The sequence below is a fragment of the bacterium genome, from assembly GCA_035308905.1.
Taxonomy (GTDB): Bacteria; Sysuimicrobiota; Sysuimicrobiia; order Sysuimicrobiales; family Segetimicrobiaceae; genus DASSJF01.
Genome location: DATGFS010000026.1, coordinates 56886 through 112781, shown reverse-complemented (window position 1 = coordinate 112781; position 55896 = coordinate 56886). Strand labels below are relative to the sequence as shown.

59 protein-coding genes (2 of these 59 running past the window's edge) are annotated in these 55896 nt (G+C 70.6%); 24 read left to right on the top strand and 35 right to left on the bottom strand.

The features are described 5' to 3' along the window. Positions 1–643 carry the 3' portion of an alanine racemase gene (locus tag VKT83_07780; protein ID HLY22354.1) on the top strand. It extends 467 nt beyond the left edge of the window, so 643 of the gene's 1110 nt are visible here — the last part of the coding sequence; its start codon lies beyond the left edge, outside the window; the stop codon is at positions 641–643. Between the two features lie 9 nt (positions 644–652). Here the strand turns inward: VKT83_07780 and VKT83_07775 are convergent, their stop codons facing one another. Further along, complete coding sequence (locus VKT83_07775; protein HLY22353.1) at positions 653–1465, bottom strand: serine protease; 813 nt, start codon at positions 1463–1465, stop codon at positions 653–655. 155 nt (positions 1466–1620) lie between these two features. Here VKT83_07775 and VKT83_07770 point away from each other — a divergent pair, with 155 nt between their 5' ends. The 8 genes from VKT83_07770 to VKT83_07735 all read left to right on the top strand — a co-directional run bounded on the left by VKT83_07770 (position 1621) and on the right by VKT83_07735 (position 8615). After that, positions 1621–2079 carry a DinB family protein gene (locus VKT83_07770; protein HLY22352.1) on the top strand — a complete coding sequence of 153 codons (459 nt, stop codon included), beginning with the start codon at positions 1621–1623 and terminating at the stop codon, positions 2077–2079. Between the two features lie 25 nt (positions 2080–2104). Continuing rightward, positions 2105–3271, top strand: coding sequence for an FAD-dependent oxidoreductase (locus tag VKT83_07765; GenBank protein ID HLY22351.1), 1167 nt, complete (start codon positions 2105–2107; stop codon positions 3269–3271). A 15-nt stretch (positions 3272–3286) separates the two neighbouring features. Further along, entirely contained in the window at positions 3287–4816 is a 1530-nt protein-coding gene (gene hutH, locus VKT83_07760; GenBank protein ID HLY22350.1) for a histidine ammonia-lyase, read from the top strand. A 120-nt stretch (positions 4817–4936) separates the two neighbouring features. Continuing rightward, on the top strand, positions 4937–5983 hold the full coding sequence (locus tag VKT83_07755) for a trypsin-like peptidase domain-containing protein (GenBank protein ID HLY22349.1): 1047 nt from the start codon (positions 4937–4939) through the stop codon (positions 5981–5983). Positions 5984–6022: 39 nt separating this feature from the next. Further along, the gene (locus VKT83_07750) at positions 6023–6439 is read left to right on the top strand and encodes a DoxX family protein (GenBank protein ID HLY22348.1); all 417 of its coding nucleotides are present in this window, start codon (positions 6023–6025) and stop codon (positions 6437–6439) included. A 103-nt stretch (positions 6440–6542) separates the two neighbouring features. Continuing rightward, positions 6543–7031 carry a MarR family transcriptional regulator gene (locus tag VKT83_07745; protein HLY22347.1) on the top strand — a complete coding sequence of 163 codons (489 nt, stop codon included), beginning with the start codon at positions 6543–6545 and terminating at the stop codon, positions 7029–7031. Beyond that, positions 7028–7834 carry an ATP-binding cassette domain-containing protein gene (locus tag VKT83_07740; GenBank protein HLY22346.1) on the top strand — a complete coding sequence of 269 codons (807 nt, stop codon included), beginning with the start codon at positions 7028–7030 and terminating at the stop codon, positions 7832–7834. The genes VKT83_07745 and VKT83_07740 overlap by 4 nt, the downstream gene beginning before the upstream one ends. Further along, positions 7791–8615 (top strand): ABC transporter permease, encoded by an 825-nt coding sequence (locus VKT83_07735; protein HLY22345.1) that lies wholly within the window; start codon positions 7791–7793, stop codon positions 8613–8615. The genes VKT83_07740 and VKT83_07735 overlap by 44 nt, the downstream gene beginning before the upstream one ends. 9 nt (positions 8616–8624) lie before the next feature. Here the strand turns inward: VKT83_07735 and fabG are convergent, their stop codons facing one another. Genes fabG through VKT83_07720 form a run of 3 tightly spaced genes read right to left on the bottom strand, consistent with a single transcriptional unit; the run spans position 8625 to position 10851 of the window. Next, complete coding sequence (gene fabG / locus VKT83_07730; GenBank protein ID HLY22344.1) at positions 8625–9374, bottom strand: 3-oxoacyl-ACP reductase FabG; 750 nt, start codon at positions 9372–9374, stop codon at positions 8625–8627. Between the two features lie 54 nt (positions 9375–9428). Then, positions 9429–9626: a hypothetical protein gene (locus tag VKT83_07725; GenBank protein ID HLY22343.1), complete on the bottom strand. Its 198-nt coding sequence runs from the start codon at positions 9624–9626 to the stop codon at positions 9429–9431. Positions 9627–9663: 37 nt separating this feature from the next. Continuing rightward, positions 9664–10851 carry a membrane dipeptidase gene (locus VKT83_07720; GenBank protein HLY22342.1) on the bottom strand — a complete coding sequence of 396 codons (1188 nt, stop codon included), beginning with the start codon at positions 10849–10851 and terminating at the stop codon, positions 9664–9666. A gap of 145 nt (positions 10852–10996) precedes the next feature. Between VKT83_07720 and VKT83_07715 the strand changes: the two genes are divergently transcribed. Together VKT83_07715 and VKT83_07710 are read left to right on the top strand one after the other, a co-directional pair. Beyond that, on the top strand, positions 10997–11215 hold the full coding sequence (locus VKT83_07715) for a hypothetical protein (protein HLY22341.1): 219 nt from the start codon (positions 10997–10999) through the stop codon (positions 11213–11215). A gap of 31 nt (positions 11216–11246) precedes the next feature. Beyond that, positions 11247–12686, top strand: a complete 1440-nt coding sequence (locus tag VKT83_07710; GenBank protein HLY22340.1) for an amidase — start codon at positions 11247–11249, stop codon at positions 12684–12686. A gap of 44 nt (positions 12687–12730) precedes the next feature. Here VKT83_07710 and VKT83_07705 read toward each other — a convergent pair whose 3' ends face one another. The 9 genes from VKT83_07705 to VKT83_07665 all read right to left on the bottom strand — a co-directional run bounded on the left by VKT83_07705 (position 12731) and on the right by VKT83_07665 (position 22850). Further along, positions 12731–14113, bottom strand: coding sequence for a M20/M25/M40 family metallo-hydrolase (locus VKT83_07705; protein ID HLY22339.1), 1383 nt, complete (start codon positions 14111–14113; stop codon positions 12731–12733). A 20-nt stretch (positions 14114–14133) separates the two neighbouring features. Then, positions 14134–14538 carry a thioesterase family protein gene (locus VKT83_07700; protein ID HLY22338.1) on the bottom strand — a complete coding sequence of 135 codons (405 nt, stop codon included), beginning with the start codon at positions 14536–14538 and terminating at the stop codon, positions 14134–14136. A gap of 85 nt (positions 14539–14623) precedes the next feature. After that, positions 14624–15409, bottom strand: coding sequence for a copper amine oxidase N-terminal domain-containing protein (locus VKT83_07695; protein ID HLY22337.1), 786 nt, complete (start codon positions 15407–15409; stop codon positions 14624–14626). Positions 15410–15576: 167 nt separating this feature from the next. Continuing rightward, positions 15577–16326 carry a copper amine oxidase N-terminal domain-containing protein gene (locus VKT83_07690; GenBank protein HLY22336.1) on the bottom strand — a complete coding sequence of 250 codons (750 nt, stop codon included), beginning with the start codon at positions 16324–16326 and terminating at the stop codon, positions 15577–15579. Positions 16327–16427: 101 nt separating this feature from the next. Further along, positions 16428–17345, bottom strand: a complete 918-nt coding sequence (locus tag VKT83_07685; protein HLY22335.1) for an ABC transporter permease — start codon at positions 17343–17345, stop codon at positions 16428–16430. Beyond that, positions 17311–18234 carry an ABC transporter permease gene (locus VKT83_07680; protein HLY22334.1) on the bottom strand — a complete coding sequence of 308 codons (924 nt, stop codon included), beginning with the start codon at positions 18232–18234 and terminating at the stop codon, positions 17311–17313. Before VKT83_07680 ends, VKT83_07685 begins: the two co-directional genes overlap by 35 nt. Positions 18235–18297: 63 nt before the next feature. Continuing rightward, positions 18298–19935 carry an ABC transporter substrate-binding protein gene (locus VKT83_07675; GenBank protein HLY22333.1) on the bottom strand — a complete coding sequence of 546 codons (1638 nt, stop codon included), beginning with the start codon at positions 19933–19935 and terminating at the stop codon, positions 18298–18300. Between the two features lie 69 nt (positions 19936–20004). Beyond that, positions 20005–21711: a DUF885 family protein gene (locus VKT83_07670; protein ID HLY22332.1), complete on the bottom strand. Its 1707-nt coding sequence runs from the start codon at positions 21709–21711 to the stop codon at positions 20005–20007. A gap of 8 nt (positions 21712–21719) precedes the next feature. Further along, complete coding sequence (locus VKT83_07665; protein ID HLY22331.1) at positions 21720–22850, bottom strand: Gfo/Idh/MocA family oxidoreductase; 1131 nt, start codon at positions 22848–22850, stop codon at positions 21720–21722. Between the two features lie 162 nt (positions 22851–23012). Between VKT83_07665 and VKT83_07660 the strand changes: the two genes are divergently transcribed. The 6 genes from VKT83_07660 to VKT83_07635 are packed head-to-tail and all read left to right on the top strand — an operon-like array spanning position 23013 to position 28410. Beyond that, positions 23013–24602 (top strand): ABC transporter substrate-binding protein, encoded by a 1590-nt coding sequence (locus tag VKT83_07660; GenBank protein HLY22330.1) that lies wholly within the window; start codon positions 23013–23015, stop codon positions 24600–24602. Positions 24603–24635: 33 nt separating this feature from the next. Further along, complete coding sequence (locus tag VKT83_07655) at positions 24636–25574, top strand: ABC transporter permease (GenBank protein ID HLY22329.1); 939 nt, start codon at positions 24636–24638, stop codon at positions 25572–25574. After that, positions 25574–26440 carry an ABC transporter permease gene (locus VKT83_07650; protein ID HLY22328.1) on the top strand — a complete coding sequence of 289 codons (867 nt, stop codon included), beginning with the start codon at positions 25574–25576 and terminating at the stop codon, positions 26438–26440. Before VKT83_07655 ends, VKT83_07650 begins: the two co-directional genes overlap by 1 nt. A 58-nt stretch (positions 26441–26498) precedes the next feature. Then, positions 26499–27257 (top strand): SDR family oxidoreductase, encoded by a 759-nt coding sequence (locus VKT83_07645; GenBank protein HLY22327.1) that lies wholly within the window; start codon positions 26499–26501, stop codon positions 27255–27257. 1 nt (position 27258) lies between these two features. Then, positions 27259–27873: an alpha/beta hydrolase gene (locus VKT83_07640; GenBank protein ID HLY22326.1), complete on the top strand. Its 615-nt coding sequence runs from the start codon at positions 27259–27261 to the stop codon at positions 27871–27873. Between the two features lie 27 nt (positions 27874–27900). Further along, positions 27901–28410, top strand: a complete 510-nt coding sequence (locus tag VKT83_07635) for a RidA family protein (protein ID HLY22325.1) — start codon at positions 27901–27903, stop codon at positions 28408–28410. Between the two features lie 33 nt (positions 28411–28443). Here the strand turns inward: VKT83_07635 and VKT83_07630 are convergent, their stop codons facing one another. The 3 genes from VKT83_07630 to VKT83_07620 are packed head-to-tail and all read right to left on the bottom strand — an operon-like array spanning position 28444 to position 30924. Continuing rightward, positions 28444–29292, bottom strand: coding sequence for a polysaccharide deacetylase (locus tag VKT83_07630; protein HLY22324.1), 849 nt, complete (start codon positions 29290–29292; stop codon positions 28444–28446). A 23-nt stretch (positions 29293–29315) separates the two neighbouring features. Then, complete coding sequence (locus tag VKT83_07625) at positions 29316–30500, bottom strand: M20 family metallopeptidase (GenBank protein HLY22323.1); 1185 nt, start codon at positions 30498–30500, stop codon at positions 29316–29318. 10 nt (positions 30501–30510) lie between these two features. Continuing rightward, complete coding sequence (locus VKT83_07620; protein ID HLY22322.1) at positions 30511–30924, bottom strand: VOC family protein; 414 nt, start codon at positions 30922–30924, stop codon at positions 30511–30513. Between the two features lie 196 nt (positions 30925–31120). On the opposite strand from VKT83_07620, the gene VKT83_07615 reads away from it, so the two are divergent. The 5 genes from VKT83_07615 to VKT83_07595 all read left to right on the top strand — a co-directional run bounded on the left by VKT83_07615 (position 31121) and on the right by VKT83_07595 (position 36267). Next, the gene (locus VKT83_07615) at positions 31121–32206 is read left to right on the top strand and encodes an NADH:flavin oxidoreductase/NADH oxidase (GenBank protein ID HLY22321.1); all 1086 of its coding nucleotides are present in this window, start codon (positions 31121–31123) and stop codon (positions 32204–32206) included. Between the two features lie 98 nt (positions 32207–32304). Further along, positions 32305–33459 carry an extracellular solute-binding protein gene (locus VKT83_07610; protein HLY22320.1) on the top strand — a complete coding sequence of 385 codons (1155 nt, stop codon included), beginning with the start codon at positions 32305–32307 and terminating at the stop codon, positions 33457–33459. Further along, positions 33460–34578 (top strand): ABC transporter ATP-binding protein, encoded by a 1119-nt coding sequence (locus VKT83_07605; protein HLY22319.1) that lies wholly within the window; start codon positions 33460–33462, stop codon positions 34576–34578. A 1-nt stretch (position 34579) separates the two neighbouring features. Continuing rightward, entirely contained in the window at positions 34580–35464 is an 885-nt protein-coding gene (locus tag VKT83_07600) for an ABC transporter permease (protein ID HLY22318.1), read from the top strand. A gap of 2 nt (positions 35465–35466) precedes the next feature. Then, a complete protein-coding gene (locus tag VKT83_07595; protein ID HLY22317.1) occupies positions 35467–36267 on the top strand; it encodes an ABC transporter permease in 801 nt (266 codons plus the stop codon). Here the strand turns inward: VKT83_07595 and VKT83_07590 are convergent. Genes VKT83_07590 through VKT83_07580 form a run of 3 tightly spaced genes read right to left on the bottom strand, consistent with a single transcriptional unit; the run spans position 36224 to position 38166 of the window. Continuing rightward, entirely contained in the window at positions 36224–36880 is a 657-nt protein-coding gene (locus tag VKT83_07590) for an alpha/beta hydrolase (GenBank protein HLY22316.1), read from the bottom strand. The two genes, VKT83_07595 and VKT83_07590, sit on opposite strands and share 44 nt — an antisense overlap. 9 nt (positions 36881–36889) lie before the next feature. After that, a complete protein-coding gene (locus VKT83_07585; GenBank protein ID HLY22315.1) occupies positions 36890–37849 on the bottom strand; it encodes a ring-cleaving dioxygenase in 960 nt (319 codons plus the stop codon). Continuing rightward, entirely contained in the window at positions 37846–38166 is a 321-nt protein-coding gene (locus VKT83_07580) for a non-heme iron oxygenase ferredoxin subunit (protein ID HLY22314.1), read from the bottom strand. The genes VKT83_07585 and VKT83_07580 overlap by 4 nt, the downstream gene beginning before the upstream one ends. Before the next feature lie 142 nt (positions 38167–38308). Between VKT83_07580 and VKT83_07575 the strand changes: the two genes are divergently transcribed. Next, complete coding sequence (locus VKT83_07575) at positions 38309–38941, top strand: DNA-3-methyladenine glycosylase 2 family protein (protein HLY22313.1); 633 nt, start codon at positions 38309–38311, stop codon at positions 38939–38941. A gap of 4 nt (positions 38942–38945) precedes the next feature. Then, positions 38946–39347, top strand: coding sequence for a translational machinery protein (locus VKT83_07570; GenBank protein ID HLY22312.1), 402 nt, complete (start codon positions 38946–38948; stop codon positions 39345–39347). A 65-nt stretch (positions 39348–39412) separates the two neighbouring features. Here VKT83_07570 and VKT83_07565 read toward each other — a convergent pair whose 3' ends face one another. The 16 genes from VKT83_07565 to VKT83_07490 all read right to left on the bottom strand — a co-directional run. After that, on the bottom strand, positions 39413–40594 hold the full coding sequence (locus VKT83_07565; GenBank protein HLY22311.1) for a CaiB/BaiF CoA-transferase family protein: 1182 nt from the start codon (positions 40592–40594) through the stop codon (positions 39413–39415). 71 nt (positions 40595–40665) lie between these two features. Next, the gene (locus VKT83_07560) at positions 40666–41169 is read right to left on the bottom strand and encodes a MaoC family dehydratase (GenBank protein HLY22310.1); all 504 of its coding nucleotides are present in this window, start codon (positions 41167–41169) and stop codon (positions 40666–40668) included. Between the two features lie 34 nt (positions 41170–41203). Further along, a complete protein-coding gene (locus tag VKT83_07555; protein ID HLY22309.1) occupies positions 41204–42370 on the bottom strand; it encodes an acyl-CoA dehydrogenase family protein in 1167 nt (388 codons plus the stop codon). Between the two features lie 82 nt (positions 42371–42452). Beyond that, a complete protein-coding gene (locus tag VKT83_07550) occupies positions 42453–42983 on the bottom strand; it encodes a chromate transporter (protein HLY22308.1) in 531 nt (176 codons plus the stop codon). Continuing rightward, complete coding sequence (locus VKT83_07545) at positions 42980–43564, bottom strand: chromate transporter (protein HLY22307.1); 585 nt, start codon at positions 43562–43564, stop codon at positions 42980–42982. The genes VKT83_07550 and VKT83_07545 overlap by 4 nt, the downstream gene beginning before the upstream one ends. A 50-nt stretch (positions 43565–43614) precedes the next feature. Beyond that, the gene (locus tag VKT83_07540; GenBank protein ID HLY22306.1) at positions 43615–44277 is read right to left on the bottom strand and encodes a DsbA family oxidoreductase; all 663 of its coding nucleotides are present in this window, start codon (positions 44275–44277) and stop codon (positions 43615–43617) included. A 2-nt stretch (positions 44278–44279) separates the two neighbouring features. Continuing rightward, positions 44280–45098 carry a dienelactone hydrolase family protein gene (locus VKT83_07535; protein ID HLY22305.1) on the bottom strand — a complete coding sequence of 273 codons (819 nt, stop codon included), beginning with the start codon at positions 45096–45098 and terminating at the stop codon, positions 44280–44282. Positions 45099–45170: 72 nt separating this feature from the next. Next, positions 45171–46682: an argininosuccinate lyase gene (argH, locus tag VKT83_07530; protein ID HLY22304.1), complete on the bottom strand. Its 1512-nt coding sequence runs from the start codon at positions 46680–46682 to the stop codon at positions 45171–45173. 3 nt (positions 46683–46685) lie between these two features. After that, a complete protein-coding gene (locus VKT83_07525) occupies positions 46686–48074 on the bottom strand; it encodes an MmgE/PrpD family protein (GenBank protein ID HLY22303.1) in 1389 nt (462 codons plus the stop codon). A 21-nt stretch (positions 48075–48095) separates the two neighbouring features. Further along, complete coding sequence (locus VKT83_07520; GenBank protein ID HLY22302.1) at positions 48096–49070, bottom strand: ABC transporter permease; 975 nt, start codon at positions 49068–49070, stop codon at positions 48096–48098. A gap of 13 nt (positions 49071–49083) precedes the next feature. Then, positions 49084–50034 (bottom strand): ABC transporter permease, encoded by a 951-nt coding sequence (locus VKT83_07515; GenBank protein HLY22301.1) that lies wholly within the window; start codon positions 50032–50034, stop codon positions 49084–49086. Between the two features lie 70 nt (positions 50035–50104). After that, complete coding sequence (locus VKT83_07510; GenBank protein ID HLY22300.1) at positions 50105–51679, bottom strand: ABC transporter substrate-binding protein; 1575 nt, start codon at positions 51677–51679, stop codon at positions 50105–50107. 23 nt (positions 51680–51702) lie between these two features. Continuing rightward, positions 51703–52833 carry a tricarballylate utilization 4Fe-4S protein TcuB gene (tcuB, locus tag VKT83_07505; protein HLY22299.1) on the bottom strand — a complete coding sequence of 377 codons (1131 nt, stop codon included), beginning with the start codon at positions 52831–52833 and terminating at the stop codon, positions 51703–51705. Then, positions 52820–54277, bottom strand: coding sequence for an FAD-dependent tricarballylate dehydrogenase TcuA (gene tcuA, locus VKT83_07500; protein HLY22298.1), 1458 nt, complete (start codon positions 54275–54277; stop codon positions 52820–52822). The genes tcuB and tcuA overlap by 14 nt, the downstream gene beginning before the upstream one ends. A gap of 68 nt (positions 54278–54345) precedes the next feature. Next, positions 54346–55398 carry a HAMP domain-containing sensor histidine kinase gene (locus VKT83_07495; protein HLY22297.1) on the bottom strand — a complete coding sequence of 351 codons (1053 nt, stop codon included), beginning with the start codon at positions 55396–55398 and terminating at the stop codon, positions 54346–54348. A gap of 131 nt (positions 55399–55529) precedes the next feature. Continuing rightward, a protein-coding gene (locus VKT83_07490) for a response regulator transcription factor (protein ID HLY22296.1) crosses the window boundary here: on the bottom strand, positions 55530–55896 show its 3' portion. Its footprint extends 314 nt past the window's final position; only the last 367 of its 681 coding nucleotides appear in the window; the start codon falls outside the window, past its right edge; it ends in the stop codon at positions 55530–55532.

Genomic DNA, 55896 nt, shown 5'->3' with positions numbered 1-55896 from the left:
GCTTGCCCTCGCGAAAGCGGTGGCGCGGTCGCGCGGCCTGCGTCTAGCCGGCATCTTCACGTACCGCGGCTACCGGCCCGACCTCGAAGCGGCGGGCCGCGAAGAAGGCGAGATCATGGTCCGCGAGGCCGAGCGGCTGCGCGCGGCGGGGTTGGCGATCGGCGACGTCAGCGTCGGCTCGACCCCGACCGGACGCCCCGCGGCGCGGGTGCACGGCGTGACCGAAGTCCGTCCGGGGACGTACGTCTTCAACGATGCGATGCAGGTGCGCTGGGGATCGGCGAAGCCGGAGGAATGCGCGCTCGTGGTGGTCTGCCGGGTGATCAGCCGGCCGTCTCGGGACGTCGCGGTGCTCGACGCCGGGAGCAAGGTGCTGACCGCGGAGCGCGGCCCGTTCAGCAGCAAGGGAGACAGCCACGGCGTGCTGCGCGGCTATCCCGACTGTCAGATCGACCGGCTGTGGGAGGAGCACGGCCGCGTGCAGCTCACCGAGGACGCCCGGCGGCTGCGCGTCGGCGACCTCGTCGAGGTGATCCCGGCCCACGTCTGTCCGACCGTGAACCTGGCGCGGCGGCTCGTCTGTGTGCGGGACGGCCGCGTCGAAGCGACGTGGGAGGTCGCCGCGCGCGCGGAAGTGCAGTAGCGCCCGCGCTCAGCGCGACGCCGTTGCAACCGGCAGTCCGCGGCCAGGGGCCTCGCCCCCCGCGCCGCACGGCCGCCGGAGCGCCGAGCTCGCGATCGCGACCCCGAATGCGAGGTTGTCACCCTCGTTCCAGGTCCACATGCCGACCACGCGTCCGTCGGCGTCCAGCACGGGAGAGCCGCTGTTGCCCTGTCGGGGACGGTTCGTCGACGCAACCCGGAACACGCGCGTGCCGTCGGGCGCCGCGCCCAGCTCATCGACGGTGCCGGCGGCCGCCCAGCGCACGCCCGGCATGACCGGGATCCGTTCCGCGACGAGTCCATATCCGACAACGCGCACGGCGGTACCGGGAGCAGGATCACTGCCGAGTTTCAGCGCGGGAAACGGCGGCAACCCGGTCAGGTGAGCGGTACGCTCGATGCCGCCGAGCATGTACGTCGTAAACGGAAACCGCGACGGGCGCAGCTTGACTTCGGCCACGTCCCGGCCCAGCACCGGCTTGTCTTTCTGGGGATCATACCGGAGCGCGTTCGCGCACACGATCGCGGCGCTGTAGAATTCACGGCCGATGACGGCCAGCAGCCGGTACCGCTCGGGGTTCTGCCGCACCGTGTACACGACGTGGCTGTTGGTGAGCGCGGTGCCGTCGCCGTCGACAAAGAATGCCGTCCCGAGCGCCGGCTGCCGGCCATCCGCGGTCACCGCGAGCAGCATGAACGTCGCGTCGTCCGGATGTGCGGCCGGCTGGCCGCCGGCGCGGCTGCCCGCGAACAGGCAGGCCAGCGCGAGCGCGACGACGCCGTAACGGCCGATCCGCGGCATGCGCCGGTGTTCGGCGAGATGGCGCGGCGCCTCCTGCGCTCTCGATCACGACGGCAGGGCCGCCTCTGCGCCCGCGCCGAAACTTCCCCGCACCACATCTCGCCGCGGGGCCGCGACACGCCCGACCGGTCGCCGCGCGGCAAAGGACGGGGATCATGGACGCGAAAGGGTATGTCACGCAGATGCTCGGCCTCTCCCACACCCGGCTGCGCGAGGCGATCGACGGCGTCTCCGACGCGGATGCCCGGCGCGTCATGGCCGGGAAGCTGACGCCGGTCGTCTGGCAGGTGGGACATCTCGCCCTGGTCGACGGGAATTATGTTCGCCGCGCGGGCGGGGAGTCTCCGGTCCCGGCGCGCTACGCGGAGCTCTTCAAGCAGGGCAGCGGCGGAGAGCAGGATTACCCGCCGCTTTCGGAAGTCTGGAGCGTCTTCGACACGACCCATCGCGTCCTGATGGACCGCGCCTCGGGCGCCGACTACGAGGCGCCGATCGACGCGCCGGCCTACAAGACGGTCGGCGAGATGCTGCTCTACTCCAGTTACCATCGCGGCTACCACATCGGCAAGATCATGTCGCTGCGCGGGCTGCTCGGCAAAGCCCCCCTGAGATAGGCGTCCGGCGACGGACACCGCGGAGATCGTCATCGTCGGCGCCGGGGTGATGGGCGCAAGCGTCGCCCATCACCTCGCGGCGCGGGGCTGCCGCAACGTCGTCGTCCTCGAACGGTACGGCCGGCCCGGCGACGGCAGCACCTCGCGGGCCACGGGCGGCTTCCGGCTGCAGTTCGGCAGTCCCATGCACGTGCGGCTGTCGGCCCTGTCGCGGGAGAAGCTGCTGCGCTTCCGCGAGGAGACCGGCGTGGACCCGGAGTACCGGCCCCGCGGCTACCTGTTCATGGTCCGCGACGAAACCCAGCTGCGAAGTCTGCGCACGGTCTTGGACGTGCAGCGGTCCGCCGGCGTCGACGACGCGCGCGAGGTGACGCCGGAGGAGATCCGGCGGCTGGCGCCCTGGGCGCGCACCGACGACGTCATCGGGGGGACGTTCGGGCCGAGCGACGGCTTCATCCGGCCGCTCGAGATCACGCGCGGCTATCTGGCATCGGCACAGCGGAACGGTGTCCGCGTCGAGTACGACGCCGGCTGGGTCGAATGCCTCGTCCGCGACGAGGGCGGGCGGCGGCGGATCGCCGGCGTGCGCGCCGGCGGCCGCGAGATCGCCGCGCCCTGCGTCGTCAACGCGGCGGGGCCGTGGGCCGGGGTGTTCGCCGCGCGGGCCGGCGTCGACGTGCCGGTGCGGCCGCTCAAGCGGCAGACCGGCATCACGGTGCCGTTTCCGAAACTGTCCGACGACACGCCGATGACGATCTGCCATTGGGACGGCGTGCATTTCCGGGTTCGGGACGGCAGGGTGCTGCTGCTCTGGCCGACCGATCCCACGCCCGAGGAGTCGGCCAAGCCCTTCGATACGACGTTCGACCCGCGATGGCTCGAGGAGCTGCTGCCGCTCGCGCACGCGTACTTCCCGATTCTGCGCGACGCTGCGATAGACCGGCCGCGCTGCTGGGCCGGGCTCTACGAGATGTCGCCGGACCGCCACGCGATCCTCGGCGCGGCGCCGGGCCTCGACGGGATGTATCTCATCAACGGCTCGTCGGGCCACGGCGTGATGCACTCGCCGGCGCTGGGCCAGTTGCTGGCGGAAATCATCCTCGACGGCCGGGCGACGTCGCTCGACGTGGGTCCGCTGCGGCCGTCGCGCTTCGCGGAAGGACACCCCAACCCGAAAGACGACGTGCTGTAGGCGCGGGGCACCGGCGTGGACGCCCGAACGATCGAAATCGACGGCCGGACGCTGCGGTTGAGCGACGTGGAGGCCGCCGTGCTCGGCGCGCGGGTGACGTTGAACGGCGCCGCGCGGCACCGCATCGAACGCGCCCGCGCGATGGTGCAGGATATTCTACGGGACGGCGCCGTCGTCTACGGCATCTCGACCGGCGTCGGCGACATGTGCACCACCGTCATCCCGCCCGAGCAGCTCCGCACCCTGCAGCAGAACATCCTGCGATCGCACGCGGCGGGGGTCGGCGCTCCGCTGCCGGAGCCGGTCGTACGCGCGATGCTGCTGCTGCGCGCGAATGCGCTCGCGACGGGGCACTCCGGGGTCCGCCCGGAGCTCGCCGACCTGCTGCTCGCGCTGCTCAACGACCGCGTGCATCCGGTGATCCCGGAGCAAGGCTCGCTCGGCGCAAGCGGCGACCTCGCCCCGCTGGCGCACCTCGCGCTGGTGCTCACCGGCGAGGGCGAAGCGTTCGTCGACGGCGTACGCCTCCCCGGCCGCGCCGCGCTCGCGCGGCGCGGCCTCGAGCCGATCGTCCTCGAAGCGAAGGAGGGCATCGCGCTCATCAACGGCACGCAGCTGATGAGCGCCCTCGGCGCGCAGGTCGTCCTGGACGGCGAGCGGCTCGCGGCGGCGGCGGACGTCGCCGGCGCCCTGACCCTGGAGGCGCTCGGGGGTACCGACCGCGCGTTCGCGGCGCCGCTGCAGGCGGCCCGGCCGCATCCCGGCCAGAGCGCGAGCGCGGACCATCTGCGGCGCCTGCTCGCGGACAGCGCGCGGGTGTCCCGCGGCGAGTACGCGCGCGTGCAGGACGCCTATTCGCTCCGCTGCATGCCGCAGGTGCACGGCGCCGTGCGCCACGCGCTCGCCCACCTGCGCGACGTGCTCGCGATCGAGATCAACAGCGCGACCGACAACCCGCTTCTGTTTCCGGACGATCGCGACGTGATCTCCGGCGGCAACTTTCACGGCCAGCCGCTCGCCCTGCCGCTCGACTATGTGACGTGCGCGCTGGCAACGCTGGCCAACATCAGCGAGCGCCGGATCGAACGCCTCGTGAACCCGCACCTCTCGGGCCTACCCGCGTTTCTCGCCGCGCACGGCGGGCTTCAGTCCGGCTACATGCTCGCGCAGTACACCGCCGCGGCGCTCGTCTCCGAAAACAAGGTCCTCAGCCATCCGGCGAGCGTCGACTCCATCCCGACGTCGGGCAACCAGGAGGATCACGTAAGCATGGGCGCGGCCGCGGCGCGCAAGGCGCGGCAGGTCCTGCGCCACGCCCAGCAGGTCGTCGGGATCGAGCTCGTGGTCGCGTGTCAGGCCGTCGACTTCGGACGCGGCCGCCTCGGACGCGGCACCGGCGCGGCCTACCGCGCCGTCCGGGAGCGGGTCGCCCGCCTCACCGACGACCGGCCGGTCGCGGCCGACCTCGCCCTTGGGCTCGCCCTCGTGGAATCCGGCGCCGTGCTCGACGCCGCGGAGGTGGCGATCGGCGGGCCGGCGGACTAACTCCGAGGACGGCGCGGGCCTCGCGGGGCCGGGCGGAATCCGAACGGCCCGGCCGCCGTTTTCCCCCACACGGGGACTAGCCGGCGGCAGCGCCGGCGTCGCCGCACAGAGGTGAAAACCATGTCTCTTGTTCTGACACAAAGCGAGCAGCCGTCCGCCGCCGGCGCCGGACTCGCGACGGCTCCCGGCATCGCCCCGGCCGCGGAAACCGACGCCCTCGACGCGTACTCTCGGACCGTCGTGGCGGTGGTCGAGCGGGTCGGGCCGGCCGTCGTCAGCCTGGCGACGACACGCGAAGCGCCGGAGCGCCTGCGGCGGCGCGGCATGCCGGCGCTGCGCGGCGCCGGAAGCGGCGTCGTGATCGCGCCGGACGGCTTCATCCTGACCAACAGCCACGTCGTCCGGGGCGCCGAGCAAATCCAGGCGGGCTTCGCCGACGGGAAGACCCTGCCGGCCCAGGTCGTCGGCACCGATCCGCACGCGGACCTCGCGGTCCTGCGCGTCCTCGACGGGAATCTGCCGTCGGCGGAGCTCGGCGATTCCACGCGCCTGCGGGCGGGCCAGCTGGTCGTGGCGCTCGGCAACCCGCTCGGGTTCCAGGCCACCGTGACCGCGGGCGTGATCAGCGCCCTCGGCCGGACCCTCCGCGCGGAGAACGGCCGGCTGATCGACAACGTCATCCAGACCGACGCGCCGCTCAATCCCGGCAACTCCGGCGGGCCGCTCGTCGACTCGCGGGGCACCGTGATCGGCATCAACACGGCCGTGATCGCCGGCTCGCAGGGACTCTGCTTTGCGATTCCGGTCAACACCGCGGCCTGGGTCGCCGCGCAGTTGATGCGTGACGGCCGCGTGCGGCGGGCCTATCTCGGCCTCGGCGCGCAGACCATCACGGTCGACCGCCGCGTCACCGTCCACTATCACCTCGATGCCCCGACGGCCGTGCGGATCACCGAGGTACACCCGGGAACCGCGGCGGATCGGGCCGGGCTGCGGCCGGGCGACGTGATCGTGCGGGCGGGGGAGCGTCCGGTCCGGACGCTCGATGACCTGCTGCTCGCGCTCGGGCACCACACCGCGGGCGCGCCGATCGAGATCCAGTTTATCCGCGGCGCGGAGACGAAGACCGTGACGGCATATCCGACGGACCTCCCGGACGAGCCCTAGCGCGGCGCCCGGGACCACACCGGACCGGCGAGGGACGGGATGCTGAGCAGCCGGCCGTTCGCGAGCGACCGGTGGGGTTTGATCGGCCTGCGGATGATCGTGGGGGCCTTGTTCATCATCCACGGATGGCCGAAGGTCGTGGCGGGAGGCGGGGGGCCCGGGTTTGCCGGCGGCCTCGCGCACATGGGCTTTGCGCCCGGGGCGCTGTGGGCGTGGATCGTCACGGCGGTCGAGTTCGGGGGCGGGGTCTGCCTGCTGCTCGGCGTGTTGGTCCGCCCCGCCGCCGCGCTCATCGCCATCGAGATGCTGGTGGCCACGGCCAAGGTCAACTGGGCCCGGGGGTTCTATTGGACCCACGGCGGATGGGAGATGCCGGTGCTGATGGCGCTGCTGGCGGCGATTCTCGCGGTCACCGCTCCCGGCTCACGTCGACCGGCCAAGCGCCGGACACCCTAACCGGCCGCCCCGCCCCGGTTTCCACGGCGTCCCCCACCGGCGTGCCCATTCGGACGTGCCACGAACTGTTCGTTTGACTAACAATATGCTATACTGACGGTCGATGCCCACCCTCGTCTCCGACCGCTCGGTCGACCGCCGGCGGGCCCTCGCCGCGGAGTGCGCCGCCAGGCTCGTCGACGTCGCCCCGCTCATCATGCGGCGCGTCCGCGCCCGCATGCGGCGCGAGATGCCCGACCTGACGGTGCCGCAATTCCGGTCGCTCGTCTACATCGAGGTCCACCGCGGGTGCGCCCTGCGGGCGCTCGCCGATCACCTGGGGACCACGCCGGCGACATCCTCCGCGCTGGTCGACCGTCTCGTCCAGCGCGGGTGGGTGACACGCGCGACCGACGCCGCGAACCGCCGGCAGGTCCGCCTCGCCCTCACCGCGCGGGGCGAGACCCGGCTTGGGGCGGCCCGCGCCGCCGCCCGCCGCGAGATCGCGCACGCGATCGCGGACGCGCCTGTCGCGGCGCTGCTCGCCGCGCGCAGCGGACTCGACGGCCTGCGCGAGTTGTTCCTTCGCACGGGCGCCGGAGGCGGCCGATGACCGGCGCGGCCGCGGTGGTCCACACGGAGGGCCTCACGAAGCGCTACCCCGACGTTACGGCGGTCGACGGGGTGTCGATCGACGTCCGGCCCGGCGAGATCTACGGACTGATCGGCCCCAACGGCGCGGGCAAGAGCACGATGATCAAGATCCTCACCACGCTGCTCCCGCCGACCGCGGGGACCGCCTGGGTCGCCGGCGCGGAAGTGACGCGGCAGCCGTCGCAGGTGCGCCGGCGGATCGGGTACGTGCCCCAGGTCGTCTCCGCCGACGGGTCGCTCACCGCGTACGAGAACCTGTGGGTCTCCGCGCGGCTTCACGACATCCCGCGGGCGGAACAGGACGCCCGCATCAACGAGGCGCTCGACGTCGTCGGGCTGCGCGACGCGGCGCGTACGCTGGTGCGCCGCTACTCCGGCGGGATGATCCGCCGGCTCGAGATCGCGCAGAGCCTGCTGCACCATCCGGCCGTGCTCTTCATGGACGAGCCGACCGTCGGCCTGGATCCCGTCGCCCACCGCGCGGTCTGGGAGGACATCGACGACCTGCGGAACCGCTACGGCATGACGATCTTCATCACGACGCACGACATGACCGAAGCCGACGCGCACTGCGACCGGGTCGCGGTCATGCACCTCGGCAAGATTGTGGCGATCGGCTCCCCGGCCGAACTGAAGGCGCAGGTCGGTCCGGCGGCGACGCTCGACGACGTCTTCGCCGAGTTCACCGGCAGCCAAATTGTGGCAGGAGGCAGCTACCGTGAGGTCCTTCGCACCCGCCGTACGGCCCGTCGTCTCTCCTGAGCCGCCGGCGATTCCCGCGTTCGTCCGCCACGCCGTCACGGTGGCGTGGGCCGAGCTCCTGAAGCTGCGGCGGGACCCCGTCGAGCTGTTGAGCCGCGCGGCGCAGCCGACCTTGTGGCTGCTGGTGTTCGGCCAGGTCATGGCGCGCGTCCGCGGAGTGCCGACCGGCCGGCTCACCTACCTGGACTTCATGGCCCCGGGCGTGCTGGCCCAGAGCGCCCTGTTCATCGCGATCTTCTACGGCGTGGCCGCGATCTGGGAGCGCGACGTCGGCGTGCTGCACAAGCTGCTCGTCACCCCGGCGTCGCGCACGGCGCTCGTGGCCGGCAAGGCCATGTCGGCCGGCGCGCGCGCGCTGTCGCAGGCGGTGATCGTCTACATCCTCGCCCTGCTGATCGGCATCCACCTCGACCCGCATCCGCTGCACGTGCTCGGGGTCATGGTGGTGATCGTGATCGGCGCCGCGCTGTTCGCGACGCTCTCGCTGATCATCGCCTGCATCGTCAAGACGCGCGAACGCGTGATGGGGATGGGCCAGCTGCTCACGATGCCGCTGTTCTTCGCGAGCAACGCGATCTACCCGATCAGCCTGATGCCGGGGTGGCTGCAGGTGGTCTCGCTGGTCAACCCGCTGACGTACGAGGTCGACGCCCTGCGCGCTCTGATGGTACGGGCCGGCACGAGCGTCTACGGGCTCGGCCTGGACCTGACCGTCCTCGTCGTCGCCGTGACCGTGCTCGTCGCGATCGCCGCGCGCATGCTCCCGCGCATCATCACCTGAGCGCCCGCGCTAGAGATATCGGCCGCCGGTGACCTCGATCACGGCGCCGGTGACATAACTCGCGAGGTCGCTGGCCAGGAACAGCGCGACGTTGGCGACTTCCTCCGGCGCGCCGATCCGCCCGAGCGGCGTATCGGCGACGCGCGCCCTGAGCATCTCCTCGCCCATCGCCCGGGTCATCGGGGTGTCGATCAGGCCGGGCTGAATCGCGTTCGCGCGGATGCCGTAGCGCGCGTACTCGCGCGCCGTGACTTTGGTCAGGGCGGCGATGCCCGCCTTGGCGGCGGCGTAGTTGGCCTGGCCGAAATTGCCGATCTTGCCCGAAATCGAGGACATGTTGACGACGGCGCCGCCGCGGCCGGCGTCCCGCATTCGGGCCAGGACCGCGCGGGTGCACAAGAACGTCCCCTTGAGGTGCACGTCGATGACGAGGTCCCAGGCCTCGTCCGTCATCTTCCGAATGGTCGAATCGCGCGTGATCCCCGCGTTGTTGACCAGGACGTCGATCCGCCCGAAGACCTCGTTTGCCCGCCGGGCGGCGGCCTCGACGTCCGCCGGGACGGCGACGTCCGCGCGGAGCGCTTCGGCGCGGCGGCCGACGGCGCGCACCGCGTCCGCGGTCTCGGACGCCGCGGCCTCGTTCAGGTCGACCGCGGCGATGTCCGCGCCTTCCTCGCCGAACCGCCTCGCGATCGCGCGGCCGATGCCGGACCCCGCGCCCGTCACAAACGCGACCCGGCCGGCGAGCAGTGGACTCATCGGTTTCGACCCTCCCGCTTCACGGCCGGCCGGCAGGCGTCCGGCAGCCATGAATCACAGCCGTCGCCGGCGCTTCGACCGCCGCCGCTTGGCCGCGGCCGGGACGGCCGCGGACGGGACGTGGCCTGGGCGCGCGCTCAACTCCGCGAGGCGCCGGACGCTCCGACCCTGCACCTGCATCCCCTCACGCTCCCGCCGGCGGCGGCGTTCGCGCCGCGTCGCGTGGGGATCCGGTTCCGCCTCCCGCGTCACGCGCGGCGTACGGCCGGCGCCGCGATCCGGCGGCGGATCACCCCACCACGTCCCGGAAAACCCGCAGGTAGTTGAGACCCAGCAGCTTGCGCAGCTCGGCCTCGTTGAATCCGCGCCGCGCGAGACAAATTGTCAGATTCGGCCAGTCGCGGAAGTCCTCGAACCCGTTGAGATGGTAGTCGGGCGTGAGGCGGTGTTCTTCGGTCCGGAAGCCGTCCCAGTTGAAACCGGCGGACCGCCGCTTCAGCATATCCGGCGGATACGCGATCATCGACTCCGTGCCGGGCCCGGGACCCGCCTTGTCGGTGCCGATGCCCACGTGGTCGATGCCGCAGACGTCCACGAGGTGTTCGACGTGGGCCGCGAAGTCGTCGAGGGTCGGCTCCTTCTTGTCCGAGATGAACCCCGGGATCACCACCACTCCGAAGTACCCGCCCCGCTCGGCGATCGCCCGCGCGAGCTCATCGGTTTTGCCGCGGTCGTGGTAGCAGACGGTCTTGCTCGCGGAGTGCGAGACGATCACCGGCGCCGTCGAGATCTTGAGCGCGTCCCAGCCGACCGGCTCGCTGCAGTGGCTGACGTCGACGAGGGTGCGGAGGTCGTTCAGGCGGCGGACCACCTCGCGGCCGTAGTACGACAGCCCGCCCTGATTCGTCTCGGTGCAGCCGTCGCCGACCAGGTTGCGGAGGTTGTAGGTCAGCTGGACCATCCGCACCCCGAGGTTGTGGAAATGGTTGATCCGGTCGAGCGAGTCCGCGTACGGCGTCGTGTTCTGGAAATCCAGCACGAGGCCGTGCTTGCGCGTTGCATGGGCGCGCTCGATGTCCGCGGCCGTCCGGCAGAGGAGCAGCTCGCCGTCCAGCGCCTCGACGACCGCGTGAGCCTGGGCGAGCCGCCGGTTGGCCATGTCGTACGAGTCGCTCATCCGGTGCGCGCCGGAATACGTGCCGCAGGCGACGGTCACCCCGGACGTGTGCCAGAACTCGAGAAACTGCTCGCGCGCGTCCGACGAGGTGAGCAGCTCCTGCTGCGCGAGGTCAACCAGCACCGGATGCGCCTCGTCGCGCGAGACCTTGCGGCCGTGCAGCTCCGCGAGCGCGCCCCGCATCCGATCGGTGAACAGAAACCCCGTCGTGGCCGGCGGCTGCTGGCTGTCGATCACGAGCGCCTCGTGGTGCAGCGACCGCGCTTCATCCGGGGTGAGCGTGGCACTGGACCGCGGCATCGCCACACACCTCCGAAGAATATGGGAGGCATACCGGTGGATCGCACCTGAATGCCGCCGGGCCACCACTTCTCGCCGCGTCCCCGGCGGCCCTTCGTCGGACATCCCAAGGACCGGCCGCGGCCGGTGTGGTATGAACAGGTCTATGAGACGACGACGATACGTCCGCACGACCCGACGACCCGGCCGGGGCGCGGCCGCCGCGCCGCGTGGCGCCGCCCGCCGCCGGTCGGCGCAGGGGGGACCTCGGTCTCCGGCCGGATCGATTCTGGAAGTCCTGAAATTCCAGGAAAAGTCGACGGCCGCGCTGCGCGCGGTCAAGCTGCCGATGACCGTCGAGCCGTCTTTCATCTTCAAACCGTAGTCTTTCACGCCGTAGCTGCAGCGAGGTCCTCATGGACAGTCCTCTGTTCGCGACGATCGGCGAACTGCGCGACGGTCTGCGTCGCAAAGAGTTCTCGTCGGTCGAACTGACGCGGCTCGCGCTCCACCGCCTCGAATCGCTCGGTCGTCCGCTCAACGCCTTCGCGACGATCCTGCACGACCGGGCGCTCCGGGAGGCCCGGGCGGCCGACAAACTGCTCGCCCGCGGCCACGGCACCGCGCTGACGGGCATTCCCTACGGCGCGAAGGACCTGCTCGCGGCGCGCGGCGGACCGACCACGTACGGCGCGCCGCCGTGGGCCCGGCAGGTGCTGCCGTTCGACGGGGCCGTCATCGAGCGCCTCAACGCGGCGGGGGCCGTGCTGGCAGCGAAGCTCGCCATGATCGAACTCGCCGGCGGCGGCGGCTACCGCCGGGCCGGCGCGTCGCTTCAGGGCCCCGCGCGGAACCCGTGGAACCCACAGCATTGGTCGGGCGGCTCGTCGAGCGGCACCGGCGTGGCGGTCGCGGCGGGGCTCGTCCCGTACGGCATCGGGTCCGAGACGTCGGGGTCGATCCTGTCGCCGTCGTCGAACTGCGGCGTCACCGGCCTTCGTCCGACGTACGGCCTCGTCAGCCGCTTCGGCGCGATGGCGCTGGCCTGGACGATGGACAAGCTCGGGCCGATGTGCCGCACCGCGGAAGACTGCGGCATCGTCCTCGAAGCGATGGCCGGTCCCGACCCGCGCGACCCCGGCTCCGCGGGCCGGCGCTTCCGGATGGAGCGCGGGCGGCGCCCGCTGCGCACGCTCAGGGTCGGCTACGCGATCGAAGACTTCGAGACCGCCGATCCGACGATTCGCGGCACGCTGCGCCAGGCGCTCGACACGCTGAAGAGCCTCGGCGTGCGGATGTCGCGCACGGTCCTCCCGGCGCTGCCCATCGATTCAGTGGCCCGAACGGTCATCCGCGTCGAAGGGTCGGCGGCGTTCGAAGACCTCGTCCGCAGCGGCCGCGCGGCGCTCCTGGCCGACCAGCGCCAGGCGATCGGCCTCCGCGCCGGCATGCAGATCAGCGGCGTGGACTACATCCGGGCGATGCGCATCCGGCGTCTCGTGCAGGACGAATTCGCCAAACTGTTCCGGCGCGTCGACGTGATTCTCGCGCCGGCGCGTCCGCGGCCCGCCCACCGGATCGACGAGCCGATCGACGCGGAGTGGCGGCCGGTGGGCAGGAAGCGCCGCGGGCCCGGGGGCATCACGGTCGTTGCGGGCAACGCGGCCCTTACACCGGCCGGCAATCTCGCGGGGCTGCCCGGCCTCGGCGTGCCGTGTGGTTTCAGCACGAAGGGACTGCCGATCGCGATCCAGCTCGTCGGCCGGCCGTTCGAGGAGTCGACGCTGATCGCGCTCGGCCGCGCCTACCAGGACGTCACGGACTGGCACCGGCGGGTTCCGCCGGGGTGCGCCTAGCCGGCCGCGCACGACACGGGGGGCCGCGAGGCGGCGCCCCGCGATCAGGCCTTGCGGAACGCGCCGCGCGCGTGCGCGCCAGCGAGTGCCCGAAAGACCTCCGCGCTCACGTGGATGCCGTCGTAGTAGCGCTCCAGGCTGAGATTTTCGTTGGGGCTGTGGTTGTTCTCGTCGGCGTTCGCGTACGGCACGTCGATGTGGTCGATCCCGAGCACGTCCGGCCAGACGGCGTTCGGCAGGCTGCCGCCGCTCGCCAGGTTGAGCGCCGGCTCGACGCCGCGGTACGCCTTGATCGCCTCCGCGATGACGCCGACCGCGGGGTGGTCCGGACGCGTCCGCGTCGCCTCCATCGTCGTCGACTCGCGGATCTCCACGAGCACGCGCGGATCGACCTTCGCCGCGTGCCGCTTCACCTTCTCGAAGATGTCGCCAATCCGCTGGTCCACGACAAGCCGGATGTCGATCCGGCACTCCGCGCGGGCGGGGATGATCGTCTTCGCGCCCGGCCCCACGTACCCGCTCGCGAACCCCTGAATATTGAAATAAGGCTCGAGCATGATGCGCCGCCAGTAGGTCGGCCCGTCGATCTCGAGCGACGGCATGCCCATCGTCGCCGCAAAGCTCTTGGGGTCGAAATCGAGGGACGCGAGAATCCGCTGCTCGACCGGACCCACCGGCCGCACCTCGTCGTAGAAACCGTCGATCAGCACGCGGCCCTTGGGATCGACCATCGTGGCCAACAGGTGCACCAACATCCACACCGGGTTCGGCGCCACCCCGCCCTTGTTGCCGGAGTGGTTGTCGCGGTCGGCGCCTTGGGCGATCAGCCTCAGTCCGAGCATGCCGCGGTTGCCGAGGGAGATGACCGGCCGGCCGGACGGGTGCAGGCCCCCGTCGGAGATGTACACGAGATCGGCGGCCAGCATCTCCTTGTGCCGGGAAGCGAAGGCACCGAGGCTGGGGGAGCCGGATTCTTCTTCGCCTTCGAACACGAACTTGAGGTTGATCGGCAGCTTCCCGGCCGTCTCGAGCCACGCGCGCGCGGCCAGCACGTGCGCGATCAGTTGGCCTTTGTTGTCACCGACCCCGCGGCCGTAGATCCGTCCGTCCCGGACCGCCGGCTCGAACGGCGGCGACTGCCAGAGGTCGAGCGGCTCCGGCGGCTGCACGTCATAGTGGCCGTAGCAGATCAGCGTAAAAGCGTGCGGATCGCTTATCAACTCGCCGTAGACGACCGGCTGGGTCGGCGTCTCGATGAGGCGCGCCGGAATCCGGTACTCCGACAGGATGCCGGCGAGCAGCTGCGCGCACTCCCGGACCCCGACGTTTTGCGCGCTGATGCTCGGCTGCCGCACGAGCCGCACGAGCGTGTCGAGCTCGTCCTGCCGGTGATCGTCGATGAACGCGTGCACTGGCCGCGTCGACATGGCTCCCCCTTAGCGAACCGTCAGCGGATGGCGCCGATCTCTCGAAACCTGGCGACGAGCCGCGCGCGCGGCACCACGACCTGCACGGTCCGGCCCTCGCCGATCTTCTCCCGCTCGTTATGGGCTTCGACCCGGCAGTGGATCCGCCGTGCCTCCACGCGCTCGACGATCGCGCGGGCCCGCACACTCGCGCCCACGGGCGTCGGCGCGAGATGAATCACGTCGATCGCGTAGCCGAGCGCGTCTTCGCCGGGCTCGAGAAACGGCAGGATCGCCTTGCGGCCGGCCTCTTCCATGTGTTTGATCATCATCCAGGTCGCGTATACGGGGTGGGTCGTCCCGAGCTCGTCGAAGCGCACCGTCATCGCGTCGGTCACGGTCAACTGCACATCGGCCGCGGTGCCCGGGATCAACCCGTCGCGCATGATCGCCCCCTTCGCGGATCATAGCATGAACGAGGCCGCCGGGCGGCGGCCCGGCGGCCTCGCGCGACCCTAGGCCGCGGGGCGGCTACTGCGAGTAGTACGTCGCGGTGATCCGCACGGCCGCATCGTTCTGCCCCACGGTCACATCCACGGCGTCGCCGGGCTTGAGGCTCGCCATATCGACCGAGCCGCCGCTGCCGTTGGCGGCGTTGACGCGCGTGATCGCGGTCGTCGAGGTGACGATATAGGTGGACACCACGCCGTCATGGCTTACGGCGATCTGTCCGGGCGCGTTCGGCGCGGGCTGCCGCACCCCGACCAGCGTGCCCGTCACATGCTGCGCCGCCGGCGACGGTGGATAGGTTTGGGACGGCGGATAGGCTTGGGAGGGCGGATACGCCGGCGGCGGCGGCACGGCGGCCGCGCCGTTGCTCGCGATCGTGACCGTGGACGTCGCCGCGTCCCAGTTCACGCTCGCGCCGAGGGCTTGGCTCACGAATCGCAGCGGCACCATCGTCCGGCCCCCGACGAGCATCGCGGGCACGTCCATCGCGGCCGGCTGTCCGTTGATCATGGCCTGGGTGTTGCCGATCATGAGGGACACGCTGGTGGCCCCGCGTTGGGCGAGCACCGTTTGCGTCCGGTCGTCCCAGGCGACTGTAGCGCCGAGGCGCTCGAACACCCCGCGCAGCGGGACGAGCACGCGGCCGTACTGGATCTGCGGCGGCACGTCGAACGCGACGGGCTGCCCGTCCACAAACACGTGCACGTACGGCGCCGGCGCCTGCGCCCCACCGGGCAGCGGGCCGGCGGCCAGCGCAACGGCGAGTACGATCGCCGCGCCGGCGAGAGTGTGGCGTAATTGACGCATCACACGACACCTCCTGGTGTCTGAGTTGGCGGCTCCCCCCGATGAGTCAATTCAGTACGTTACCCTCGCGGGCGCTCCGCGAAACTTCGGGGCGAGGCCGCGGGTCACGACGTGCGCGAGGCCGCTGGGCGGCTGCCCGGCGGCCTCGCGATCTTCCCTCGATCCGGCTAGAACGCGTACGTCGCGCGGATTCTCTGCGCCACGTTATCCGGGGTCACCAGAATGTCCACGGTGTCCCCGGGCCGAAGCGCGCCGATCGCCACGGAACCGCCCGCCCCGCTGGTCGTGTTGATGCGGGTGATGACCGTCGACGAGGTCACGCGGTACGTGGACACGGTGCCGTTGTGGCTCACCACGACGGCTCCCGGCGAGCCCGGATCAACCGGCATCCGGACGGCCACGATCGTGCCGACGACGTGCTGCACGTTGGGGCCCGGCGTGTACGTCTGCGACGGCGGCACGGCCGCCGCGCCGCCGCTGGCGATCGTGACCGTGGACGTCGCGGCGTTCCAGTTCACGCTCGCGCCGAGGGCCTGGCTCACGAACCGCAGCGGCACCATGGTCCGGCCCCCGACGAGCATCGCGGGGACGTCCATGGCGACCGGCCGCCCGTTCACCGTGGCCTGGGTGTTCCCGATCATGAGCGAGACGCCGGTGGCGCCGCGCTGCGCCAGGACCGTTTGTGTCCGGTCGTCCCAGGCGACGGTCGCGCCCATATGTTCAAACACGCCGCGCAACGGAACGAGCACGCGGCCGTTGTCGATCTGCGGCGGCACGTCGAACCCGACGGGCTGGCCGTCCACCAACACGTGCACGTACGGCGCCGGCACCTGCGCGCCGCCCGGCAGCGCGCCTGCCGCCAGGACGACGGCGAGGACGATCGCTGCGCCGGCGAACATAGTCCGTATCTGACGCATCACAAAGTCCCTCCCACTGTGAGTTCGGACGTAGAAACGAACGGAGGGACGCCCGCAGGCCCCCCTCCGTCTGAGTCATTATTACCGGTTACCCTTCCGCCCTAACTGCGAAACCTCGGGTCGAGGACGTCCCGCAAACCGTCGCCGAGCAGGTTGACCGCGAAGACCGCGGCCATGATCGCCAGTCCCGGAAAGAACGCCACCCACCACGCGTGCGCGAGAAACTCGCGGCCCTCCGCGAGCATGTTGCCCCATTCCGGCGTGGGCGGACGAACGCCCAGCCCCAGGAAGCTCAACGCGGAACCGGTGATGATCGCCCCGGCAATACCGAGGGTCGCGATCACCACGAGCGGCGCCGTCACGTTGGGCAGAATGTGGCGCAGCAAAATGGCGCGATCCCGGCAGCCGACGACCCGCGCCGCGAGCACAAACTCCCGCTCCTTCACAGTCAGCACCGCGCCCCGGGCGATCCGCACGTAGTCCGGGATGGCGGAGATACCGACGGCGATCATGAGGTTCGGCAGGCTGCTGCCGAGCGTCGCGATGACGGCGAGGGCGAGCAGAATGCCGGGGAATGCCTGCAGCAGGTCCATCGTGCGCATGATCACCGCTTCGGTCCGGCGGCCGGTGTAGCCGGCCACAAGGCCGAGCGTCACGCCGCAAACCGCGGCGATGCCGACCGAGACCACCCCCACGGTCAGCGACAGCCGTCCGCCCCAGAGCACGCGCGAGAAAACGTCGCGCCCGAATCGGTCCGTGCCCATCACATGGGCGGCGCCGGGCGGGTCGAGGGGCGCTCGGAGGTTGGCCTTGAAGGGCGCGTAGGGGCTGAGCCACGGCGCCAGCACCGCGGACAGGATCACCACCAGGAACAGCGTCCCGCCGACGACGACGCTCGGGTGATGCAGCAGGCGGCGGACCGCGATGGCCGCCGGCGTCCGCGTGCGGATGCCCGAGGCGCCCGCGGCGGCGCGCGGCGCGCCGCTAGCCGTAGCGGATGCGGGGATCGACGGCGGCATAAGCGATGTCGACCAGAAGATTGACGGCCACGTAGACGACGGCGGCGATGAGCACGGTGCCCTGGACGAGCGGGAAATCACGGTTCAGAATCGCGTCGACGGCGAGCCGGCCCAGTCCGGGGCGCGAGAAGATCGTCTCGGTCACGACGGCGCCGCCGAGCAGCGCGCCGAGCTGGAGGCCCACCATGGTGATCACGGGGATCAGGGCGTTGCGCAGCGCGTGCCGCCACACAACCAACGCCCGGGACAGGCCCTTCGCGCGCGCGGTCACGATATAGTCCTGGCGCAGCACGCCGAGCATGCCTGAGCGGACCAGCCGCGCGAGCACCGCCGATGAGATCAGGCCGAGCGCCGTCGCCGGAAGGATGAGATGGTCCAGCCCGCCCTCGCCGGTCGCGGGGAACCAGCCGAGCGTGAACGAGAAGAGCATCAGCAGCAGGAGGCTCGAGTAGAAGACCGGCATCGACACGCCGAGGATCGCCACGCCCATGGCCGCGGTATCAAGCCAGGTCCGGTGCGCCAGGGCCGCCACGATACCGAGCGCCAGCCCCGCCGCGATCGCGAACCCCAACGCGGTCAGCGTGAGCTGCACCGTCGCGGGCAGCACCTCGAGGATGCTGTCGAGCACCGGGCGCTGGCTGCGGAGCGCCCGGCCGAGGTCGCCTCGCAGCAGATGGCCGACGTAGTCCTCGTACTGCGTCAGCAGCGGCCGGTCGAGACCCAGCTGGTGGCGGATCTCTTCGGCCTGAGCCGCGCTCATCGGCTTTTCGCCGGCGAAGAGCAGCACCGGGTCCCCCGGGACCAGGTGCAGCATCAGAAACGTGACGACCGTGATGCCGATAAGGACCGGGAACGCCTGTAGCGCCCGCTCCCCGATGTACCTCAGCATGCCGCCTGGCCGCCCGGCCCCAGGGCTCGAAAGTCCGGCGCGAACGCGCGGGAGTCCCGGCCCTTACCGCCGCACCTGTACGTCGTACATCCACACGTACGAGGCCAGGGCATCGATCGCGTCGCCGGACACCTCGGCGCGTTTGGCGTTGTACGTGATCGTGTCGACGAGCGGCACACAGACCGCGTCGCGCAGCACGCGCTGCTGGATCTGCTTGTACAGGTCGATGCGCTTGGCCCTGTCGATCGTGGCCGCGGCCGCCTCGAGCATCCGGTCCACCTCCGGGACCTGGTAGCGCGCGCGGTTGAACGCGTTCACGTTCGACGAGTGGAACAGCGTTCGCAGCACGTCGGGGTCGCCGTACGAGAACCACATGAAGTTGATGTCGTACTTATTCTGGCTGACCTGGCTCCGGAACGCGGCGCGCTCGAGGGCGTTGATCTGGACGTCCACCCCGATGTCGCGCATGCTGGCCTGGACCGCTTCGGCCATCGCCTTGTCGCGCGTGCGGCCGATGATGAGAAAGTTGACGCTGAGCTTCTGGCCGGCCTTCTCGCGGATGCCGTCCGCGCCCGGCCGCCATCCCGCCTCCTCCAGCACCTTCTTCGCCTGCGCGGGATCGTACCGGTACATCTTCTCCGTCGACGCATCGTAGCCGAGCGTCGGCCGCATCAACGGGCTCCACGCCGGCTTCATGAGGCCGCTGAAGACCGTCTTGTTGAGCCCCTCGCGGTCCACGCCCCACTCGAACGCGCGCCGGACCGCGATGTCGCGGATCTGCGGCGAGCCGGTCACGTTGAGGAGCAGGACCCACCCGGACCCCGGCTGCGATCTTTCGATCACGACGAACCGCTTGTCGGCGCGCAGCGCGGCGATCTCCAGCGGATCGGCGTCGTTGATGTACTGCGTCTCGCCGCTCTTCAAGGTGCCCGTCCGGACCGAGGCGTCCGGAATGATCTTGAACACGAGCTGGTCGAGATACGCCAGGCCCTTGTGCTTGAAGAGAGACGACGCCCACGCGTAGTCGGGGTTGCGGACGAGCGTCACGTGATCCTTCGCCACCCATTCCTTGAACATGAACGGTCCGGTGCCGACGGGGTGCCGCGCGAAGTCGGCGAGGCCCATTTTCTTGACCGCGGTGGGTGACACGATGCCGAGGTAGCCGTTGAGGTTGGTCAGCAGGGGCGCGTAGCCTTCCTTCATGACGATCCGCACGGTGGCGTCGTCGACCACGTCGGTGTGGTCGTAGGGACCCAGCTGGTCGTGCGACTGCCCCGCTTTGGTCTCCGGCGCCACGACCCGGTCCATCGTGAACTTGACCGCGTCGGCGTTGAACGGCGTACCGTCGTGGAACCGCACCCCGCGCCGCAGTTTGAAGGTGTACACTTTCGCGTCGGACGAGATCGACCACGACTCCGCGAGGCCGGGCACGAACCGGCCCGGCGTCGGCTCCCACACGAGCGGTTCGCACACGTTCAGCAAGATGCGGATCGTCGAGTCGAAGTTGGTCACCTGCGGATCGAGCGTGTCGTCGAGATCGAGCCCGCCGACGGTGAGTGTGCCGCCGGCCGCGGCCGCCTCCGCCGCGCCGAGATCCAGCCCGCGGAGCAGCGGGATCTCCGTCCCGAGCGCCGCGGCGCCCGCCCACGCCCCCGCGCCTGCCAGCAACTGCCGCCGCCCAAACCGCGATACTCGCGCCATACCCCAGACTCCCCCAGTCACAACGCGTCGATGATGTGCCGGACGACCGGCCCGATCAACCGCAATCCTTCAAGACGTCCGAGTGCCCTCCTCTGCCCCGTCTTGCGTGGCACCTCCGGCCAGCACGGCCGCCGCCCGCGCGACGGGGATCGACCCGCAGGCCAGCAGCCGGTCGTGGAATTCGCGGAGATCGAAGGCGCCGCCCCGGCGCGCGGCCTCGCCGCGCCGCAGCGCGTGGATGCCGTCGACGCCGAGCATGTACATCATCGCCGTCGCCGGAAAGAGCGAGTTCTTGACGGCTTCCGCCCGCGCCGCGGCCCCGTCCATCCCGCCCCGGGATTCGTACATCCCGGCCGCCTGCTCGAGCGTCCATTCACCCGTGTGGAGCGCGACGTCGACGAGCGCCCGCAGCGCGATCCGCAAGCGCGTATGCGCCTGCGCGCAGCGCTCCGGGGGCGACAGGAACCCGATCTCCTCCATCAGGTCGACGGCGTAGCAGGCCCACCCCTCCGCCATGGTGCCGCCGCAGAGCATCGCGATCCGCGACGCGCAGTCGACCGCGGCGATGCGCCCGATCCGCGACGGCGCGCGGTAGGCAAACCAGTTCTGCACGTGGTGACCGAGGCCGCCGTGATGGATGACGTGGGTGAGCGCGATCGCGGCGTCGTTGGCGGCGCGCAGACGCCGGGTCTGCTCGTCCGCCGGCATCTCGGGGTCGACCGGCGTGACGAGGTAGTCGGTCACCGGGACGCGGTCGAACGCCGCCGGCGCGCGGTAGGCAAGAAAGTACAGCGACGGGGCCGCCTCGCGCGCCCAGCGCGGGCGCGGCACGAACTGGATCGGATAGTCCGGCCACGTCACGAGCCGGTGCTCCTCCGCGGCACGGCGGGCGGCGTCCCATACCTCCTGATAGCGAGCGTAGTAGCGGCCGGCCGCAGGATGCCGGTCGGCCAGGCTCGCGAGCGCGGCGCGCCAGTCGTCGAACCCAGATGCGGCCGCCCGCTCGCGCAGCGACGCTTCGGCCGCCTCTGCGCGGGCTTCCGCAAGCCGGCGCACCTCCGCCGCCCGGAGCGTCACGCCGTGTCCGCGCCGCATCAACAGCTCGAGCGCGGCCTCTCCGCACGCGTACGCCGCCGGCTCCGCCGACCGGACGTCCGTCTCGAGATGGCGCCGAAATTGCCCGAAGGCCGCGGCGGCTTCGGCCGCCGCGGAGCGGAGGCCGCGGGGGTCGGCGCCGTGCCCCGCGACGTCCTCGTCGGCGATGAACGTCTCGATGCCGCGCGCGAACAGGGCCTCTGCCCCGGCACACTCGCGGACGGCGCGGCCGGTCCAGGCCCGCGGCGCGCATCGCACCTGCGCCCGGCCCTGATCGAGGAACGCGGGAATCGCCGCCATCCGCCGCGCCGCGGCGTCCAGGCGCTCGGCCAGGGGGGCGAACGGACGGAGCAGCAGGGCGATGACCCCGAAGATCGCCTCGCCGGTGTAGACGCACGGGTTCCCGCGCGGACCGTGGGGCGACGCCCGTTCCCACCGCTCGATCTCGAGAAAGCCCGCGGCCAGATCGCGGTCCAGAGCCTCGACGGCGGCCGGCGTTGTGCCGTCCGGATCGCCGAGGCGGCGCGCGAGGGCGTCCATCGCCCGCTGCGCGTCGCCGAGCCCGGCATCGGAGTAGTCGGGCAGGCGGCCGTCCAAGTCGTGCACGCCGATGAACGTGGCGTTCACCGGCCGGTCATGGTAATACCGGGAGAAAAACGCGTCCAGCGCGGACGGAACCACGGGCCCGCTCAGCGGGACAGCGGGAGATCGACCCACCGGCGCTCGCGTACCGAGAGGTCGACCGCGTTGATCACTTCCTGGACGCGGGCGCCGTCGAAGAAGCTGCCCTGGTTCGTCTCGCCGCCCGCGAGGATCTCGTCGATGAAGTTCCGGATCAAATTTGCGTAGAACAGCGTCCGCCACGATTCGCGCGCGTGGCCGCCGGCCGGGTAGAACCGCGCCGGGATCTCGACCTCGCGGAACTCCACCTGATCGGGCGTCGCGATCCGCATCGTTTCGGCGATTCCGTTCTCCTCGACCAGCCGGCAGATGATCGCGCCGTCGCTGCCGAAGATCCGCGCCTCCGTACCGGGGTAGTTGCCGATCGTGACGTAGCCGGTCTGGATCGAGCCGATCGCCCCGTTGGCGTACTCGCCGATGAACACGTCGCCGTCGTCGATGTTCATCCGCATCATGCGGCCGGTTGCGCGGACCATCCGCTCGGGAATGAAGTTGCGCATCGTGCCGACGACGCGGGCGTAGCCGGAGCCGACCCACCACTGTCCGATATCGATGATCGGCGCGCCGTAGCCCTCGAGGGACGACACGTGCAGCACCGCCGGATCCCAGGCCGGATCGACCTGGCGCAGCGGCGTCGCGGGGTTGAGCCACTGGGAGTTCTGCTCGTATCCATTGAAAATGAACGGGGTGCCGACGAAGCCCTCGTCGATCAGCGACCGCGCGTACTGGACGCCCGGGCTGTAGCGGAACGTCAACCCCAGCTTGGTCTTGAGGCCTTTCCGCTTCGCCAGTTCGGCCGCGCGCTGCGTGTCCCGGAAGTCGTGGGCGACCGGCTTTTCGCACAGCACGTGCTTGCCCGCCCCGATCGCCGCGACGGCGAGCTCGTGGTGCGTGTGGGACGGCGTCACCACATCGACCACGTCGACATCCGTGCGGGCCACGGTGGAGCGCCAGTCCGTCGTCGCGGTAGGAATGTCAAATTCCCGCGCGCACGCTTCGGCGCGATCGGCCTCGACATCGCACACCGCGACCAGCCGGCATCGGGGATCGCGTTTCCAGCCGGGGAGATGAGCGCCGGCCGCCCAGCGGCCGGCGCCGAGCACGGCGACGCGCAGTTCGGATGACGGGGATGGAGTCATGGGGTCATGGTTCTGGACGCGCTGCCCGGCCGCCTGCGCGCCGTCCCGGGACCCGAGGCGCCGGGCCGCCGTCCGGCGGGGCCCCGAAAGGGAGCCTCCGGCGGGCCGCCGAACCTGAGCGGCGCCTTCCAATCCGTACCGAGGTCACCGAGGGGGAGTCTCATGCTTCCGATCAGCCGCTGGCTCGTCTCCGGATGTGTCGCCCTCGCCCTGGCCGCGACGCCCGCGCTCGTGCTCAGCGCGCCCGGCGCGGGTCCGACGTTCACGGTCGCGCGCTCAGAAGAGACGGAAACGCTCGACCCGGAACGCACGACCGCGGTGTCGTCCGCCGAGGTCGACTATCTCCTCTACGACACCCTGACCTCGCAGGACTACGACAACACGGTGAAGCCCGGCCTGGCGGATAAATGGACGGTCTCGCCGGACGGCAAGACGTACACCTTCACGCTCAAGCAGGGCGTCCGCTTTGCGTCGGGCAAACCGTTCACGTCCGCGGACGTGAAGTTTACGCTCGACCGCTGGCGGACGCTCAAGGGCTCGCCGAGCGCCTTCAACATCTCGCCGGTCCAGAGCGTGGACGCCCCGAACCCGCAGACCGTGGTGCTGCATTTGAAGGAGCCGCTGTCGATCCTCCTCGTGAACCTCGCCAGCTACGCGGCGAGCATCGTGAACTCGGACGCGGTCAACAAAGCGGGCGACGACTACGGCACCGGCGTCGGCAAGGTCGACGGCACGGGGCCGTTCCTCCTGCGCGAGTGGGTGCGGAACGACCGCCTTGTCGTCACGCGCAACCCCAACTACAACTGGGGGCCGCCAATCTACCAGAACCGCGGGCCCGCGCACCTCGGCACGGTCGTGATGAAGGTCATCACAGAGGACACGCCGCGCCTCGCGTCCGTCGAGGTCGGCGACGCGCAGTTCGACGCGAACATTCCGGGGCAGGCGCTGGACCGGCTCACCCGCGAGGGCAAGCTGCAGGTCATCCGCTATAGCGATCTCAACACCGCGTTTATCGGCTTCAAGCTGGGGCACAAGCCGCTCGACGATCTGAAGGTGCGCCAGGCGATCAACTACGGCGTCAACCGGCAGGAGATCATCCAGGGCGCGTACTACGGCCTGGCCGAGGAAGCCTTTGGCCCGCTCGCGCCCGGCACGCCGGGATGGTGGAGCGGCGTCAAGAACATCGCCTACCACTACAACCCGAGCACGGCGAAGCGCATGCTCGACGAGGACGGCTGGACGCAGCCGCGCCCGGGCGCCACGCGCGTGAAGAACGGCCAGCCGCTCTCGCTCGTGTTTCTCTGGACGCCGGGCGCGGCCTTCGACTCCGTCGTGCCGCTGGTCCAGGCGGAGCTCGGCGGCATCGGCGTCGGCGTGCGGCCCCAGCAGCTGGAGTGGACGGCGTTCCTCGCCGCGCTCCGGGCCGGGCAGCACGACATGTTCCTCATCAACGTCCGCTACGTCACGGCCGACGTGCTGTCGTTCTACTTCAAGAGCACGCAGCGGCCCGCGCCGAACCGGTTCGACTGGGCCGATCCCGAGACGGACCGGCTGCTCGACATCAGCCGGTCCAGCACGAGCACGGCCGATCAAATGACCGCCTATCAAAAGCTGCAGCAGATCATCGTCTCGAACGCCATCTGGATCCCGCTCGTGCACGAGAAGCGCGTGGTCGTGGCGTCGAAGCGTCTCGTCGTGCCGAAGATGCACGCGAACGTCCTCTACAAGATGCTCGATCTCGATCTGAAGTAGCGGTTCCGGACTCAGGCCCTCCCGGAGGCGGCGATGGCCTCGTACATCGCGGGGCGCCTCGTACAGGCGGTGCCCGTGCTGCTGGGCGTGTCCGTGCTGGTCTTCCTGATCCTGCACCTCACGCCCGGCAACCCGGCGCTGGTGGTGGCCGGCCCCGACGCGCCGCCGTCCGTGGTGCGCGACATCGAGCGCACCCTCGGCCTGGACCAGCCCCTGTACGTGCAGTACGGCCGCTACCTCGCGCGGATGGCCCGCGGCGATCTTGGCCGGTCGATCCGCTCCCGCGAGCCCGTGCTGGGGCGCCTCATCGACACGCTCCCGGTGACCCTCGGGCTTGCGACGGTGGGTGTCGTGTGGACCACGCTGGTGAGCGTGCCGATGGGCATCTTGGCGGCGTACCGCCGGAACTCGCTCCTCGATCTCTCCACGATCTTCGCCGTGCTGGCGGGCAACGCGATGCCGGTCTTCGCGATCGGCCTCATTCTCCTGTGGGTGTTCGCGATCAATTTACGCTGGTTTCCGCTGACCGGCTACGAATCGCTGCGGACCCCGGAGGGGTGGCGGCACATCGCCCTGCCGGCGATCACGGTGAGCAGCGGGGTGATCCCGCTCCTGACACGCCTGACGCGATCGTCGATGCTCGAGGTGCTTCACCAAGACTACGTGCGCAGCGCACGCGCGAAGGGCGTGCGCGAGACCGCGGTGATCGTCCGGCACGCGTTCCGCAACGCGCTGCTGCCGGTGATCACGATTATCGGGCTGCAGTTCGGCGGCCTGCTCACCGGCGCGTTTATCACCGAGTCGATCTTTTCGCTGCCGGGCATGGGCCGGCTCGTCGTGCAGGCGATCCTCGGGCGCGACTTCCCGGTCGTGCAGGGGGGCGTGCTGCTGTTCGCGGTGACCTTCGTCGTCACGAACATCCTCGTCGACGTCGGGTACGCCGCGGCCGATCCCAGGATCAGGTACGGTTGATGGCGGCGGGCGCCGCCATCCCCTCGCCGCGGACGCGCAAGACCACGCTGTGGCGCCGGCTCGGCAAGTCGTGGCAGGTGCGCATCGGCGGGGCGATCGTGGCGCTGCTCGTGCTCACGGTGGGGGCCGCGCCGTTCCTCGCCGTCGCGGATCCGACCCAACCGGACGTCCTGGCCCGCTTCGCGGGGCCGTCGCACGCGCATCCGTTCGGCACGGACAATCTCGGGCGGGACATCTTCAGCCAGATCGTCTACGGCAGCCGCATCTCCCTCAGCATCGGCCTCATCTCCGTCGGTATCGGGGCCGCGTTCGGAATCACGCTCGGCCTGCTCGCCGGGTTCTACCGGCGCCTGGACAATGCGATCATGCGCGTGATCGACGTCCTGCTGGCGTTCCCGGGACTGCTGCTCGCGATCGCGATCGTCGGGGCGCTCGGGCCGAGCCTCCAGAACGCGATGATCGCCGTCGGCATCGCGACCATCCCCGGATTCGTCCGCATCGTCCGGAGCGCCGTGCTGCGCGTGCGCTCCAACGAGTACGTCGACGCGGCGCGGGCCGTCGGGGTGCGGGACGCCCGCCTGCTCATGCGGTACGTGCTGCCGAACGTCTCGTCCGAGATCATCGTCACGGCCACGCTCGGCATGGCGTCGGCGATCCTGTTCGCGGCGGCGCTCTCGTTCCTCGGCCTGGGCGCCCAGCCGCCTACGCCGGAATGGGGCGCGATGGTCCTCGTCGCCCGCAACTACCTGGACGTCGCGCCGCACCAGGCGTTCTTTCCGATCGCGGCCATCTTCGTCACGATTCTGGGCTTCAACTTTCTTGGGGACGGTCTGCGGGACGCGCTCGATCCACGGCTCTACCGGTAGTCCGGCGGGACGAGGGGGCCGGCCGAGCAGCCGGCGCCGAATCGATGGGAGGCATGGCATGGACGAGATTCGTCTTGACGGCAAAGTGGCGGTCGTGACGGGCGGCGGGCACGGGATCGGCCGCGGTATCGCGGAGCGGCTCGCGCAAGCGGGCGCGGATCTGGTCATCGCCGGCCGGAAGCCGGACGCGCTGGACGCGGCGCACACCGCGATCGAACGGCTGGGCCGGCGGTGCGTTACCGTGACGGCGGACGTGCGCGACGACGGAGCCGGGCGGCGGATCGCCGATCGCGCGGTGTCCGCCTTCGGACGCCTCGACGTCCTCGTCAACAACGCCGGGATCAACCACCGCACGCCGACGCTGGAGGTGACCGAGGCCGAGTGGGACGAGGTGGTCGACACGAACTTGAAAGGGGTGTTCTTCTGCGCGCAGGCCGCGGCGCGGGTCATGCTGGCGGCCGGCGGCGGCTCCATCGTCAACGTCGGCTCGACGATGAGCTTCGTCGCCCTGCCGAACCGCGCGACCTACTGCGCGAGCAAGGGCGGCGTGGCCACCCTCACCAAACAGCTCGCCATGGAGTGGGCCCCGCGCGGGATCCGCGTCAACGCCGTGGCGCCGACGTTCGTCGAGACGGAGATGACGGCGGAAGTGCTGCGGGACCCCGCCACCCGCGCGCAGGTGATCGGCCGCATCCCGATGGGGCGCGTCCTCGACGTCGACGAGGTCGCCCGAACGGTCCTGTACCTGGCGTCACCGGCCGCCTCTGGCATCACCGGGATCATCCTGCCGGTCGACGGAGGATATCTCGCGCACTGACATGGAGCACCGGGTCCTCTTCCTCCCGGGCGCGCGCGGCGATCGGCGTTTTTGGCGCCCGGTCGCCGGCCTGCTGCCGCCGCGGTACGAGCGGGTGTTCGTGGAGTGGCCCGGGCACGGATCCGTCCCGGCGGATCCGCGCGTCTCCCTGTTCGATCACCTCGTGGCGCTCGTCACGGACCAGATGGACCGGCCGGTCGACCTGATCGCGCAATCGATGGGCGGAGCGGTGGCGATCCGCGCGGCCCTGGACCGGCCGGCGATGGTCCGCCACATCGTCCTCTCGGCCGCTTCGGGCGGCGTCGACCTGTCGCGGTTCAGCACCGAAGACTGGCGCACGCCGTACAGGCGGGAGTATCCTCACGCCGCCGGGTCGGCGGTGCTCCTGGACCACCGGGACGATCTCAGCGAGCGCATCCGGACGATCACCGCGCCGACACTCCTCTTGTGGGGGGACAGCGATCCGATCAGTCCGGTTGCCGTCGGGGAGTATCTCGCGAGCCTGCTGCCGCGATCGAAACTGATCGTCGTCCCCGGAGGCTCACACGGCTTCGCGGAAGAACAACCCGAGGTGGTCGCCCCCTACATCGCGAGCCACCTTGCGCTCGAAGTGTAGCCACGTCTCAACGCACGGAGGCCCGTCATGGCACGGACCAAGAGGAGCAGCCCGAGACGGAGCGCGGCGAGGCGCGGGGGACAGGCCGAGCGCAACCTCGCCAAAATGGGCCTCACGCTGCCGCCCGCGCCGACGGCGGTGGCCAATTACGTCGGAGCGGTCGTCGCCGGGAAGCTTGTCTTCGTCTCCGGCCACGGTCCGGTCCAAAACGGGGAGCTGATTTACCGGGGCAAATTGGGCCGCGAGTTCACCACGGCCCAGGGTCAAGAGGCCGCGCGCCTCGTCATGCTGAACTGCCTCGCCACGCTGAAGGCGGCGATCGGCAGCCTCGACCGCGTGCGCCGCGTGGTCAAGCTCCTCGGCATGGTCAACGGTACCCCCGAGTTCACGGAACAGCCGCAAGTCATCAACGGCGCGTCCGACCTGCTCGTGGCGGTCTTCGGCGACCGCGGCCGGCATGCGCGCTCCGCGGTGGGCATGGGGTCGCTGCCGTTCAACATCGCGGTCGAGATCGAGATGATCGTGGAGATCCGCTGAGCGGAGGGGACCAACTCGGCCGGCACGACAGCGCTAGGGGCGCGTTGTGCCCTTCGCCGGATCGACCGCTCGCGACTCCTGTTTGGCTGCCCACGCAGCGATCTCGGCGACCGTCGCGAACCAGACGCCCGGCACGTTCCGCATGTGCTGGATCAGCTGCTCGAGCCCGAGCAACCGTCCGGCGCGGCCCGAGATCCACGGATGCATCGTCAGGATGAAGCACCCGTTCTCTCGCCGCATCCCGTCGAACTCCTGCGCCCACATGCGGATGACGCGGTCGGGATCCGAGATCTGGTTGCTCGCCCCGTAGACGTGGCGGTACATCGGCGCGTCGTCGAGCAGCCACTGCACCGGCACCTCGACGAGCGGTCCCGACGGCGTCGTCAGATGGTACGGAATGTCGTCCCCCATCAGCGAGCTGTCGTAGACGAAGCCGCGGGACTTGAGGAGCGCCGGCGTGCCGGCGTTGAGCTCCCACGACGGCGACCGGTACCCGGTCGGTCGCAGGTCGAGACAGGATTTCCAGATATCGAGCTGCGCTTCGAGGACCCGCGCCTCTTCGTCGCCGCTCAGGGTATCGAGCGATTCGTGCACGTTGCCGTGGGCGGCCAGTTCGTGGCCGGCGTCGCGGATCGGCCGGATGGCCGCCGTATGGTGCGCGATCGTCCAGCCCGGCACATAGAACGTGCCGCGGAGTCCGTACCGCTCGAGCAGCCGCAGGATCCGTTCGACGCCGGTGCGCACCCCGAACCGGCGCTCCTCGTTGGCGGCGAGCGAGCGCGCCGCCCGCTCCGGCTCCCGGAAGATCAGCGCGGACTCGGCGTCGACGTCGAACGTTAGCGCGACCGCGCAGTCGTGCCCGTCCGGCCATCGGTATCGCATCGCTGCCTCCCCGCCGGGACGGTTTACGCGCCCGGCACCGTCGCCTTGAACTCGTCCCACATCGCTTTGACCTGATCCGGCTGGTACAGCACGTCGAGCGCCGTCATGGCGAGTCCCTTCGCGGCGGCCAGCATGGTATCGTAGCCCCGCGGGGAGCCCGCGGCCTCGCGGAATTCCACGGTGTGCCCGGAGACATCGTCGGCGATCTTAAGATACGGGTGGATGGTGGGACAGACCATGCTGACGTTCCCGATGTCCGACGATCCCACGCCGCCCTCGCTCGGCGGCCGCTCGCCTTCGATCCCGAGACGGCCCATGTTGCCGGCGAAGAGATCCGCGAGGGCCTGGTTGTTGTAGCGCTCCGCGTACAGGAGGCCCATCTCGAACTCGACGCGCGCGCCGGTCTGGGCCGCGGCCCCCTCGGCGCACCGCTTGACCTTGGCCATCACGTCCGCCTGCGTCGCGCGGGTCGCCGCGCGGACGAGAAAGTCGCCCTCTGCGTAGGCGGGCACCACGTTCGGGGCGTCGCCGCCCTTCGTGATGATGCCGTGGATCCGCACGTCGCTCGGCACGTGCTGCCGCAGCGAGTCGATCGCGTGGTAGGTGAGGAGCAGCGCGTTGAGCGCGTTGATGCCCTTCTCGGGCATCGCGGCCGCGTGCGCCGGCCTGCCGTAAAACTTCACGAGCACCGACTGCGCGGCGAGCGCGCCCCGCGTCCACCAGTTGTTGCGCGACGGGTGGAACATCATCGCCGCGTCGACCCCTTCGAACGCCCCCTGCTCGACCATGACGACCTTGCCGCCCACCGTCTCCTCGGCCGGCGTGCCGAGCACGGTCAGCGTGCCGGGCAGCTTGGGCACCGCGCGGCGCAGCGCCACCGCGGCGCCGACGCTCGCCATGCAGATCAGGTTGTGGCCGCACGCGTGTCCGAGGCCGGCCAGCGCGTCGTACTCCGCGAGCAGCGCCACGTGCGGGTGCGCCCCGCTTCCGCGCGCCTCGGCCCGGAACGCCGTCTCCATGCCGGCGATCGGGCGCTCGACCGAGAAGCCCGTCTCGCGCAGCAGGGCACCGACCCACTCCGCGGCCTGGCGCTCCTGCATGCCGAGCTCCGGGTTCTCGTGAATCCGCCGGCTGAGCGCGACGAACTCGCCGCGCGCGGCGTCGATCTCCTTACAGACGCGCTCTTTGAGCGCGTTCAGGTCGTCCATGGATTCACCTCTACGCGCGCTGAATGAACTGGTAGGAGACGCCGCCGGTCGTCTCCGCGACCGTCCGGATGATGAGACGGTCGCCGACTTTGCGGGGCTCCGGCTCCATCGTCTTCACGCCGAGCGGGGCGAGCGTCTTCAGCGCCTCCGCGATGCTGCTCACCTCGACCGCGATGTGCTCGATCCGCGCCCGGTGGCCGCCCTCACCGAGCTGCTTCCGGCGCGCCTCCGGATCGTCGAGCTGGATCACCTCGACGTCCACGCCGGACACGCCGTAGAACGCGGCCCTGAGCTTGGTCTCGGCGATGTTGATCTCCCGCGTCACGGGCAACCCGAAGACCTCGCCGAGCCACTTCTTCTGTTCGCCAAGGTCGGCGACGATCACGCCGATGTGGTCGATGCGCTTAAAGAGCGGAGCCACCATTCCCACCTCCGTCGCGGTATCCGCCGTGCGGTACGTAATGACTACCCCCGCGAATCGCGGGAGACCTGCGCCGGCAACCACGTCATCAAAGCCGGCCCGGACGGTTTGGGAAGAGCGCCGTGCCATGTTACGTTATTGTAGGCGGCACCGCCGCGGGCGGGGCGCTCAGGTTCGGCACAAAGGGGGAGGCTCGCCGATGACCGCACCGCCACCGCATCTCTTCCGGCCGCTGCCGATCCGCGGCGTGACGCTCCGCAATCGCCTCGTCGTCTCGCCGATGTGCCAGTACTCGTGCGAGGCGCGGGACGGCCTGGCTACCGACTGGCATCTCGTGCACCTCGTCAGCCGCGCGGTGGGCGGCGCCGGCCTCGTCTTCACCGAGGCAGCCGCCGTCAGCCCGGACGGCCGCATCTCTCCACAAGATCTCGGCTTCTGGTCGAACGCGCACGCCGGCGCGCTCGAGCGCGCTGTGGCCCTGATCAAGGCCAACGGCGCCGCGGCGGGCATCCAACTGGCGCACGCCGGACGGAAGGCGAGCACGCGCCGGCCGTGGGAGGGTATTGCGGGCATCCCGGATGCCGACGGCGGATGGACGCCGATCGCGCCGAGCCCGATCGCGTTCAACGAGACGTACCGGGAGCCGCGGGAGATGAGCGCCGTGGACATCGCGGCCGTCGTTCGCGCGTTCGCCGGCGCGGCGGCGCGGGCGCTCCGGAGCGGGTTCGACGTGATCGAGATCCACGCGGCCCACGGGTATCTGCTCCACGAATTCCTCTCGCCGCTGTCGAACCGGCGGACGGACCGCTACGGCGGCGCATTTGAAAACCGCATTCGTCTACTGCTCGAGACGGTGGACGGCGTACGCGCGGAGTGGCCGCGGGACAAGCCCCTCTCCGTCCGCCTGTCGTGCACCGACTGGGTGCCCGGCGGATGGGACATCGACGATACGGTCCAGGTGTCGGCGGAGCTCGCCCGCCGCGGAGTCGACGTCGTCGACACGTCGAGCGGCGGCCTGTCGACGGCGCAGGAGATCCCGCTCGGCCCCGGCTATCACGTGCCGTTCGCCGAGCGCATCCGCCGCGAGGCCGGCATCATGACGATGGCCGTGGGACTGATCACGACGGCCGAGCAAGCCGAGGCGATTCTCGCCGAAGGACGCGCCGACTTAATCGCGATGGCGCGGGAGTTCCTGCGCGATCCGTACTTCCCGATGCGCGCGGCAAAGGCGCTCGGCCACCCCGACGCGGCGCCCTGGCCGGTGCAGTACGTACGCGCGAAATAGCCCCGCGGCGCGGCTGGAGGAAGGCCTCCCGAGAGGGTGGAACCCTTGGCCTTGCCTGCGTCGTACCCACCGAGTGAGGTCACACCAGGAGGGCCACGATGAGCGTCGGTAAGTTGCTGCGCAGCCCCGCCGTCCGCGCGGCGGTATCGGGTTGGCTGGACGGGACGGTCACGAGACGTGAGTTGTTCCGCGGACTGGGCGCGCTCGGCATCGGCGCGGCCGCCTCCTCGGCGGTCATCGGCGCGTTCGGCGAATCGGCGATGGTCGCCGCGGCGCAGTCCTTCAAGGGACAGACGCTCGTCGTCACCAGCTACGGCGGGACCTGGCAGCAGTTCATGGAAGACGAGCACATTCCCGCGTTCGAGGCGCTGACGGGCGCCAAAGTCGAACTGGCGATCGGCCTGGCGAAGGACTGGTTTGCCAAGATGCGCGCCGCCGGCAAGAACAATCCGCCGTACGACGTCTTTGTCACCAACGAAACGTACCTCGCGCAGCTGCGTCTCGAGGGTTTTTTTGCGCCGCTGCCGGCCGACAAGGTCCCGAACCTCCAGTTCGTGCCGAAGGAATTGCGCCAGCCCAAGGACGTCGGCGTGCTCGGGCTCGTCGGGCCGCTCGGCATCGCCTACCGCACCGACCAGGTGAAGAACCCGCCGTCGTCGTGGCTGGACCTCGGCAAGTACGGCAACAAGACCTGCTTCTTCCAGATCGGCAACTCCGGCGAGCCGCAGCACGTGATGAAGCTGGCGCAGACCCTGACCAGGGACTACAAGAACTGGAAGCCCGCGATCGACTGGATCGCGAAGAACATGTGCGCCGCCCGGCAGGTCGACTTCAGCGGCACCGAATTGAACATGATGACCCAGGGCGAGGTCAACGTCGGCCTCATCGACTCCCCGGACTGGGCGCTCATGAAGGCGAAGGGCCTGCCGGTCGCGTGGGTGCTGCCGAAGGAAGGCTACTGCGGCATGTTCGAGCAGGACATGAACGTGACCGTCGGCAGCAAGGTCACGGATCTCGGCCAGGCCTTCATCAATTACTGGCTGAGCCCGCCGATCCAGCAGAAGTGGGCCGAGAAATTCTACTGGACGCCGGCCAACCCCCACGTCAAGATCTCGGCGGGCGTCGCGCCGCTCATCCCGGTGACGCAGGACCAGTTGGGCAAGATCCCGCGCTGGGACTACGTCTGGCTCAACACCTCCGGCGCCCGCGACCAGATGACCGACGCCTGGAACCGCCAGGTGCACAGCTGCTGATTGGCTGAGATCAGGCTCCGCGGCCTGACGAAGCGCTTCGGCGAGGTCCTCGCCGTTTCGGAATTCACGCTCGAGGCGGCGTCCGGCGAGCTCGTCGCGCTGCTCGGACCGTCGGGCTGCGGCAAGACGACCACGCTGCGGATGGTCGCGGGGTTCGAGACGCCGACGGCCGGCCGGATCACGCTCGGCGAGCGCGACGTGACGGAGGTCGCACCGGAGCGGCGGAACTGCGGCATGGTCTTCCAGCACTACGCGCTGTTTCCGCATCTCACGGCCGCCCAAAATGCCGCGTTCGGCCTCGAGATGCGCCAAGTGCCCCGGGCGGAGATCGCGCGGCGGGTCGCGGCCATCCTCGAGCGCGTCGGCCTCGGAGGGCTCGGCGGCCGGTTCCCCCGCCAGCTGTCCGGGGGCCAGCAGCAGCGGACGGCGCTCGCGCGCGCGCTCGTGATCAATCCGAGCGTGCTGCTGCTCGACGAACCGCTGGCCAACCTGGACGCGAAGCTCCGCGAAGAGATGCGGTTCTATATCAAGTCGCTGCAGCGGGAGTTCGGCATCACCACGCTCTACGTCACCCACGACCAGGCCGAGGCCCTCGTGCTCGCCGACCGCGTGGCGGTGATGATGGACGGGATGCTGCGGCAGTTCGACGTCCCGGAGGAGATCTACCACCGGCCCCGCTCCGCGGCGGTCGCCGCCTTCATCGGCCTCACGAACCTGCTCCCGGGACGCGTCGCGTCACGTTCGGGAGAGGCGCTCGTCGTCGAGACGCCAGCCGGTCCCCTGCGCGGCCGGGGCGTCACCGGCCTGGCGCCGGGCGCGCGGACGGTCGTGAGCGTCCGGCCCGAGCACATCGACCTCGACGGTGATGCGGCGGGTGCGCCCGAACCGGCCGGGAGGTTGAACCGCCTTCGCGGCGTCGTCGCCGAGCGCACCTTTCTCGGTGCGGTCACGGACTTTCGGGTCGACGTCGGCGGCGGCCTCGTGATGAGGGTGCAGGGCCGAGGCGCGGCCCACCGGGCTGGCGACCGCGTCGCGATTTCGTTCGCGGAGGACGCCGCCTGGGCCGTGCCCGCGGACGACGGTCTCCAGGCGGCTGATCGGCCGGCGGGAGCGCGGTAGCGTGGCGGCGCTCGCGCGCGGGGAGATCGCCGCCGGGCGGGCGCCGGCGCGGGATGCGGCGCGCCACCTCCTGGTCGCGCCGGTCGCGGTGCTGCTGTTCGGCTTCTTCGTGCTGCCGTATTGCAATCTGCTCGTCATCAGCCTGATGACGCCCAGTCCGACCGCCGCCTACCTCCGCATCTTCACGCTGAGCAATTACGGGCGCATCGTCGGCGACGGGTTCACGTGGGGCGTGATCCTGCACACGCTGCAAATTGGGGTGCTGACGACCGTCGTCGCCCTCGCCGTCTCCTACCCGCTCGCCTACCATCTGGCCCGCGCGCCGCGGGCGCGGAAGGGCTTCCTCATGGCGCTTGTCATCTCGCCGCTGCTCGTGGGGGTGCTGATCCGGACCTACGGCTGGATGATTCTGCTGCAAGATACCGGCTTGATCAACCAGGCGCTGGGATCGCTCGGCCTGCGCGCGCTGCCGCTCATGTACAACGATCTCGGTGTCATGGTCGGGCTGGTGCACGTCTTCATCCCGTTCATGGTGCTCGCAATCGCGGGGCCGATCCGCGCGATCGACCCGGAGCTCGAGCTCGCGGCGCGCTCGCTCGGCGCCGGCTTCTGGCGCACCTTCTGGCGGGTGACGTTCCCGCTGAGCGTGCCGGGTGTCGTCGCGGGGACGATCCTCGTCTTCGTCCTGACGATCAGCTCCTATGTCATCCCGTCGCTGCTCGGCGGCTTCAAGGTGCTGACGGTGCCGATTCTCGTGATCCGGACGATCACCGAGCTGTTCAACTGGCCCGGCGGCAGCGCGTTCGCGATCCTGTTCTTCGCGATCACGATCGCGGCGCTCTGGGCCTACCTCCGCGCGCTCGGACGCGCGGCACATCCCGCCTAGCGATGGTCAACGCGGGCGAACGGCGGTGGCTCGCGCTCGCGGCGGTCGTGCTGTACGTGTTCTTGCTCGCGCCGGTCGTGATCGTCGTGATCGCCGCCCTCAACTCCGGCACGTATCTGCGCTTTCCGCCGGAGGGCGTGTCGCTGCGGTGGTTCCAGGCGTTCGCGCACAGCCGCACGATGGTGCGCTCGTTCAAGTTCAGCGTCGAACTGGCCGCGATCGTCACGGCGATCGCGACGGTCATCGGGACCACGGCGAGCCTGTGGCTGGTGCGCTTTTCGGGACGGTTCCGGACGGTGATGCGTCTCCTGATGATCGCGCCGATCGCCGTCCCCGGCATCCTGACCGGCATCGCGCTCCTGATTTACTTCTACGCGATCGGCTGGGGCAAGTCGGGCGGGCTGTGGGAGCTCGTCGTCGGCCACACGCTCATCTGCATCCCGTACGTCGTGCTGATCGTGAGCGCCGTCCTGGTGCGCTTCGACCGCAGCCTCGAGGAAGCGGCGCGCAATCTCGGCGCGGGACCGCTGGCCGCCTTTCGCCGGGTCACGCTGCCGCTGATCAAGGGCGCGGTGATCTCGGGCGCGATCTTCGCGTTCGTGACGAGCTACGACGAGTTCAACATCTCGCTGCTGCTGCACGGCATCGGCACGGTGCCGCTGCCGATCGAGCTGTTCGACTACCTGCGGTTTTCGTTCGACCCGACCCTCGCGGTCGCCGGCACGATCAGCATCGCGATGGCGGTGTTGGTGGTGCTGATCACGGAGCGGCTCGTCGGTCTCGAGGCACTGTACCTCGGCTGATCCGGTCGTTCAGCCAGGCGCGGGCCGCGGCCACGTCGCCTTCGGTCAACTCATGTCCGGCGGGCTCGACGTGCACGGTCACCTCCGCCCCCGCGTCCTCGAGGAGGACGGCAAGCTGCCGCGTCTGCCCGTAGGGGACGATCGGGTCCTGCCGCCCGGCGGCGATGAAGACGGGGACCCCGGCAAGGGGCGGGCGCGACTCAGGGACGAGCGGCACCATCGCCCGGAAGAGAATCGCGCCCCGCAGCACGTCCGGATGCAGCAGGAGCAGGCCCGCCGCGATGTTGGCGCCGTTGGAGTAGCCGGCGCCGATCACCGCCGCGGGATCGAATCCGTACTCGGCCGACGCGGCGCGCACGAACTCCGCCAACTCGCGGGTGCGCTCGATCAGATCCGGCACATCGAAGACGCCCTCCGCGAGACGCCGGAAGAACCGCGGCATCCCGCGCTCGAGGACCTTCCCCCGCGGACTCAGGAGCGCGGCGCCGGGCGCCAGCGCCGCCCCGAGCGGGAGCAGATCGCTCTCGTCGCCGCCGGTTCCGTGCAGAAGCAGGAGCACCGGACCGCCGGGCGTCCGCCCCGGCACAAAGCGGTGCACGAACTCGATGGACATCGCGGCTTCCTATTCTCTGCGGTCGGGCAGACGAAGCGGCGGAAGCCGGGCTTCGAGCGCCTCGCGGCGTGGCTCGAGCCACGGCGGCAGCCGCAGCGCGGCGCCGAGAGCCTCGGGCGGCTCGTCCACCGTGAACCCGGGCGGATCGGTCGCGATTTCGAACAGCACCCCGCCGGGCTCGTGGTAATAGATCGACCGGAAATACTGACGGTCGCGGACCGGCGTCACGTTGACGCCGGCCTCGAGCAGCCGCCGCCGCCACGACTCCTGCGCGTCGTCCGACGCGGCCCGCCAGGCGACGTGGTGCACCGTCCCGACCGCGACCCGTCCCGGCGACGCGTCCGGCGCGGTGACGACGTCCACGTACGCGGCCGATCCGCCGCCGTCCGCGGTGTACCGCCGGCGGTGTCCGACCGTCCGCGCGAATTGAAAGCCCATGACCTCGGTCAGCGTCCGTTCCGTGCCGGTGTGCTCGTGCTCGAGCAGAGCGACGCTGTGGAACCCGCGGATCGCCTGCGCGACCGGGACCGAAGCACCCGCCCACGGTGAGCCGATGGACTGCCGGGAATCCGCCACGAGCTCGAGGGCGAGGCCGTCCGGATCCGAAAATTCGAGGACGGACTCGCCGAACGGCGACTCCACCGCCTCGAACCGAATGCCGCGCATCCTGAAGCGTTCTTCCCAAAACGCGAGCGCGTCGGGGGGGACGGAAAAGGACACCACCGTCGCCTGGCCGGCGCCGCGGTGGCCGCGGGGCGCGCCGGGCCACGGGAAAAACGTGAGAATCGTGCCCGGGTGCCCGATCTCGTCTCCGAAGTACAGATGATAGGTGCCCGGGTCGTCAAAGTTGACCGTCCGCTTGACCAGATGCAGGCCCAGCGTCCCCGCATAGAAGTCGACGTTCTGCTGCGGGTCGCCGGCGATCGCAGTAACGTGGTGAATACCGTTCAGGCGCCCGCCTGCCGTCATGAAGCGGCGTCGCCGAGCACGACGAACACATCGTCTCCCCGGACCCGCACCGGGTAGGTGGCCACCGGCGTGCGGGCGGGACCCCCGACGACCTGACCCGACGTGACGTCAAACGTGCTGCCGTGCCAGGGACACGTGACGATGCTGCCGTCGAGACTGCCTTCTCCTAAGGGTCCGCCCCTATGCGTGCACGCGTTGGCGATCGCGTAAAAGGTCCCGCCGACGTTGAAGAGGGCAATCGCGGTTCCCTGCGCGTCAACAACCGTACCCGTGCCCGGAGCCACCCCGCCAACCTGGGCTACTTTGACCTCCGCCATGTGAGCCTCCCACATCCTGACGTCGAGACGCCACCCGTCGCGCCACCCTAGCATGCCACGGCGCACGCCCGGCGAGAAGCGCCCGGCACAGGGGCGGCAGATTGTGTGGCGGAATCCTAACGGTGACCAATCCGGTGCCCGTATGAGCAGCGAGACATCTCGAAGCGCGTTTTCGGCCGCGGCCGCGGCGGTGGCCCGCCGTGACAGGGTCATGGCCAAATTGATGAAACGGGCCGGCCCGTTTCGCCTGCCCAGGCCGAGGATCGACCACTTCGGGGCGCTCGCCGAAAGCATTCTGTACCAGCAGCTCGCCGGCGCCGCCGCCCGCGCGATTCACCGCCGATTTGTGGCGCTGTTCGACGGCGACTTGTCGCCGTCGGCCGTCCTGGCGCTGGCCCCTGGGAAGCTTCGCGCCGCCGGGCTCTCCGGCAGCAAGGTGCTCTCCATCCGAGATCTCGCCGCGAAGGTCGCCGACGGCTCCGTCCCGCTGCGCCGTATCGGCCGGCTCCCCGACGAAGAGATCGTCACGCGCCTGTCGGTCGTCCGCGGCATCGGGCCGTGGACCTCCGAGATGTTCCTCATCTTCCAATTGCGGCGGCTCGACGTCTGGCCGGTCGACGACTACGGAATCCGGAAAGGCTACTCGCTCGCCTACGGCCTCCCGGACCTGCTGACGCCGAAGCAGCTCCAGGCCAAGGGCGAACGGTTCCGGCCGTACCGGACGGTCGCAGCCTGGTGCTGCTGGCAGGCCGTTCGCGACCAACGGAAAGGGTGACGCCATGCGCAGCCACGTCGTCGTCTGGATCGATCACACGGAAGCCCGCGTGTTTCACGTGCAGCCGGAGACGCCCGGCCATCCGCAGCCCGAGCCGGTCGACGAGGCGACGATCCTCTCGCCGCGCCATCTCATCCACCGGCATCCCAAGGGACAGGGCGAAGCCAGAGAGCACCCCGAGGACGCCACGCGGTTCTTTCACGAGGTCGCGCGCGCCGTCGAAAGCGCCGATGCGCTTCTGGTCGTCGGTCCGGCCTCGGCGAAGACCGAATTCGTGAAGTACCTGGACGCGCACGATAAGCCGCTGCGGGCGAAGGTCGCCGGCGTCGAGACCGTCGATCATCCGAGCGATCGAGAGATGGTCGCCTATGCGAGAAAGTACTTCAAGGCCAGCGATCGGATGTAAGGCGCCGGACCTGAGACCAATCCCCCGGCCGGCGCGGCGCCGAACTGCGCGACGAGCAGGGATCGCTAGCCGACCGCGCCGGTTTCCCTGAGCGCGGCGATCTCCGCGGGCGAGTAGCCGAGCTCGCCGAGCACCTCGTCCGTGTGCTGGCCGACCGCCGGCGGGGCGACCTGCGCCGCGGCGCGTTGGCCGTCGATCGCCAGGGGCAGATCCACCATCGCAAAGTTTGGGATCTCGGGATGGGCCACCGGCACGAGCAGACCGAGTGCCGCCACCTGGGGATCGGCGGCAACGTCGGCGAGCGTGCGGACGCGGCTGCACGGCACGCCGTGGGCGAGCAGCCGTTCCTCCCAGCGCGCGGCGCCCTCGGTGCGAAAGCGCGCCTCCAAAATCTCGTGCAGCTCGTCGCGGTGCGCGACGCGGTCCGCGTTCGTGCGGAACCGCGGATCGGCCGGCAGATCCGGCAACTCGAGGACCTCGCACAGCTGCACCCAGATCCGGTTGTTGCCGGCCGCGAGCTGGAGATACCCATCGCGGGTGGCGAAGCCCTCGTACGGGGCGATCATCGTCGCGGTAGTCCCGACCGGCTGCGGCACCCGGCCGGTCGCGAGATACCCGAGCAAATGGTAGCCGATCCACGTCACCCCGGTGTCGAGCAGGCTCGTTTCCACGTGCGCGCCGCGGCCGGTGCGCTCCCGGGCCAGCAGCGCACAGACAACGCCGAGCGCCGCCCACATCCCGGTGCCGTTGTCGACGATCGACGGGCCCGTCCTGAGCGGCCTGCCGCCCGGCTCCCCCGTAAGGCTCATGATGCCCGAGTAGGCCTGCAGCACCGGATCGTAGCCCGGCCGGTCCTTGTGCGGTCCCACGGTGCCGAACCCCGTGATGGTGCAGTAGACGATGCGCGGGTTCTCCGCACTGACGCGGGCGTAGTCGAGCCCGCGGCGCGCGAGGCTGCCGCGCCGGAAGCTCTCCAGCAGCACGTCGCTCCGGCGGGCCATCTTCACGATCACGTCGCGCCCCTCGTCGCGGTCCAGGTCGACGGCGACGCTCTTCTTATTGCGGTTGAAGGCGAGAAACGTGGTGCTGATGCCGTTCCAGGCCGGCGGCCGCCACTCGCGCGTGTCGTCGCCGCCGCCGGGCCGCTCGACCTTGATGACCTCGGCGCCGAGATCGCCGAGGATCATCGCACAGTACGGGCCCGCGATGTTGCGGGTCAGATCCAGGACGCGGATCCCCCGCAGCACACCCCCCGCAGGAGGCCGCGAGGCGGCCGGAGGTCCTGCGTCAGACGGGGGGGCCGCCTCCCGCGGGCCGGTCATTTCGCCGTCTTCGGCCGCGGCCGGTCGCGCCGCGGGGACTGCCCGCGCTTGTAGATCAGGATCGTGCGCTCGAACTCGATCACGACGGTGCCGTCCTGCTTGTAGCCGCGCGTCCGGAATCGCAGGATGCCGACGTTCGGCCGCGACCGCGACTCGCGCTTCTCGAGCACCTCGGTCTCCGCGTAGAGCGTATCGCCGACGAACACCGGCGCCGGGAGGGTCACCTTGTCCCAGCCGAGGTTCGCGAACGCGTTCTCGCTGATGTCGATCACCGACTGCCCGGTCACGAGCGCGAGCGTGAACGCGCTGTTGACGAGGGGCTTGCCGAACTCCGTCTTCGACGCGTAAGCGTAGTCGAAATGGACGGGGTTCGTGTTCATCGTCAGGTTGGTGAACCAGACGTTGTCGGTGTCCGTGATCGTGCGCCCGTACGGGTGCTCGTACACGCTGCCGACCTCGAAATCTTCGAAGAAGCGGCCCTCCGCGGTCGTGCGGGTCATCGGATCCCCCGATCGTGTGTCATCGGCGGCCGCGCTAGTACGACTTCGGCAGCCCGAGCACGTGCTGCCCGAGATAGGCGAGGACGAGGTTGTTCGCGATCGGCGCGACGGTGTAGAGGCGCGTCTCCCGAAACTTCCGCTCCACGTCGTAGTCCGCCGCGAACCCGAACCCGCCGTGGGTGTCGAGGCAGGCGTTGGCAGCCTCCCACGCCGCGTCGGCCGCGAGCAGCTTGGCCGTGTTGGCCTCCGCCCCGCACCGCTGTCCGTGGTCGAACAGCCACGCCGCCTGAAACCGCACGAGGCTCGCCGCCTCGAGGTGCGCGTACGCGAGCGCCAGCGGAAACTGCACGCCCTGGTTGGCGCCGATCGGCCGGCCGAACACGACGCGCTCCTTGGCGTAGCGCGACGCACGCTCGACGAACCACCGGCCGTCGCCGACCGACTCCGAGGCGATGAGAATGCGCTCCGCGTTCCAGCCGTCGATGATGTAGCGGAAGCCGAGCCCCTCCTCGCCGATCAGGTTCTCGGCCGGCACCTCGAGATCGTTGATGAACAGCTCGGTCGAATGGTGGTTGATCATCAGCTGGATCGGCTTGATCTGAATCGTGCCGCGCTCGACGGCCTCCTTGAGATCGACCATAAACACGGAGAGGCCGCGCGTCTTGTCGGTGAGCTGGTCGTACGGCGTCGTCCGCGCGAGCAGCAGCATCAGATCGGAGTGCTCGGTCCGCGAGATGAACACTTTCTGGCCGTTGACCGCGTAGCGGTCGCCGCGGCGGACCGCGGTCGTCTGGATGCGCGTCGTCTCCGAGCCGGCGGCCGGCTCCGTCACGCCGAACGCCTGCAGGCGCAGCTCGCCGGAGGCGATGCGCGGCAGCCAGCGCTTTTTCTGCGCCTCGCTGCCGTGCCGCAGCAGCGTGCCCATGATGTACATCTGCGCGTGGCAGGCGCCGGAGTTGCCGCCGGACCGGTTGACCTCCTCGAGGATCAGCGCCGCCTCGGTGATGCCGAGGCCGGTCCCGCCGTACTCCTCGGGGATCAGCGCGGCCAGCCAGCCGCCCTGGGAGAGCGCCTTGACGAACGCGTCGGGATAGCCGCCGGTGCGGTCGAGCTCGCGCCAGTACGCGTCGGGATACTGCCGGCAGAGCGCGCGGACGCCGTCGACGATCTGCCGCTGGTCGTCGCTCAGTTCGAAGTGCATGGGACCTCCGTCAACGTTCGCTACCAGCCTCTACGAAGAGAATCGGGCGTAGTCCTGTCGGCGCGGGCGCCCGCGCCGCCGATCAGAACACGCCGGCGAGCCCGAGGAGGCCCGCGACCACGAACGCCCACAGCGGGTTGACGTTGGTCGTGTAGGCCAGCAGCGCGGTACCCGCCGTCACCGCGAACGCCGCGGCGCTGTGGTCCGCGGCGCGTATCAGAATGAGCGCGCTCGCGGTGATGAGGCCGACCATCACCGGGGTGAGCGCGGCCTGAATCGCCGCCCGCCACCGGCTGCCGCGGATCCGGCCCCAGACGCGCGCCACGAGGTAGGCCAGCGCCGCCGGCGGCAGGCAGATCGCCATCGTCGACACGACGGCGCCCGCCGCGCCGGCCGCCTGGAAGCCGATCAGCGTCGCGATGAACGAGTTGGGACCCGGCTCCGCCTGGCTGAGCGCATAGAGGTCCGCGAACTGCCGGTCGGTGATCCAGCGCGCGGCTTCCACCGCCTCACGATGAATCTCCGGCAGCACCGTGTTGATGCCGCCGAATCCGAGCAGCGAGACTCCGGCGAAGACGCGGGCCAGCGTGACGAGCGTGCCGGCCGCGGTCACGCCGTGCGCCGCCAGACGAGCGCGATGCTCAGCGGCGCCAGCGCGAGCAGCGTCCAGGCGACGGGCCAGCGCAGCAGGCCGACCGCGACGAACGCCGCGGCCATGACCGGCGCCGACGTCCAGGAGCGCTGCCTGAGGACCGGCCGCGCGACGTGACCGGCCAGCCCAAGCGCGAGCCCCGCCGCGGACGCGGCGACGCCGGAGAAGACGCCGTGCACGGGCGCGAGCGCCCCGAACCGTGCGTAGAGCGCCGCCATCGCCGTGACGATCAGCATCGGCACCAGGAGCAGACCGGCGAGGGCCGCCACGGCGCCCGGGAACCCGCGGTACCCCTCCCCGAGCACGGTCGCGAGGTTCACGATATTGGGCCCGGGGAGAAACTGGCAGAGGCCCAGGAGGTCCGCGAACTCTTCCGGACGCAGCCAGCGCCGCCGGCGCACGAGCATCCGGTGCGCCCAGAACATCGCGCCGCCGAAAGCCGTGCAGCCGACCAGCAGAAACGCCCAGAAGATCTCGGCGAGCCCGGGGGCGTCTTGGCTCGCGCCGTAGGCCCAGGCGCCGCCGGCACCGCCCGGTGTCATTACATGGTTGCCGTCCGCCTGCCGGCCGGCAGCGTGATCGTCCAGCGCGCCTATGTCTCCGCGTTCGCGGCGGTGCCCAGCGCGTCCCGGATCGCGGCCGCGATCACCGCGGGATCCTGCGCGCCGGAGATCTGGCGCGCCCCGTCGATGATGAAGTGCGGCACCCCCTGGATGCCGGATCGTATGGCGCGGTCCTCTTCTCTCCGCACGTCGGCTTCGCCGTCGCGGCCGGCGAGGAGCGCCGCCGCGCTCTCGCGTGGAATGCCCGAGGCCGCGGCGAGGTCCGCGAGCACGCCGTGATCGCCGGCGTCGCGGCCGTCCAGAAAGTACGCGTGGAACAGCGCCTCCGCGAGCGCGTCCTGCCGGCCCAGCGAATCGGCGAGCCAGAGCAGCCGGTGCGCGTCGAAAGTGTTGGGCGTCCGCTGGATCTTGTCGAACGCGAACGGGATCCCGACGCTTTCGCCGACCGCCAAAAGGCGCGCGTCCAACCGCTGCGATCGTTCGAGACTGCCGAACTTGGCGCGGCGGTAGGCCGCGCGGTCGACGCCTTCGCGGGGCAGATCGGGGTTGAGCTCGTAGGGCTTCCAGGTCACGTGGACATCCGCGGCCCCGCCGGGCGCACCGCCGCGCACGATCGCGAGGGCCTGCTCGAGGCGGCGCTTGCCGACGAAGCACCAGGGACAGACGACGTCCGAGACGACTTCGATTCGCACGATCAGGCCGCCAGGTGCCGGGCGAAGAACGCCAGCGTCCGGGCCCACGCGTCACGCGAGGGGCCGATCCGGAACGAACGCCGCTCGTCGTTGAAGAACGCGTGCGGCGCGCCCGGGTAGACGTGGTGCTCGAACGGCTTGCCGGCCGCCTTCATCGCCTCGGCAAACGCCGGCACCCCCTCCGTGATCCGCGGGTCGTCGCCGCCGTAGAAGCCCATGACGGGACAGCGGATGTTCGGAATCTGATCGGCCGGCGGCGCGGCCCCATAGTAGATGGCGGCGGCCGCGAGGGCCGGCTCCGCGCACGCGAGGCGCCCGGACAAGGCCCCGCCCATGCAGTAGCCGGTCGAGCCGACGCGCGCGCCTGTGGCCCGCGGATGCGCCTGCACGTGCCGGACCGCCGCGCGGAGGTCGCCGACGTAGCGGTCCCAGGGGCGGTTCGGATTGAAGAGCAGGCCCATCGTCTCCTGAAGCGCGGTGCGCCGCGGCTCGGCCTGCTTCGCGGCGGCGGCGTCGCGCTCGGCGGGATTCTGCCAGACGGCCGGCGGCACCGTCTCGAAGAACGCCTTCACCGCCGCGATCCGCTCCTGCGACAGCGCGGGCGGGAGGCTGCCGTGGGAATATAATTCCGGCGCACACGCAAGGTAGCCCGAGGTCGCAAACCGGCGGACCAGATCCTGAATGTGCCCGTCGACGCCCCAGATCTCCATGATAACGACGACGGCCGGTAGCGGCTCGTCGCCGTGGTCGGGCCATGCCTGGTAGGCGCGCACCCCGGCGCCCGCGGAATCATAGGTCACCCACTCGTCGCGCAGCTTCACAAGGACCACCTCATACCGGCCGACCCGCGGCCGGCCACCATGTAATGAAAGCAGGGTTGATCGAGAACTAGTTTACGCCGACGCCAGCACCGCGTCGACCGCGGCCTCGAGCTTGGCGCGCGACTCCTCGAGATGCCGCCGGGCCGCGGCGACCTCGCCGTCGTCGCGCGCGAGCCGCGCGCGGTACTCGTCGATCTGCCGCCGGGCTTCCTCCGGCGCCGGACCGCCGTAGAGGGTCCGGCTCCTGACGAAGTGCTCGGGATCCAGCGCGCGGCGGAGGCTCTCCTTGCTCAGGTGCACCGGCTCGCCCATGTATTCGACCGCGGCCTCGTCGAGCAGCGCCGGCGTCACGTCGCCCGGCCCAAAGCCGCGCTCGTATCCGTAGCGGACGAGGATGCCGACGATCTGATGCGCGGTCCGCCAGGACATATTCTTGTCGCGTACGAGCGCCCCGGCGATGTCCGTCGCCTGCGCCCAAAATTCCCCGGCGCGGCGGCGCATCAGCTTCGTATTCCACCGCACCTCCGGCATCAGCTGCCGCCACCACCTGAGGTCCCGCACCGTGTCGTCGAACAGCCGCCACAGCAGCTCGCCGGCATACTGCCGCTCGAGCGCCGGCACGCCGGTGGGGCCCTTGTCCACGTGGAATCCGACGACGAGCGCGCCGAGGCTCATCGAGGCCATGCCCTTGACGTACTGCGGCCCGTACGGGTTCTTCTTCTGCATCATGATGCTGCTCGTGCCGCAGAACCGGTCCGGGATGTCGACCGTCCCGAACTCCGACGTGCTCCACAGCACGATGTCGTCGGCCCAGCGGCCGACGCTGTTGTTCAGCACGGCGAGGAAGCAGAACGCCTCGAGCGAGACGTCGCCGGTCTGGATCGCGTCGAACGTGTTGCGGATCGGCTGATCGAAGCCGAGCAGCTCGGACGTGCGGTGCCGGTTCAACGGGAAGTCCGACCCGGCCATGATCGCCGCGCCGGCGGGGCTCTGGTTCGTCCGCCGGTAGAGCGCGAGGCCGCGCTCGAAGTCCCGCTCGAGCACCGCCGCCGACGCGATCAGATAGTGGGCCAGCGTGATCGGCTGGGCGTGCTGCCCAAACGTGTACCCCGGCATGATCGTCTCGACGTGCTCGGCCGCCATCGTGAGGAACATTTCGCGCACCCGGTTGATCTCGCCGAGGACCTCGAGCACGCGGTCGCGCTGCGGAATGCGGCGGGAGATCGCGCCGAGATCGCCGGAGCTGCGTCCGAGGTGGATGCGGCCGCCAACCTCCTCGCCGAGCCGGCGGATCAGCATCTGCTCGCCGGAGTGATTGCCCCCGCCGACGCGCAGCCGGACCTGCTCGGTGCCCTCCTGCTCGGACTCACGGAGGACGGAGAGCATCGCCGCGGCATCGGCCTTCGGAATCAGGCTCTCCTCGGCGAGCATCACGAGGTGCGCCTTGTCGAACGCGTGCACCGAGTACAGGGTCTTGAGGACCCGGTCGCTGCGGTGCTCCTCGACGTCGGGAAGGACGTCCTCATCGAGGCGAATGCCCGCGTTTCGAAAGCCGCGATACTCCGACGACCGCTGCTTGCGCATCTCCTACCCCCTTGAACGGGTGTGCGCCGGCGTGGCGGCGTCCAGCAGGGAGCCGAGCGACGGCTCCGCCTCGAGCCCGCCGACGATCTCGCGCACGCGCGCCGCGCCGCGCGCGCCCAGCACCGCCGACGCGAGGCCCATGAACTTCGCCTCGACGTCCGCGGCGCTCAGCGGATTGCGCGCGTGGCCGCGTGGGAACTCCTGCGACCCGGTGAAGCGCCGTCCGTCCGCCGTCTCGACCTCCACGACCTTCGGCGTCTCTTCGGTGAACGCCGGATCCTCGACGAGCTCCACGCGGGACGCGAGCGTGCGCACCGCCGGATCGCGCAGCAGCGGCTCGCCGTACTCGTCGCGGCCGGCGCGTCCGGTACGCAGCGCCACGGCGAAGCTGTAGGGCAAGCTCATCTGCGCGTCGAGCGTCGTCTCGACGTCGTGCTTGCCGAGCTGCCGCACCGCGTACGCCGTGCCCCGCACGGTGACCCTGGCCACCTGGTCGGCGGATACGTTGTGGCACGCCAGGAGGTCTTGAAAGGCCCCGAGCGGCGCGTGAATCGCGGCGCAGCAGGCAAACGGCTTGATGCCGGAGCGCATGATGAGATACCGGCGGCCGAGGTCCGCGGTGACCGCCGCGGGGTCGGACGGTCCGGCGTCGTACGTGGACAGGAACCCGCCCCACGGCGCCTCGAGGATCTCGGACGGCCCGGTGAACCCCTGCTCCGCGAGGTACGCCGCGAGCACGCCGTTTTCGGCGGCTTTGCCCGGATGCAGGCGCTTCGTCATCGCGCCGTCGCGGATGAAGGCCCACAGCCCGCCGGTGAACGAGCCCGCGATGCCGATGGCGTGGGCCGTCCCGGCGGCGCCGAGGTCCAGCGCCTTGGCCGCGGCCGCCGCGGCGCCGAAGCTCCCCACCGTGCCGGTGGAGTGCCAGCCCCGCGCGTTGTGGGGTTTGTACGCTCCCGCGGCGTCCATCACGCGCGCGGCGACGTCGTAGCCGGCGACGACGGCCGCGAGCAGGGCCTTGCCGGAGATCCGCCGGTGCTCGCCGGCCGCGATCGCGGCCGGCACGACGACCGCGCCGGAGTGGCCGCAGCCCCCGTAATCGTCCAGCTCCCGCGCGTGGGCGCGGGTGCCGTTCGCGAGCGCCGCGCCCGGCACGCTGCTGCGCATCGTGGTGCCCCAGACGGCGCAGAGGTCCCCCGGCGCGCAGATCGCCAGCGCCGCGAGCGCGCGGTCGCCTTCGTCGGTGCCCACCCCGCCGAGCGCCGCGCCCACCGTGTCGAGCACCGCCGACTTGGCCCGTGCAACCACCTCGGCCGGAAGATCCTCGTAGCGCAGACCGGCGACGAACGCCGCGAGATGGCCGCTCAGCGTCACGCGCTCACGGACCTGCATGTTCGATCGCCTCCTTGACGGTCATCGCTGCTCCGAGCGCGGATTCAACGCATCGTTCAGCCCGTCGCCGACCAGGTTGACGCTCAACACGGCCAGCAGGATCGCGAGGCCGGGGAAGGTCGACAACCACCAGGCCTCGCCCAGGAACGCCTGCGCCGTGTTGATCATCGTGCCCCAGCTGACGTGATTGGGGTCGCCCAGCCCGAAGAAGCTGAGCCCCGCCTCGAGCAGAATCGCCTGCGCGACGTCGAGGGATCCCGCGACGACCGCGGGGGCGATCGCGTTCGGCAGGATCTCGCGGACGATGATCAGGAGCGGGGACGCCCCCACCGCGCGGGCGGCCTCGACGAACTCATACGTGCGCAGCCGGAGAAACTCCCCCCGCACGAGGCGCGCCACCGCCGGCCAGCCGAGGATGGCGATGACGAAGATAATTTTGGCGAGGCCCGGCCCCGACAGCGCGATGATGATAAGCGCGAGAAAGAAGCGCGGTACGATCTGAAAGAACTCCGTCGTCCGCATCAGCACCGCGTCGGCTCTGCCGCCGAAGAACCCCGCGACGGCGCCCATCGCGACGCCGATCAGCGTCGACGACGCGGCCGCGAGCACACCGACAGCGAGCGAGATGCGGGCGCCGTGCAGGATCTCGCTCAGCACGTCCCGTCCGAGGTTGTCGGTGCCGAGCCAGAACCGCGGTCCGGGGGACACGAACGGCGGCCCCGCGAGCGCCTGCGGGTCGTGCGGGGCGATCCACGGCGCGAGCACGGCCGCGGCCGCCAGAAGCGCGAGCGCCGCGGCGCCTGCGACCGCGCCCCGGTGCCGCGCGAACCGCCTCCAGCGCCGGACGGTGCCGGACGCCGAGGTCCCCGGCCGGGCCGGCGTCAATTTCATGGTGGCGGGCCGCTGGTCGCCCGGCGCGCCGCGCGCCGGCCCGGCGCCCGCCAGCGCGGAGGACATCCCGCCGTCGCCGGCGCCGCCGTCTGGAATGGAGGTCATCGCGCGGTCCCCGTCACGTATAGCGGATCCGGGGATCGAGATAGCCGTACACGATGTCGGTCAGCAAGTTCGCGGCGACCGCGACGGCGGCCGCGAGCGAGAAGATGCCGAGCAGCACCGGATAGTCGCGCGTGGAGAGCGACGTAAAGAGCAAGAGGCCGACGCCCGGCCACGCGAACACGGTCTCGACGAGCGCGGAGCCCGTCAGCAGGAACCCGAGATCGAATCCCATGATCGTGACCACGGGCAGCACGGCGTTACGGACCGCGTGCCGCGCCACGACCCGCGAGGCGGACAACCCCTTCGCCCGGGCCGTGGTCACGTAGTCGCGGTGCAGCACGTCGATCAGGCTCGTGCGCATCAGCCGCGCGTTGACGGCGAGATACCTGGGGCAGAGCGCGACCGCGGGCAGGATCAGGTGCCGGCCGACGTCGGCGAGGTGCGCGCCGCCCGTGAGCTGCCGCCGCACGGCCTGCATGCCCTCCGCCGGCAGCCAGCCGAGCCACAGCGCGAACGCCAGCACGAGCAGCTGGCCGAGCCAGAACACCGGGATCGAGTACCCGGCGAGGGCCGAGGTCATGACGAGATGGTCGAGCGCGGAATTGCGGCGCAGCGCGGCCGCGATCCCGATCAGCGGACCGAGGACCGCCGCCGCCGCCCACGCGGTCAGCACCAACAGCGCGGTGGCCGGGGCGCGCTCGAGAATCACGCGGAGGACCGGCCGGCGCTGCGCAAACGAATAGCCGAAATCGCCGGTGCCCGCGTGCTGGAGATACTTCAGGAGCTGCACGCCGAGCGGACGATCGAGGCCGAACTGGTGGCGCACGGCCTGCACGTAGGCCGCCGGCGCCGGAAAGTCGCCGACCAGCGCCTGGACGGGATCGCCGGGCGCGAGATGGATGAGCAGAAAATTGACGACGATGACCCCGAGGAGGAGCGGGACCGTTTGGACGGCCCGGTGCAGGATGTAGCGGCTCAGCGCAGGCGCCCGCGGCGGGCCCGGAGGCGTAGCCTCCGGGCCCCGCCGCCGCGACTCACTTGCTCAACCAGACCCGGCCGTAGTAGTACGAAGCCGAACCGTCGCCCCACAAGCCGTGCACGGTACTGCGCGCGACGTCCACCTCGGCGAGCTGGACCAGCGGAAGGCTGGGGATCTCGGGCGCGAGCAGCTCCTGGACCTTCCGGTACGGCGCGACGCGCTGCGACTCCACCGCCTGCCCGGCGCCCTGCGTAAACAGCGCGTCGACGTCCTTGTTGCAGTAGCCCGACGCGTTCACGAACGGCGCCCGGCGCACGTCCGAGCAGATGTAGAGACGCTGCACGCCGACCGCGGGATCGCCGCCGGTCGCGTAGTTCTGGAGCGTGGCGTCGAAATCCCAATTCCTGAACACCCGCTCGATCATCACGTTGCGCTCGATCGCCTCCAGCTGCACGTCGATGCCGATCTGCCGCAGTTGTTCGCGGATCACCTGGCCCATGTCGAGAAACCCCGAGTGGCCGGGATCGAACGTCACCCGCATCTGAAATCTGACCCCGCCGCCCTTGCGCGGATACCCGGCTTCGTCCAGGAGCGCCTCCGCCGCTTTCGGGTTGTACGCGTACATCTTCTGGAAGTCGACCTGCGGATCGTAGGCCCAGCCGATGCGCGTGTCGATCGCGCTGCGGCTCACTCCGCCCAGGCCGCGGTACACCCGGTCGATCAGCGCCTGCCGGTCGACCGCGCGCGCGATCGCCTGCCGGACGCGGCGATCCGAAAAGGGCGCCTTGCGGACGTTGAAGATGATCAGGTCGTCCTCCGGAAAGCCGGGATCGAGCTTCGCGACGATGTCCCGGCGGTGGGCCACGAGATTGTAGTCCGCCCGGTTGAAGTAGTAGTCGTGGATGTAATCGATGTCGCCAGTCTGGATCGCGACCGTTCGCGCGTGCGGGTTCGGGATCATCTTGAAAACAATCCGGTCCAGGTACGGAAGCCCGCGCTCGTAGTAGCTGTCGTTGCGCACGAGCGTGATGTGATCGCCGCGCACCCATTCCTGCAGCTTGAACGGCCCCGCCCCGGCCGGCTTCAGATTGTACGGGTTCGTGAGGACGTCCGTCCCTTCGTAGAGGCGGCGGGAGAGCACCGGCGCCGCCGCCACCAGGTGCAGAAACGGCCCGTACGGCTCCTTGAAGCGCACCACCACCGTATAGGGGTCCAGCGCGTCGACCGACGAGACGTACGCGAACGCTTTCGACGCCTGTGGATGGTACTTGCCGAGCACGTTCTCGAACGTGTACTTCACGTCGGCGGACGTCAGCGGCGTCCCGTCCTGGAACACGACACCGCGGCGGATCCGGAACGTGATCGTCTTGCCGTCCGCGGTCACGAGCCAGGACTCCGCCAGGGCCGGGTGGACGCTGCCGTCGGCGTTGAGCAGCAGCAGCTGGCCTTCGATCGGCGTGCCGACCTCGTCGTCGGTGGCCCCGGTCGTCAGCGCGGTGTTGAGCGTCGGCGGATCGGTGTCCACCGCGAAAACGGCGGTGCCGCCGCGGCTCGGCTGCTGGCCGACCGCCGGTCCCGAGATCGACCCCAAACAGACCACCGCGATCGCCGCCGTCGCGAACCAGCGCATGCGCATCCCCCCTGATGAATCCGTCAACCGCCCGCCCCGGCCGCCTGTTCCGCCTCCAGAAGCTCCTCGCCGGCGCGCCTGGCGAGCGCGAGATACCGGTACACGAAGTGGACAAACTTGCCGTACGGCGCCGTCACGAACAGCCCGACCAGCAGGCCGAGGTGGACGACGAGCACGGACGGCATGAGGAGCGTGTCGCGCAGGATGAGGAGCAGCATCCCCGTGATCGCGACGAGGTCGAGCAGCACGAGAAAGGCGTAGTCCATCGCGGTCATCGTCGAGGACGCCGGCTCGGCCTCGCTGCGCGTCTTCAATAGAACCAGTCCGGTCGTGCCGGCGATCAGCAAGACGCCGCCCACGACGCCGAAGACGACCGGCAGGCTCAGCAGCGGAAACGGCGGCATGCGGCCGAGGACGTCCTGCTCGATCGCGGCCAGCGTCGTCGAGACGAGCGCGGCGAGGAAGCCGCCGGCGACACAGTGGTGCAGGATCCGGCGCCGCGACGAACCCCGCTCGCGCGGATAGTAGCACCCGGCGCCGCCGCCTTTGAGAAACCGCAGCGTGATCGCATCGAGAGTGGCCCGCCACACCGCCGAGGCCGCTTTTGATTTCATGGTGGCCGGCCGGCCGCCGCGAATGTCGCGCGTGAATTCGAACGCGCCCAGGAGCGCGACCACGGCGCCGTAGAGCGCGATCGCAATCGCCGGTACGATGATGGCCAGCCAGGGTGCCACGGCGTAGAACGCGCCCGGCCCGCGGTGCGCCGCCGTGAGCACGCCCGGCCCGACGAACGCGGCGACCAAGAGCGCCACCGCGACGATCCCCCCGGCCGAGATCGCCGCCGTGCCCGCGACGCTGCGCCGGAAGAGGCCGGCGGCGCGCGGCCGGCTGTAGTGCTCGTAGGTCCGCACGCGGGCCTCGGCCAGCACCTTGGGGATATTCACCGCGAACTCGTGGGGCGGCGTGAACATGCACGCGGTGTAGCAATCGCGGCAGTCGTGGCAGAGGTTGGCGAGATAGGTCAGATCGCCCGACGCGACCTCGGCGCGGAGCTCGAGCGCGGGAAACACGGCGCAGAACCCCTCGCAGTAGCGGCAGGCGTTGCAGACGCCGAGCTGGCGCTGCGCCTCGCGCAGAAACTCAGGCTCGTACATGCACCACCCCGCCGCGCGCCCCGGCATCCCGGCCGAGCGCGTGCGATGCGGCCTCCCGGCCGGCGATCCGCCCCGACACGGTGCCGATGGTGAGGCCGAAGCCGCCGAGGTACCCGCGCAGCAGGATGTTACCCGACATGCACTCCCCGGCCGCGTAGACGTGCGGCATCGGCGCGCCGGACGCGGCCAGGACCCGGGTCTGCGCGTCGACCGCCACGCCGAGGTAGGTAAACGTGATTCCCGGCCGCACCGGAAAAGCGTAGAACGGCGGCGTGTCGAGCCGGCACGCCCAGTTGGTTTTCGGCGGGGTGACGCCGGAGGTCGCGGAGCCGTCGAGCGTGCTCATGTCGATCCGGCGGACCGCGGGCGCGGCGCGGTTGAACGCCTCCACGGTGGCGACGAACTGCTCGCGGTTCAGCTCGAGCCGTGAGGCGAGGGCCGCAATGGTCTCGGCCCGGTACGGCGGATACGCGGGCGGGATGAAGCGCCCCCACGACTTCGCGTCGAAGACCGAGTAGGCGGTCTGGCCGGGCTGCGCGGCGACGAGCCCGCCCCAGATCGCGTAGCGCTTCGGCCAGATCTCCTCGCCCTCGTCGTAGAACCGCAGGCCGTCTGTGTTCACGACGATGCCGAAGGGCAGCGAGTCGACCCGCGTAACGATGCCGCCGTCGAACTGCGGCGACCGCGCGTCGATGGCGAGGGCGTGGAACCCCTTCGGGTCGCCGACCGGCTGCGCGCCCCGCTCCAGCATCGCCGCGAGCATCGTGCCGTCGTTGTAGGGCGTACCGCGCACGAGAAACCGCCGGGCCGCGTCGCCCCAGTAGCGCGCGAGCCAGTCGATGTTGGCCTCGAAGCCCCCCGCGGCGACGACGAGGGCTCGGCACGGAATCGCGCGGGCGGCGCCGGCGATCCGCGCCTGGACCGCGCATCCGGCCGCGCCGCGGTCCTCGAAGCCGGTGACCGCGGCGTCGTAGCAGACCCGCACGCCGAGCCGCAGCGCCCGGTCGTAATACGTGTTGACGAGCGCCTTCCCGCCGCCGAGAAAGAACAGGTTCGTCCGCGACAGGTGCAGCGTTCCCCGCAGCGGCTGCTGCCAGCGCACCCCCTGCCGCGCCATCCACTCGGGGACGCGCCGCGACTCGTCGATCGTCCTCTCCGCGAGCGGTGTGTTGGCGTTGCCCCCGCCGACGCGCAGCAGGTCGTCGAGAAACTCCTCGCGCCGGTATGGGCCGGTGACGTACGCGGTGCGGTCGTCGTGGAGATAGCGGATGTTGCGGGTGTGGCGGCTGTTGCCGCCCCGCATATGCTCCGGCGCGCGCTCCAGCAGCAGAACCCGCGCGCCGTGCGAAGCCGCCTCGATCGCCGCGCAGAGCGCGGCGTTGCCCCCGCCGGCGATGACGACGTCGGCGTCAAACGGCGGCTGACCGTCGGGGCGCGGGCTCATGGGAGGAGTCTCTTCTCGGCCGCGCGAGCGGGGACCTCGGCGCGCCGCGCGGGCGCGCGGCCACCGGCTCAGACCGCGTCGTACCGCGGCAGCACGATCCGGATCGTGGTGCCCCGGCCCGGCTCACTCTCCGCCGCGATCTCGCCGCCGTGCGCTTCGACGAGGCTCTTGGCGATGGCGAGTCCGAGGCCGGTCCCCCGCGACTCCTTCGACTTGTAGAAGCGGTCGAAGACGTGCGGCAGAGCGTCCGCGGAGATACCGGTCCCGGTGTCCTCGACGGCGAGCCCGACGCCGCCCGCGCCGGCCGGATCGCAGCGGAGCCGCACCGTACCGCCCCGCGGCGTATACCGCAGCGCGTTGCCGATCAGGTTGCCGAGCACCTGGCGGACCCGCTCCCCGTCCGCCTCCACGATCGGCGGCGGGCCGGGCTCCGCGTCGAAGGTCAGCGCCACGCCGGCCGAGACGGCCTGATCGTTAAACGCGGCGATCGACTCACGGGCCAGCTCCGCGAGATCGACGGGCGCCTTCGTCAGGCTGAGGCCGGCGCTGTCGGCGGTGGCGAGCGTGCGAAGGTCTTCGATCAGCCTTGCGAGGGCCTTCGTCTCATCGAGACTCAACGCGAGATGCTCGTTGTCGCGCGGGTAGATGCCGTCGAGCATCCCCTCGAGCGTTCCCTGCAGCACCGAGAGCGGCGTGCGCAGCTCGTGCGAGATGTCCGTGAGCAGATTCCGGCGCTGTTCGTTCTCGTACTGCAGGCGCTCGGCCATTATATTGAAAGAACGCGCGAGCGTGCGCCCCTCCGGCGAGCCGCGCTCCGGGACGCGGGCCGACAAGTCGCCGTCCGCCACCCGCCCGAGCGCCGCCAGCACATCCTCGACCGGCCCCGCCATGCGGCGGAACCCGCCGGAGCCTCCGAAGACGGCCACGAGCAGCACCACGACCAGCACGACCAGCAGCGGATGCAGCGCGCCCCACGCCGGCGGTGCGACGGCGCCGGGGGGCGCGCCCGCCAGGTGCATCACGCCGCGCATTCCCCACTGGACGAGTGACGACAGAAGCGACGTGAACACGACGACCGCGGCGAAAAACAGCACGGCGCGCCGCAGGAATCGCCCCCGCATCCGGCGCCACGCCTCGGTCGCCGGGCGGCCGCGCGGCGGCCACGGCTCCCCTTCCGGCCACCACGGCGGAGGACCGCCGCCATGCCGGGCGCGCATCCAGGGCAGCGGGGGGCCGCAGCTGCGCCGAGGCATCACAGGTCCGCGAACTTGTAGCCGATGCCGGCCACCGTCAGAATGTAGCGCGGGTGGTGCGGATCGGGCTCGACCTTGCGGCGGATGTTCTTGATATGCGAGTCGATGGCGCGCTCGTACGATTCCACCGCGATGCCGCGCACGGCCTCGAGCATCTGGCCGCGCGTGAAGACCCGGCCGGGCTGCCGCGCGAGATACGCCAGCAGCTGGAACTCGGTCGGCGTGAGCGCCAGCGCGCGGCCGCCGAGCGCCGCCTCCATTTTCGCCACGTCGAGCATAAGGTCGCCCGCGCGGGTCGCCGCGGGGCCGCCGCGCGCGCCGTCCCACCGGCGCAGCACCGCGCGGACGCGCGCCACGAGCTCTTTG

What these genes read in the sequence shown, in the direction of transcription:
- VKT83_07575 (HLY22313.1), top strand. Translation starts at nt 38,309, where the DNA reads ATGAGCAGCGAGACATCTCGAAGCGCGTTTTCGGCCGCGGCCGCGGCG.
- VKT83_07665 (HLY22331.1), bottom strand. Translation starts at nt 22,850, where the DNA reads ATGACTCCATCCCCGTCATCCGAACTGCGCGTCGCCGTGCTCGGCGCC.
- VKT83_07610 (HLY22320.1), top strand. Translation starts at nt 32,305, where the DNA reads ATGAGCGTCGGTAAGTTGCTGCGCAGCCCCGCCGTCCGCGCGGCGGTA.
- VKT83_07635 (HLY22325.1), top strand. Translation starts at nt 27,901, where the DNA reads ATGGCACGGACCAAGAGGAGCAGCCCGAGACGGAGCGCGGCGAGGCGC.
- VKT83_07755 (HLY22349.1), top strand. Translation starts at nt 4,937, where the DNA reads ATGTCTCTTGTTCTGACACAAAGCGAGCAGCCGTCCGCCGCCGGCGCC.
- VKT83_07645 (HLY22327.1), top strand. Translation starts at nt 26,499, where the DNA reads ATGGACGAGATTCGTCTTGACGGCAAAGTGGCGGTCGTGACGGGCGGC.
- VKT83_07705 (HLY22339.1), bottom strand. Translation starts at nt 14,113, where the DNA reads ATGTCGACGCGGCCAGTGCACGCGTTCATCGACGATCACCGGCAGGAC.
- VKT83_07655 (HLY22329.1), top strand. Translation starts at nt 24,636, where the DNA reads ATGGCCTCGTACATCGCGGGGCGCCTCGTACAGGCGGTGCCCGTGCTG.
- VKT83_07570 (HLY22312.1), top strand. Translation starts at nt 38,946, where the DNA reads ATGCGCAGCCACGTCGTCGTCTGGATCGATCACACGGAAGCCCGCGTG.
- VKT83_07520 (HLY22302.1), bottom strand. Translation starts at nt 49,070, where the DNA reads ATGACCTCCATTCCAGACGGCGGCGCCGGCGACGGCGGGATGTCCTCC.
- VKT83_07495 (HLY22297.1), bottom strand. Translation starts at nt 55,398, where the DNA reads ATGCGGGGGCGATTCCTGCGGCGCGCCGTGCTGTTTTTCGCCGCGGTC.
- VKT83_07585 (HLY22315.1), bottom strand. Translation starts at nt 37,849, where the DNA reads ATGACGGCAGGCGGGCGCCTGAACGGTATTCACCACGTTACTGCGATC.
- VKT83_07695 (HLY22337.1), bottom strand. Translation starts at nt 15,409, where the DNA reads ATGCGTCAATTACGCCACACTCTCGCCGGCGCGGCGATCGTACTCGCC.
- VKT83_07715 (HLY22341.1), top strand. Translation starts at nt 10,997, where the DNA reads ATGAGACGACGACGATACGTCCGCACGACCCGACGACCCGGCCGGGGC.
- VKT83_07625 (HLY22323.1), bottom strand. Translation starts at nt 30,500, where the DNA reads ATGGACGACCTGAACGCGCTCAAAGAGCGCGTCTGTAAGGAGATCGAC.
- VKT83_07700 (HLY22338.1), bottom strand. Translation starts at nt 14,538, where the DNA reads ATGCGCGACGGGTTGATCCCGGGCACCGCGGCCGATGTGCAGTTGACC.
- VKT83_07595 (HLY22317.1), top strand. Translation starts at nt 35,467, where the DNA reads ATGGTCAACGCGGGCGAACGGCGGTGGCTCGCGCTCGCGGCGGTCGTG.
- argH (HLY22304.1), bottom strand. Translation starts at nt 46,682, where the DNA reads ATGCGCAAGCAGCGGTCGTCGGAGTATCGCGGCTTTCGAAACGCGGGC.
- VKT83_07690 (HLY22336.1), bottom strand. Translation starts at nt 16,326, where the DNA reads ATGCGTCAGATACGGACTATGTTCGCCGGCGCAGCGATCGTCCTCGCC.
- VKT83_07545 (HLY22307.1), bottom strand. Translation starts at nt 43,564, where the DNA reads ATGACACCGGGCGGTGCCGGCGGCGCCTGGGCCTACGGCGCGAGCCAA.
- VKT83_07650 (HLY22328.1), top strand. Translation starts at nt 25,574, where the DNA reads ATGGCGGCGGGCGCCGCCATCCCCTCGCCGCGGACGCGCAAGACCACG.
- VKT83_07750 (HLY22348.1), top strand. Translation starts at nt 6,023, where the DNA reads ATGCTGAGCAGCCGGCCGTTCGCGAGCGACCGGTGGGGTTTGATCGGC.
- tcuB (HLY22299.1), bottom strand. Translation starts at nt 52,833, where the DNA reads ATGTACGAGCCTGAGTTTCTGCGCGAGGCGCAGCGCCAGCTCGGCGTC.
- VKT83_07740 (HLY22346.1), top strand. Translation starts at nt 7,028, where the DNA reads ATGACCGGCGCGGCCGCGGTGGTCCACACGGAGGGCCTCACGAAGCGC.
- VKT83_07510 (HLY22300.1), bottom strand. Translation starts at nt 51,679, where the DNA reads ATGCGCTGGTTCGCGACGGCGGCGATCGCGGTGGTCTGTTTGGGGTCG.
- VKT83_07525 (HLY22303.1), bottom strand. Translation starts at nt 48,074, where the DNA reads ATGCAGGTCCGTGAGCGCGTGACGCTGAGCGGCCATCTCGCGGCGTTC.
- VKT83_07560 (HLY22310.1), bottom strand. Translation starts at nt 41,169, where the DNA reads ATGACCCGCACGACCGCGGAGGGCCGCTTCTTCGAAGATTTCGAGGTC.
- VKT83_07680 (HLY22334.1), bottom strand. Translation starts at nt 18,234, where the DNA reads ATGCTGAGGTACATCGGGGAGCGGGCGCTACAGGCGTTCCCGGTCCTT.
- VKT83_07640 (HLY22326.1), top strand. Translation starts at nt 27,259, where the DNA reads ATGGAGCACCGGGTCCTCTTCCTCCCGGGCGCGCGCGGCGATCGGCGT.
- VKT83_07630 (HLY22324.1), bottom strand. Translation starts at nt 29,292, where the DNA reads ATGCGATACCGATGGCCGGACGGGCACGACTGCGCGGTCGCGCTAACG.
- VKT83_07745 (HLY22347.1), top strand. Translation starts at nt 6,543, where the DNA reads ATGCCCACCCTCGTCTCCGACCGCTCGGTCGACCGCCGGCGGGCCCTC.
- VKT83_07590 (HLY22316.1), bottom strand. Translation starts at nt 36,880, where the DNA reads ATGTCCATCGAGTTCGTGCACCGCTTTGTGCCGGGGCGGACGCCCGGC.
- VKT83_07710 (HLY22340.1), top strand. Translation starts at nt 11,247, where the DNA reads ATGGACAGTCCTCTGTTCGCGACGATCGGCGAACTGCGCGACGGTCTG.
- VKT83_07555 (HLY22309.1), bottom strand. Translation starts at nt 42,370, where the DNA reads ATGCACTTCGAACTGAGCGACGACCAGCGGCAGATCGTCGACGGCGTC.
- tcuA (HLY22298.1), bottom strand. Translation starts at nt 54,277, where the DNA reads ATGAGCCCGCGCCCCGACGGTCAGCCGCCGTTTGACGCCGACGTCGTC.
- VKT83_07685 (HLY22335.1), bottom strand. Translation starts at nt 17,345, where the DNA reads ATGCCGCCGTCGATCCCCGCATCCGCTACGGCTAGCGGCGCGCCGCGC.
- VKT83_07615 (HLY22321.1), top strand. Translation starts at nt 31,121, where the DNA reads ATGACCGCACCGCCACCGCATCTCTTCCGGCCGCTGCCGATCCGCGGC.
- VKT83_07775 (HLY22353.1), bottom strand. Translation starts at nt 1,465, where the DNA reads ATGCCGCGGATCGGCCGTTACGGCGTCGTCGCGCTCGCGCTGGCCTGC.
- VKT83_07580 (HLY22314.1), bottom strand. Translation starts at nt 38,166, where the DNA reads ATGGCGGAGGTCAAAGTAGCCCAGGTTGGCGGGGTGGCTCCGGGCACG.
- VKT83_07770 (HLY22352.1), top strand. Translation starts at nt 1,621, where the DNA reads ATGGACGCGAAAGGGTATGTCACGCAGATGCTCGGCCTCTCCCACACC.
- fabG (HLY22344.1), bottom strand. Translation starts at nt 9,374, where the DNA reads ATGAGTCCACTGCTCGCCGGCCGGGTCGCGTTTGTGACGGGCGCGGGG.
- VKT83_07675 (HLY22333.1), bottom strand. Translation starts at nt 19,935, where the DNA reads ATGGCGCGAGTATCGCGGTTTGGGCGGCGGCAGTTGCTGGCAGGCGCG.
- VKT83_07720 (HLY22342.1), bottom strand. Translation starts at nt 10,851, where the DNA reads ATGCCGCGGTCCAGTGCCACGCTCACCCCGGATGAAGCGCGGTCGCTG.
- VKT83_07620 (HLY22322.1), bottom strand. Translation starts at nt 30,924, where the DNA reads ATGGTGGCTCCGCTCTTTAAGCGCATCGACCACATCGGCGTGATCGTC.
- VKT83_07660 (HLY22330.1), top strand. Translation starts at nt 23,013, where the DNA reads ATGCTTCCGATCAGCCGCTGGCTCGTCTCCGGATGTGTCGCCCTCGCC.